Below are 57,671 nucleotides of genomic sequence, written 5' to 3' on the forward strand. Positions count from 1 at the left end.
CGACAACCAAGGCGGAAACGACAACCAAGGTGGAAATAATAACCCGAAAGTAATAGTTGATCCGAAAAATTTAGTAGATGGCCAATATGATATTACATTTAAAGTATTAAAAGATAAAACAGATGAGATTTCAAAGATGAATGACTATGTTGTAAATCCAGCGAAATTAATCGTAAAAGATGGTAAAAAATATATTGAGATGACGCTGAAAAATAGTGCGTGGATTACGAAATTCCAAACGGAAAACAATGAACTATTCGCTGATGCGAAAGTAGTAAGCGAAGATAAAAATGTAAATACGCGAGTAGTACAGTTTGAAGTAGAAGATCTATTTAAAAAATTAAACGCAAAAGTAAAGGTAGACATCGATGAGATGAACTACCATCATTTCTACGATGTGCAAATTCAATTTGATACAAATAATATCGGCGCGTTAGGAACTCTTAAAGAGGAACCGAAAAATGAACCGAAAAATCCAGTGACTACACCGAAAGTAGATAATGTAAAAACAGTAGGTACTCCTGATTTTAACCGAAATGCAGATGGTCAGAAGAAAAAAGAAGATACAAAAAATGATTCGAAAAAAGAGAAAAACTCAAAAACTGCAGATACAGCACAACTTGGTTTATATATGGTGTTACTGCTAGGTTCACTTGCTTTACTAGTTCGTAAATATAGAGCAGGTAGATTGTAATTTTTGGAGTCTTGATGCATATTCGCGTGCATCAAGACTTGTTTCATATTGTATGGAAAGGAGTGGTGATTGAGAGTGAAGAAAATTGCAAGTGTACTAATGGCTATCATTTTGTTAATGAGTATAGCTGGGTGCTCATCACCAAAAAAAGAAACAGCAAAGCAGGTAAAGAGTGAGAGTAAAGAGCGCGTTGTTGCAACAACAGTGGCTGTTACTGAAATTATGGATGCGTTAGAAGTAGATTTAGTTGGCGTTCCAACAAGCTCTAAAACTTTACCGAAGCGATATAAAGGTTTACCTGAAGTTGGGAATCCAATGAGTCCAGATATGGAAAAGGTAAAGTCATTAAAGCCTTCAGAAGTGTTATCTGTGACAACACTTGAATATGAATTAAAGCCAGTTTTTGATGGTGTGGGTATGAAAGCAAACTTTTTAGATTTAACGAGTTTGAAAAATATGCAAAGTTCTATTAGCGATTTAGGTAAGAAATATGGGCGTGAAAAACAGGCCGAAGCAGTAGTAACTAAATTAGATAAAAAGGTTGCTAGCATTCAAAAAGAAGTAAAAGGAAAGAAAGAACCGACAGTACTTATTTTATTAGGTGTGCCGGGAAGTTATTTAGTAGCAACAGAGCATTCTTATATTGGAGATTTAGTGAAACAACTAGGTGGTAAAAATATTGTGCAAGGTGAACAAGTAGAATATTTAGCTTCTAATACAGAGTATTTAAAGAAAGCTGATCCAGATATTATTTTACGAGCAGCTCATGGTATGCCTGATGAAGTTGTAAAAATGTTTGATAAAGAATTTAAAACAAATGATATTTGGAAACACTTTGCTGCGGTTAAAAATAACCGTGTTTACGATTTAGAAGAGCGTTTATTTGGAACGACAGGCAATTTAGCAGCAATTGAAGCGTTAGATGAATTGAAAAAAATGATGTATCCGTGATGCATTTTAATATAAAGGAAGAGTAGAATGAATAAAAAAACTTGGAGTTTCCTCATTGTTACTGCATTGCTTATTGTTATGACATCATTGTCAGCGATGAAAGGGAGTTTAGAAGTAGGTATTGTTGAACTTGTACAAGGGATATTTACAGGTGGAAATGAAGATGTTGAAGTCATTAAAGATTTACGTTTCCCGCGTATTATTATTGCGTTGTTCACTGGAGCGGCTCTCGCTGTTTCAGGTGTGCTTTTTCAAGCTGTTATGAAAAATCCACTCGCTGATGCTGGGGTAATCGGTATATCTTCAGGAGCAAGTTTTATGACACTCGTTATTATTACGCTGTTCCCGCAATTCTTTTTCTGGACACCCGTATTCGCCTTTTTAGGTGGTGCGCTTGCATGTTATCTCGTTTATTCGTTTTCATGGAAATCAGGATTAAGCCCGCTTCGCATTATTTTAATTGGTATTGCCATTAATGCAATGTTTACTGGATTAAATGAATCATTCGTTACGATTTGTGGGTATTTTATTAAGAGTATTAAGCAAACGACGACTTCTAACATAACAATGAAGACGTGGGGCGATGTAGAAATAATGGTGACTTATGGAACGATTGGTCTTATTCTTGCTCTGTTCGTAGGAGCTTGGTGTAACTTATTATCGCTACAAGATAAGACTGCGAAAAACTTAGGCTTGCACGTGACGAGAGTTCGTCTTATTATTTCTGCCATTGCAGTACTCTTAGCGGCAGTATCAACAGCGATTGCAGGTGTTATTGCTTTTGTAGGATTACTAGTTCCGCATATTTCAAGACAATTAGTCGGTTCAGACCATAAAGTATTAATTCCATTTTCTGCTCTTGCAGGGGCGTTATTAATTTTGACGGCAGATACAATTGGAAGGTTAATTGTGCCACCTAACGAAATTCCAGCAGCAACAATTATGGCGGTTATTGGTGGTCCATTCTTAATATTTTTGCTTAGAAAGAGTGATAAAGTTCATGGAAATTAAAAATGTAACCTTTTCATACGATAACGTAACAAATAGTTTAAAGTCTGTTAGTAGTGAAATAGAAATTGGGAAAATTACAACAATCATTGGACCGAATGGATGTGGGAAATCAACATTACTTAGTGTCATGTCTAGAAACCACGCTCCTAGCAGTGGAGAAGTAATACTTGATGGGAAAGCGATTGGTGAATATAAACCGAAAGAGTTTGCTAGAAAGCTAGCAGTTGTCCATCAACAAAATGAGGCTCCAGCAGATATTACAGTGGAAAAGCTAATAAGCTTCGGGCGTATGCCATATAAAAATATATTCTCTCCGCAAACAGATGAAGATAGAGAAGCGATTGAGCGTGCACTAGTATGTACGAATTTACAAAGTAAGCGTGATAAGCCAATTTATGCTTTATCTGGTGGAGAGAGGCAGCGAGTTTGGATCGCGATGACATTAGCTCAAAATACACCAATGCTCTTCTTAGATGAGCCGACCACATATTTAGATATTTACTATCAGTTAGAAATATTAGAGTTAGTGAAAGAGTTAAATGAAGTGCATGGACTAACGATTGTAATGGTATTACATGATATTAATCAAGCCATTCGTTATAGCGACCATATTATCGTTATGAAAGATGGAGAAATCATTACGAAAGGTATTCCTAATGATGTAATAACAGAAGAAATGGTTAAAGCAATATATGGTGTAGATGTCATTGTAAAGCAGGATGAAGATACCGGATTGTACATGGTACCTATGGGAATCTAAAGGCTGAGCATAATCCGTTTTGAGGTGATAATTTGAATAGTAAGAAAGGACGGAAAAAGAATTCTTTTTTTCAACGCATACTTACAATTGTGTTTTTAGGAATCTTTTTCTATTCAATGTATGAGTTGGGCGGGATTTTCATGGATTATTATGAAAATCGTAAAGTAATGGCTGAGGCACAACATATTTATAAAAGAAGTCCAATGGAAGAAAAATCAGAAAATGGAGAGGTACGTAAACAGTTTCAGGATCTCCAGAAAATTAATCCAGAGATAGTCGGATGGATTACGATGGATGATACACAAATTAATTATCCAATCGTTCAAGCAAAAGATAATGATTACTATTTATTTCGTAATTACAAAGGTGAAGATATGAGAGCGGGAAGCATTTTTATGGACCATCGTAATGATGTGAAATCTCAAAATCGAAATACGATTTTATATGGCCATCGTATGAAAGATGGTTCTATGTTTGGTAGTTTTAAAAAAATGTTGGATGAAGACTTTTTTATGTCTCATCGTAAATTATATTACGATACATTATTTGAAGGATACGACGTTGAAGTTTTTTCAGTATACACGACAACAACGGACTTTTATTACATTGAAACGGATTTTGGAAATGATGCAGCATATGCATCGTTCTTAAAGGGAATTCAAGAAAAATCACTGTACAAAACGGATACGGAATTGACGGCTAATGATGAAATCGTAACACTTTCTACTTGTGATTATGCTCTTGATCCAGAGGCTGGAAGGCTAGTTGTACACGCAAAATTAGTAAAAAGAAATTAAAGAAAAAAGTATAGAATATGAGAAGTGATAGATAACGCTTCTCATATTCTATACTTTAAAAAAGGACTGTTCTTACTGTGCTGCAGCCATTGGCATACGTACAACTTTTACATCATAGTAAGCAATTTTATTATCAAGAATATATTCGGGCATTCCGCCTTGATGTGAGTGAGCATCTTTAAATGCAGCGCTCTTTGTCCAACCTTGGAAATCTTCTTTTGCATTCCAGCGAGTGCTAATTGTTACTTCATCATAATCAACTGTATTTTGTGTTAAAAGAACTTCTAGACCTAAAAAGCCTGGCATCGTTTCAACTTTACCTACTTTATTAAAACGCTCAATTAATTTATGCTCATTTCCCTTTGTAATTTTAGCTGTATTTGTAACAATAATCATGTTTATTCCTCCTATAAATGTAGCTATATTTTCAAGAACTCATATACATCAAATGATAATGAAAATCATTATCATTGTCAATGGTAAATGTGAAATATATAAGTTTTTTTCTATTATTTTGGACAGTGAGATTTTCATTTCAAAACGTAGTAAATATGTGGCGGTTAAGTGCGAGAATGAGCTAGTTGTACTAGCAAAGCAATAATATGGTATAGTGAAACGAGGCTGTTTTTTCAGTCTCGTTTTTCAAATGCTTCCTGTAGAGAAAGCATGCAAATGGAAAGGAAGTTATTATATGCGATTAGAAGTAACTGTAAAAATAAAACCGAAATTTATAAAAGAAATTAAAAGTGGATATCCGCTTATTTTAAAAGATGCGATTCAAAATTTAAATGATGTTCGTGAAGAAGGAACAATCATCAAAGTAGTAGATGAGAAGAACAACTTTGTCGGAAAAGGTTATTATGGAAAGCAAAATAAAGGATACGGCTGGATTTTAACGAGAAAAGAGAGTGAACAAATTAATCAATCTTTCTTTGAAAGTAAAATCAAATCTGCCCTACATAAACGAAAGCAATTTTATAAATCAAGTGATACGACAGCATTCCGTGTGGTGAATGGTGAAGGTGATGGTCTTGGAGGACTAATTATCGATTATTATGATGGCTACTACGTAGTAAGTTGGTATAGTGAAGGGATTTACACTTTCAGAGATGAGATTATAGCCGCTCTTCAAAAAGTAGCAAACTTTAAAGGTATTTATGAGAAAAAGCGTTTTGATACGAAAGGGAAATATATTGAGGGTGATGATTTCGTAGCAGGAGAGCGCGGCGAGTTCCCACTTATCGTAAAAGAGAACGGTGTGAACTTTGCGGTTTATTTAAATGATGGGGCAATGGTTGGTGTATTTTTAGATCAACGTAACGTTCGAAAACAAATTCGTGATAAATATGCAAAGGGAAGAACAGTGTTAAATATGTTCTCTTATACAGGTGCTTTCTCTGTATTTGCAGCGCTTGGCGGAGCAAGTAAAACGACGAGTGTTGACCTTGCAAATCGTAGTTTAAGTAAAACGATTGAGCAGTTTAGTGTAAATGAAGTTGATTATGGAGCACAAGATATTATTGTAGAAGATGTATTTCTTTACTTCAAATATGCAGCTAAGAAAAAGATGAAATTTGATATGGTCGTACTTGATCCTCCAAGCTTCGCCCGCTCAAAAAAATATACATTTAGTGCAGCAAAAGATTATAAAAATTTATTAAAAGAAACAATTGCTATTACAGAAAATAACGGTATTATCGTTGCTTCTACAAATTGTAGCGCATTCGATATGAAAAAGTTTAAAGGCTTTATCGATACAGCCTTTAAAGAAATGAATGGCAAATATAAAATATTAGAAGAACATTCTTTACCAGAAGATTTCCGTACCATTGATCAATTTAAAGAAGGAGACTACTTAAAAGTAGTTTTCATCGAGAAAATTAAAGGTTAATAAAGAAAAGGAGCTCGAGTTTACTTGAGCTCCTTTTCTTATTGAACGATATTTTGTACTCTACCGACTTGTCCGTCCTGCAATCGCACTTTAATGCCATGCGGATGGGAAGGGGAGTTTGTTAAAATATCTTTTACAATTCCACGTGTTAATTTGCCTGTTCGTTGATCTTGTTTTAATACAATATCAACTTCAAGACCGGGCGCGATATTAGAACGTTTTTGTCCGTTCATTTACACACCTGTACGTCTACGTTGGTTGTTTGTTTTCTTTGTTTGTTGGTTTTGTAATTTTTTCGTTTCTTGGCTTTGATTTTTTGCATTTTGACCATTTCCATTTCCTTGCTTTTTCTTAGCAAGTTGTTCGCGCATTAAATCAGCTAAGCTTACTTTTTTGTTTTCTGACATGATAAGTCTCCTTTATATAAAGTTAATTATGAACAATCGTAGTGAATTTCATCATATCATTGTTAAGGAAGGAAGGGAAGTTGGTTTGAAAATTCATATAATTGTTTCCAGTCTGTAGTAGTTACGATACAATTGGATTGTTAACGTTTGTAAAAAGGGGATAGACATATGTCACATCATATTTTATTAGTTGAAGATGATATCTCAATTCAAGAGATGGTGGAAAAGTATTTAATAAAAGAGGGTTTTCAAGTAACAATTGCGTCTGATGGAGAGGAAGGCGTGAACACATATTTAAAAGGTTCATTTGATTTGATTATCCTTGACATTATGATGCCAAAGCTAGATGGCTTAGAAGTTGTACGAATCATTCGAGAAAAAAGTGCTGTTCCGATTTTAATGATGTCGGCAAAAGATACAGATGTTGATAAAGCTGTTGGATTAGGACTTGGAGCAGATGATTACATTTGTAAGCCGTTTTCTATGATTGAATTAGCTGCACGTGTAAAAGCGGGTATTCGGAGGTCTACGAAATATTCGGCTACAGAAACAACAGAAAAGATGATTCAAATTGGTGATTTAACAATTGATCCAATTAATTTTACAGTTGAAAAAAACGGGAAGTCTCTCAAACTTACTTTAAAAGAATTTGAGATTTTAAAGCTATTCGTAAAGAACCAAAATCGTGTATTTACGAAAGCGCAAATATATACATTAGTTTGGAATGAAGAGTATTACGGTGACGATAACGTTATTAATGTTCATATGAGAAGATTGCGTGAGAAAATCGAAAGTGATCCATCTAATCCAGAATATATTAAAACGTTATGGGGCATCGGCTATAAGTTGGAAGTGATGTAATATGGTCAATTTGTTAATAGGTATTATTTTTATATTGTTATGTGTTATTTATATGCAATATAGAATGAGAAAAAATAGTAGTGAAAATTTACGATACACATATGAAAAGTTAGAAAGTATTGTAAATGACAAAACAGGCGAGACGTTACTCGTTATGACAGATGATCTAGAATTGCAAAAATTATTAGTGGCAATTAATCAATTATTAGATGCAAAACAGAAAACGAATGCAGATCATGCAAAAGTAGAAATTTCGATGAGAAAAATGCTTTCAAATATTTCGCATGACTTGAAAACACCACTAACAGTTATTCTTGGATATACAGAAATGTTAAATAAGGATAAAACGATAAATAAAGAAGAACAACAAATATTACTTGAAAAAGTGCATACGAAAACACTAGAAGTGATGGAGTTAATTCATAAGTTTTTTGACTTGGCAAAATTAGAATCTGGTGACAAAGCAATTGAAATGACAAAAGTAAATATGAATGAAGTTTGCCGCGAGAAGATTTTATCATTTTATGATTTAGTGACGACGAAAGGTTTTCAGGTTCATATTGATATACCAGAAAGAAATATATACGCACTTGGAAATGTAGAAGTATTAGGTAGGGTATTGAATAATTTAATATCAAATGCAATTACATATGGAGACGATGGAAAGGCACTTGGTATGACGTTAAGAGATGATGACACGGGCGTGTATATAGATGTATGGGATAAAGGAAAAGGGATTGATGAATCTCATATTGATAAAGTGTTTGAGCGTATGTACACACTTGAAGATTCAAGAAATAGATTGTACCAAGGAAGTGGTCTCGGATTAACGATTACGAAACGGCTTGTGGAAGCGATGGACGGGAAAATCCATCTTTCTAGTAAACCGTATGAAAAAACAATTTTTACAATTGTATTAACAAAGATACAGTTTTAGCTTGTAGAGCAGTAGATTCTACAAGCTTTTTTTCAGCGTAAGGAATTTGTAAGAAACGGGTAAGAAAAAAGAGATTTCCGTTGTCTATTATAGAAATATAGAGTATTGCGAAAGGGGAAAGTAACATGACATATATATTAAAAACAAATCAGTTAACGAAAGTGTTTAAAGGGAAAGAAGTTATTTCCGGTGTTAACATGCATGTGAAAAAAGGAGAAATTTACGGTTTTTTAGGACCAAACGGTGCTGGTAAAACAACGATTATGAAAATGATTACAAATTTAATAAAACCGACGAGTGGTGATATTGAAATCTTCGGTGAGAAATTAACAGATACATCTTATGAAGTATTAAAAAGAATGGGGACAATTATTGAATACCCAATCTTTTATGATAAATTAACGGCGAAAGAAAACTTAGACCTACATTGTGAATATATGGGCTACTACGATAAAAATGCAATTGACCATGCTTTACATTTAGTGAAACTACAAGGGATAGATAATAAAAAAGTAAAAGATTTTTCATTAGGAATGAAACAACGACTCGGTATTGCAAGAGCAATCGTGACAAAGCCAGAATTGCTCATTTTAGATGAACCCATTAACGGTTTAGATCCAATTGGTATTAAAGAGTTACGAGACTTATTTAAAATGCTCTGCAAAGAATATGGCATTACATTATTAGTTTCTAGTCATATTTTAGGTGAGATGGAACTAATGGCGGATACAATTGGTGTGATTCAAAATGGAAAACTAATAAAAGAAGTTTCAATGAAGAGTATTAACGGAAAACAAACAGAGTATATTGAAATCACTGTTCCTGATGTGAAACGTGCAACTTATATTTTAGAAGATAAACTTGGTATAAAAAACTACAAAATAATGAGTGGAAACATGATTCGGGTTTATGATACGTTAGCGTCTCAGCAGGCCATTTCAAAAGCACTTATTATGAACGATGTGGAAATTGAAAGTATTAATAAGAAACATAGTTCCTTAGAAGAATATTTCTTAAATGTAATGGATGGAGAAGGTATTCATGCTTAATGGACTGTGGCTGAACCTGGTAAGTGGATTTATCGTAATGCTAATAAGTGGAATTTTATATTATAGAAAACCAGGGCGGAAATGGTTGTTCAGTGTACTAGTGATAGGAATGTTAAGCTTCGTTACTGCTGGAATTAGAATGTTAGTAGCATAGAGACAGGTATATAAAGAATGGAGGCGTAATTTATATGTTTAAATTAATGAAGCTCGAATGGAAGAAACATAAATTATCTAGTTACTTTAAAGGGGTAGCAATTTGTATTATAGCAATTTTCGCTGCAGTAAGCCTTATGGCGTGGGGATCTAAGGTAGAGGATGATTTGATGTTCTCTAGCTATATGGAATACATGTCTTTAGCAAATATTCTTATTAGAATTACATTTATTATTTTTGCATCGGTTATTTTATCACGCTTAGTGATTGATGAATACAAGAACAAAACAATACAGCTACTATTTATGTATCCACTGCAAAGGAAAATGCTAATGAGTGCGAAATTAACAATTGTTTTTTGTTTTTGTTTTGTGAGCACGATTATCGCTACTTTCATTATTAGTTTGCTCATATTCTGTATGAATCCAATAATGGGACTACTTGAAACGCCTGTTACGATGGGGGAAATAATAGCTATCGTTCCAGCTACTATTATAAGTGCATTTATGATATCTGGTATTAGTTTAATTCCTTTATTTTTTGGAATGAGAAAGAAATCAACACCGACAACGATTACTTCTGCAGTAATAATTGGGATGATGATGAACAGTAACGTTGGTCCTGGAAATGGTCAAGTAAGTATGTTTGATTTTATAGCTATCCCAATCGTGCTCTGTTTATTAGGAATTTTCATTAGCTATCTATCGTTTCGTAAAATTGACAAGATAGATGTGGCGTGAAGCAAGCTTAAAACAAAAACGAACTGGGGTATGAATAGTGAAAAAAATGATAGTAATTGCAATATTATTCATTACAATTGCTAGTGTAGTTTTTGGTATTAAGGTATTTCAGGGGAAAGATTTTAAGAAAGAAAAGTCTTTTGATATAAATAATATAAAAGCAATAGAAGTAGACAATGAAAATTGGAATCTTGAGTTTAAAAGTACAGACGCTAATAAAATAGTAATTTCTGCTCAAGGTGAACAAGCAGATAAAGAGATAGATCCTGTCAAAATAGAAAATGACGAAAATAAAATTGTGATTAAGCAAAAACAAAAGGTGAACAGATTTTTTTATGGTTTTACGTTTAGAAAGAAAAATAGTATATGTATAGCTATTCCGAAGAAAGAGATAGATAAAATTGTATTAAATAATAAATCGGGTGATGTGAAAATAAACGATATAGTAGTAAAAAGCATCGTGATAAAAGGCAAATCTGGAGATGGAATGATTACAGGACTATCGGCAGAGAAGGGTGAATTTACATCCGAAAGCGGAGATTTAATGTTAAAAGATAGTTCATTACAAGAATTAAATATAAAGTCTACGACTGGTGATAACTATATCACAAATGTAAGTAACTCAAATATGAACATCACTTCAACATCTGGGGAAGTATTGCTGAAAGATATGATAGAAGGAAAATCATTATTTATAGAAACAAAATCAGGGGATATTGGCGTACGGTATAAAGGTGTCCCGGCATCATTGAAGCTTATGGCTAAAAGTAATTCGGCTGACGTAATAGTAGATTTAAAAGGACTTAAGAAAGATAAAAGTACAGAAAAAATAAAAGTAGGAACGATTGGTGATGCAAAAAACAAAGTGGAGATTTTAAGTAAGACAGGGGTCATTTATATTGATTAAGTCTTAGGAGGAGGGAGGACTATCATGCTACGTCTTATGAAGCTAGAACTGAAGAAAATTAAACTTGGCTGGTACGTGAAGAGAGCAGTAATTGCAAATCTTGCTATACTGGCATTATTGATTTTTGTTAGCATCGTTTCTCAAATAGAGGGAGATCCAGAAATAAGAGATCCGCAGGCCATTTTGTTAATGGCTAGTTCAATAGTGAGAGCAACATTTATTATTTTTGGTGCTGTACTAATAGCTAAGTTAATAATTGATGAATATAAAAACAAAACAATATTATTGATGTTTTCTTATCCAATTAATCGAAAGAAAATAATGATTAGTAAGTTGGCTATTACAGCAATATTAACATTCATAACAGTTATTTTATCTAATATTTTTGTAGTGGGGATTTTCATTGGAATAGATAGTTATTTTTCGATTCTTCCTAATTCATTCGCAGTAAATCAATTGATTCAAGAAGGGATAAATCTCGTTCCTTTAGCCATTGCCACTGCGGGAATAAGCTTAATTCCTCTATACTTCGGAATGCGTAAACGTTCAGTGCCAACTACTATTGTTTCGTCTATTATCGTTGTGCTAATCGCAATTAATAACCCACCAATATTTCCTATAGCGACCTTTCTTCCTCTTCAATTCGCATTTGCAGTGATTGGTGTGGCGATTGCTTATTATGGAATTAAAAATATTGAGAGGGAAGATGCAATATAAAGTTTCACATGAAACAAGTTACAGAAAAAGACAAGATGTGTAAACACCTTGTCTTTTTCTGTTGTTACATTTTAGGAGCTTCCATTCCAGCCGTAGCCCATTCTTCTTTTGCGGGACCATATACGCCAGGAACTGTTAAGCCGGCTTGTCGCATTAAAACCGTCATTTGCCCGCGGTGATGATTTTGATGATTAATAAGTGTCATTAAAAATATAGAATTCGGCATAGGGCGACCAAAGAAGTCATTAATAGTTGCTAAATCTTTATCAGTCCATTCGCTTTGAAGTGCTTCAACAAAAGCCGCGTTCACTTTACGGTACTCATCTGCAATTGTTTTTGCAGAAGTAGGAACAGGATAATCTTTCGTTTCGCCTTCAAACTTTAGCCCTGTGCCAGATAGTATAACAGGAATTGCCGTCACGATATGCCAAGCAACTCTGCCTAACGTCCAATGTCCAGGTGCAATTTCCTGTGATAAAGATGCATCGGTTAATGAATCAAGTATTTTCTGAGTAGACTCTGCTTCGTATGTCCATGATTGCAAGAAGCCTTCAATTGTTTGGTACATTATTGTTATCCCCCTCTACTTATGTTCATAGATTAAGTTCGAGAAGAAATGACAAGTTCCCTTTATGTTTTAATGATGGTATTTAAAATTTTATATATAAATTTTATGATACTATTGAGTGTATATAGAATTATATTAATTTAGGCGGATATTATGAAAAGATTGATTTTAGGAATCATAATTTTATTTTTAATGGTAGGATGTAGCAATGAAACCTATAAAAAAGCAATGGATCAAGGGAAATTGGCGTTAGCGAGTAAAGAATATGACACGGCAGTAGCATCATTTGAGCTAGCATTAGAAGAGAAAAAGGATGATAAAGAAGCAAAGGTATTAAAAGACCAAACTACTAAGATGATAAGTTCGATAAAAGAGAAATCGAGTGGAAATATAGAACAAGCAATAGGTTTGTTTCAAGAAGTAGAAAAGATGAAAGATGGTTCCGCAATCCTTCAAAGTCAAGCGAAAGAACAAAAAGATTCGCTCATAGAGCATAAAGAGTTAAAAGGTCAATATATAGGTCAATTGGAAAAGGCAGAGAAGTTAAAGAATGATAAAAAGTATGAAGAGGCTAAAGGGATAGTAAATAAAATTGTTAACGATACTGGCCAAAATCAACAATTTATTTCGGAAAAACAACGGGCCGAAGAGCTGAATAAGCAAATCGATGGCTTACTAACTCAACAAGCAGAAGTTAAGAAAAAAGAGGAAGAGTTAAAAAATGAAAAGAAAAAAGAGACTGATATTGGAAAGTTAAAAGGGTCTTGGATGTCATCAGAAAGTACAGACAGGCCAGTTGGGTTGGAAATAGAATCTATTAATAGTGAGAAAACAGGCGGAGAATTTATGGAACATAATATTTTTGGGAAAGGGACTACTATAGGAGACTTTCGAATATTAAGTGTGGACCAAGGGATTATTTCCATAGAGCTTGTATTTTTAATGGGAGAAAGAAAACAGAAGGTTGATTTGAAACTTGAGGAGAACACATTAACTGTACATCATGAGTTTATGGGAGGGACTAAATCTGTGAAATTAGTGAGATCAGAGTAATTTATCCCGCTATTCACCTGCAGTAAAATTCCCACCTCAAGATTCGGCTGGAGCAAAGAAGTTAGGTGGGAGATCCACTGCTCATAAAAGCCCAATTGGTTTGGGTTAATAATCAGTGGGGATGAAGAACCCCCCACTAATTAAAGTTTCACTTTATTTAGTATATAAAAAGGAGGCTTCTAAAACGAAGTCTCCTTTTTAATTAACTTTCTTCCCACTCTTCCTCATCAACCATAAGAAATAAGGTGCTCCAAGTACAGCGACGACAAGACCAGAAGGAATTTCTTTCGGATATGCAATTGTTCGGCCGAGTAAGTCAGCAATGGAAAGAAGAATTGCTCCAAACAGTGCTGAGCAAACGAATAGTCTTTGATGGTTCATACCAACAACAATTCTTGCTAAGTGAGGTGCGACAAGGCCTAAAAAGGCAATTGTACCGACAGCAGCGATATTTACTGACGCAAGTAGTGTCGCTAGCACAATTAGAGCAAGACGTGTTTTATTTACTGGTTGCCCAAGTCCAGTTGCTAAATCGTCTCCCAGTACGAGAACGTCAAGTTGTTTTATTAAGAAAAAGATAATGAATACAAGAATTAGAGATGGATATAGAATGATATTTTCTAAGTGATTCCACCCTCTTGCATACGTACTGCCAGATAACCATGTTAAAGCAGCGGCAACATTCAAATTGGCTCTAACGATAAAGATTTGAATAATTGCTGAGCCAAGCGCAGAAATACCAATCCCTATTAAAGCGAGAGCTGTTGGACTAAATCCTGATTTCCAAGAGAAGAAGAGGACAATTCCAACTGCAAGTAGTCCGCCAATAAATGCACCAATTGGTAGGAAGAAACCAGGAAGTGCAGGAAAGACATACATAATCGTTAAAGCACCGACACCAGCTCCCGATGAAATACCAATAATAGAAGGATCGGCAAGTGGGTTTCGTAATATACTTTGGAAAACAAGCCCACTTATTGCAAGGCATGCGCCAGCAATAGCAGCAACGAGCATTCTTGGTAAACGAAGATTCATCATCATATTTTTGTCAAATTGTGTTAATTGACCTGATATAACATTAGTAATGCTTTCGATATAAGCGTTACTACCGATTGTAACACCAAGAGCAATCGTCACAATACAAAGTGTGATAGATATAATGATTACCTTTTTATAAGAGTAATAGCGGGAACTAGCTCCAGCTGCATTCGCACCGTTATCATTCATATATTGTTTCGACTTCATCATTCGATACACTAAGTAAATAAGCCAAGGAGATCCAATCATTGCTGTGACTGCCCCAACAGGAAGTTCTGCACCGGTTGGATCTATTAATCTACCGACAACATCTGCTCCAAGCAATAATACTGCCCCCCATAAGAAAGAAGAGAGAAGAAGAGTAAAGTGTTGACGGTATCCGATAAGGCGCATTAAATGAGGTGCAACTAAGCCGACAAAGCCAATTGGTCCAACAACAGTAACAATTACTGCTGTTAAAAAGATTGCAGCAATGAAGGCGATAAGACGTGTTACTGCTGTTTTTTCACCAAGAGAAATAGCAACATCATCACCAAGTAAGAGAATGTTGAGTTTACGAGACATAAATAGTAAAACTAGGAAAGAAATAATGATAAATGGAAAAGCAAATTGAACGCCATCCCAGTTATTTTGAATAAGAGAGCCAGCTCCCCATAAAAATAAACCAGCTGTTTCATTTTCATAGAAAAGCTGCATCGTTCCGGTAAAGGCAGAGAGCATTAATGTAACGACCATACCAGCTAATGCCATTCTAAGTGGGGTTCCCTTTTTTCCACCAGAAATACGGTATACAAATAAAGCAGTAATAGCACCACCGATAAATGTGAACAGAAGAGAATTAATTTGTAAATCTTTCGGTAAGAAAATTGTAGCCGCTACTAGAAAGAAATATGCGCCAGAGTGAATACCCATTGTACTGGATTCAGCAAGTGGATTTTTCGTTAACGTTTGTAAAATAACCCCTGATGCAGCAAGAGCGCCTCCAGCTAAAATGGCAATTACAGCTCTAGGTAATCGAAGCATAATTAAAGTTTGATGTTCTAGTGATTGGTTCGGTGAGATAAGAGCATCAATAATCATACTATAGGAAATGTTTGCTTGACCTTGTCCGATATGAATAAAGAAAAGGAGGAGCAAGAGAGCTGCTCCTCCTCCGAATACAAGACTTGCTCGAAGTGTATGTTGTAAGCTATTCATTGTGTAATCACTTCTTCGCTGTCATTACATCTGCTACTTGTGTTGCTAAAGATGTTGCAGACTCAGGACCACCGAAAATCCAAGTGTCGCCTTTTAATTTATACATTTTGTTTTCTTTTTTGAACTTTAATTCTTCCCAAGCAGGGTTGCCTTTTAGTTGCGTGTCAAAAATGTTATCTTCATCCGCTACAATGTAAATGAAGTTTGAATCTTGTACACTTTGTAATGATTCTACAGTTGTTTGTTTAAAACCATCTGGCTCAGATTTTCCTGCTTCAAAAGTATTTGTTAGACCTAATTTTTTTGTAACTTGTAAAGCTAAAGAATTGTCAGTTAAGATACGGAATGTTGGTACGTTTTTAGCAGTAAATGCTTGTGCCATTGCAATGTTTTTATCTTTTAAGTCTGCTTTCTCAATTTTTGCTTTTGCATCAGCGAATGCTTTATCCATATCAGCTAATACTTTTTTACCTTCTTCTTCTTTTCCAACTGCTTTTGCAATTTGTTTAAATGTTTCTGTCATTTCAGCAAAGTGATCGTTATTGCTTGTTGATGGATCAAACATAACTGTTGGTGCAATTTGCTCTAATTCATTTTTAATTGCTTTACCACGGAATGAAGCTGTAATAATTAAGTCTGGTTTTAAACGGCTAATTTCTTCTAAGTTTGGTTGTTGACGTGTCCCTACATCTACAACATCTTTACTCGGTTTTGTTTTTGTATTTACCCATTTATTATAATTCTTAATGTCTGCCATCCCTACTGGCTGAACACCAAGTGCTAATAAGTCTTCAGAATATACCCACTCAAGTACAACTACTTTTTTTGCTGGTTTATCTAACTTCGTTTCCCCTTCAGCGTGTTTAATTGTTATAGCTTGATTTTTATTGTCCGCTTTTGTTTCTTTTTTCTCCTCTTTTTGCTGTCCGCATCCAACAGCGAATAGAAGAACTACTATGAAAATACTGAGAATTTTCTTCATCTTCTGCCCCCAAATTAAGTGTTTTTTGTAACTAGTACCATAAGTGAAAATGGTTATCAATTACAACACCCAAATCATACTATGAGGGTATTTTAAGTGTCAATATATTTTTAAAATTTTGACGAAAAATAACGAATTATACGGATTTTTATATATTATAGTCGCTATTTATGAAGAATAAGCCTCTTTACTAAAAATATTGGCGAATGTGGAAAGTTTAAATGGGAAAGTGGCTGTGTACGATAGTGTAATGTGTATTGTTAATAGTCTGTGGAGATAAGGCGAAAGTACAAGCAAAAGGAGAGTGAATCGCATGTAATAATTACTAGAATGTATGGAGGAAATCTGTGTTTTATCCCCGACTAGGCAAAGTATTTCTTTGTTATTTAGATAGGTGTTTTTTAAGTCGGTGATTGCGCTAAAAAGATCGAATGTAAAGGAAGTGATCAACATGTCTTCATGGAGCAATAACATAAATGGATATTGTGGGTGTAATAATCAAAATGGTGTACATGTTGATTCATGCTGTTTTAGTTGCGATGGGACAGTTCCTAAGGTTGGTCCGACAGGGGCAACGGGAGCAACGGGTCCAACGGGAGCGACAGGTCCAACGGGAGCGACGGGTTCAACAGGTCCAACGGGAGCGACAGGAATAACAGGAGCAACGGGTCCAACGGGAGCGACAGGAATAACAGGAGCAACGGGTCCGACGGGAGCAACCGGGGCAACGGGAGCGACGGGTTCAACAGGAGTGACAGGCCCAACGGGAGCAACAGGCTCAACAGGTCCAACGGGAACGACGGGTTCAACCGGTCCGACAGGAGCAACAGGAGCGACGGGCTCAACGGGTTCAACCGGGGCTACAGGTACAAGTATCACGGCGACATATGCATTTGCAAATAATACGTCGGGAACAGCGATATCGGTAGTTCTTGGTGGAACGAATGTCCCGCTTCCAAATAATCAAAACATCGGTCCAGGAATTACTGTTTCTGGTGGAAACACAGTATTTACGGTTGCAAATGCTGGTAATTATTATATTTCATATACAATTAATATAACGGCTTCATTATTAGTCAGTTCACGGATTACAATTAATGGAGGGGCACTTGCTGGGACAATAAATTCTCCTGCGGTAGCAACCACATCATTTAGTGCAACAATTATTACAACTCTTGCAGCAGGAGATGCTATTAGCTTACAATTATTTGGTTTGTTAGCTGTCGCAACATTATCAACAACTACCCCAGGAGCAGTGTTAACGATAATAAGATTGAGCTAAGCCATAACTCTCTTACTCTTTTAAGATTAAGAGAGTTTCTACATATAATAAGAAGTTAATGAAGTAAAGCATAGTTATATAAAAGTCAGAATATTATGATTGTAACGCTATGGTGACTATAATATAATGAAAATAACCATCATGAATGAACATTCATTTATTTTTTATGTATTTGAAGGGGGAATGAAGGTGGAAAAACCATGGTTGAAAAGTTATCCAGAGGAAATTCCGAGTACGGTTTCTTATGATATTCAGCCGCTTCATAGATATGTAGAACAGATGGCTTCTCGCTACCCAGAAAAGAAAGCGCTTCACTTTTTAGGGAAGGATATTACGTTTTCGGACTTCCATGATAAGGTGAAGCGGTTTGCAAATTATCTTCAAAAGCTCGGTGTGGAAAAGGGTGATCGAGTTGCTATTATGTTGCCGAATTGTCCGCAAGCTGTAATTGGTTATTACGGTACATTACTTGCGGGAGGTATCGTAGTACAAACCAATCCACTGTATACAGAAAGGGAATTAGAATATCAGCTTCATGACTCGGGAGCAAAAGTAATTCTTTGTCTCGATTTAGTGTTTCCAAGAGTAACGAATGTTCAATCTGCTACAAAAATTGAGCATATTATCGTAACTCGTATTGCAGACTTTTTACCATTCCCTAAAAATCTATTGTATCCATTTGTGCAGAAAAAACAGTCGAATTTAGTTGTGAAAGTATCAGAGAGTGAAACGATTCATCTTTGGAATTCAGTAGAAAAAGAAGTGAATACGAATGTTGAGGTGCCTTGTGATCCTGAAAATGATCTAGCTCTTTTACAGTACACAGGAGGAACAACCGGATTTCCGAAAGGAGTTATGTTAACGCATAAAAACCTCGTCTCTAACACGTTAATGGGAGTTCAATGGTTATATAATTGCAAAGAAGGAGAAGAAGTCGTTCTTGGGGTTCTTCCATTTTTCCATGTTTATGGTATGACAGCTGTTATGAATTTAAGTATTATGCAAGGATACAAAATGGTCCTTATTCCAAAGTTTGATATGAAAATGGTTTTTGAAGCGATTAAGAAGCATAAAGTGACATTGTTTCCAGGGGCACCAACTATTTATATCGCTCTTTTAAATAGTCCGCTTTTAAAAGAATACGATATTTCTTCTATTCGTGCTTGTATTAGTGGATCAGCACCACTGCCAGTAGAAGTACAGGAAAAGTTCGAAAAAGTTACAGGTGGTAAACTAGTAGAGGGATATGGTTTAACAGAATCCTCTCCGGTTACACATAGTAATTTTTTATGGGAAAAGCGAGTGCCAGGTAGCATCGGAGTTCCGTGGCCAGATACAGAAGCAATCATTATGTCGCTTGAAACTGGTGAGGCATTACCGCCAGGAGAAATAGGTGAAATTGTAGTGAAAGGCCCTCAAATTATGAAAGGATATTGGAATAAGCCAGAGGAAACAGCGGCTGTATTGCAAGATGGCTGGCTCCATACAGGTGATGTTGGCTACATGGATGAAGATGGATTCTTCTATGTAAAAGATCGCAAGAAAGATATGATTGTCGCGAGTGGATTTAATGTGTATCCTCGTGAAGTTGAAGAAGTATTATATGAGCATGAAAAAGTGCAAGAAGTAGTGACAATTGGAGTTCCAGATCCGTACCGAGGAGAGACGGTTAAAGCATTTGTTGTGTTAAAAGAAGGTACGGAGTGCTCTGAGGAAGAATTAAATCAGTTTGCACGTAAATATTTAGCGGCTTATAAAGTGCCGAAAGTATATGAGTTTAGAGATGAATTGCCAAAAACGACAGTAGGGAAAATTTTACGCCGTGTTCTAATAGATGAAGAGAAGAGAAAGAATGAGGATGAGCAAACGGGCTAAGGCCCTTTCTTTTTGAAAAAATAGGATTGACACTTTTCTAAATAGTCAGTATTATAAGAATATGAATGGCTATTCATTCAGTCATCTTCTTGAAGGGGACAGTAAAGTGAAGAAAAATAGACCGAAATACAATCAAATTATTGATGCGGCAGTCATTGTGATTGCGGAGAATGGGTACCACCAAGCGCAAGTTTCTAAAATCGCAAAGCAAGCTGGGGTAGCTGATGGCACGATTTATTTATATTTTAAAAATAAAGAAGATATATTAATATCCTTATTCCAAGAGAAGATGGGAGAATTTGTCGAAACAATTCGTCAAAAAACAGCAGGAATTGAAAGCGCTGTATCGAAGTTATTCATGTTGGTAGAAACGCACTTCTTGCTGTTGTCGCAAAATGATCCTCTTGCTATCGTTACGCAATTAGAGCTAAGGCAGTCCAATCAAGACTTGCGCCTTAAAATAAATGAAGTATTAAAAGGCTACTTACAAGTTATGGATGAGATTTTAGAGACTGGTATAAAACAAGGTGAATTTCAAGCAGATTTAAATGTTCGCGTGGCAAGACAAATGATCTTTGGAACAGTAGATGAAGTTGTGACCAATTGGGTAATGAGCGATCATAAGTATGATCTGGTCGCACTTTCAAAAACGGTACACGGGCTACTTATTGCAGCTTGTGGTTATCGTCAATAATGGGAGGGATCATGTTGAAATTCCTATCTGTAAGAGTTGAAGATCATATCGCGGTGGCGACATTAAATCACGCACCAGCGAATGCGATGTCTTCACAAGTTATGCATGATGTTACTGAATTAATTGATCAAGTGGAAAAGGATGATAACATTCGCGTTGTTGTTATTCACGGTGAAGGACGTTTCTTCTCAGCGGGAGCAGATATTAAAGAATTTACATCTGTTACTGAAGCGAAGCAAGCAACAGAATTAGCACAGCTTGGACAAGTTACGTTTGAGCGTGTTGAAAAATGTTCAAAACCAGTTATTGCGGCAATTCATGGAGCGGCACTGGGCGGCGGCCTTGAGTTTGCTATGTCTTGCCACATGCGCTTTACAACTGAAAGTGCAAAACTTGGTTTACCTGAATTAACACTTGGATTAATTCCTGGCTTTGCAGGTACACAGCGCTTACCACGTTATGTTGGGAAAGCGAAAGCTTGTGAAATGATGTTAACAAGTACACCAATTACTGGTGCAGAAGCATTAAAGTGGGGACTTGTTAACGGATTGTTCTCTGAAGAATCTCTTTTAGATGATACGCTTAAAGTTGCAAAACAAATTGCTGGAAAAAGTCCAGCAACAACTCGTGCTGTACTAGAGTTATTGCAAACGACAAAATCGTCTCATTACTATGAAGGTGTACAACGTGAATCACAGATTTTTGGTGAAGTATTTACGAGTGAAGATGGAAGAGAAGGTGTAGCTGCATTTTTAGAAAAGCGTAAACCTTCATTTAGTGGCAGGTAGTTCAATTATTTTTTTAATATAAATTAACAGAAAATTAAAATTGATAGAATCTTTCTGAAAAACAAGGGGGTAAATGGAATGAACATCTACGTACTCATGAAACGAACATTTGATACAGAAGAAAAAATCGTAATTAAAAACGGTGCAATTTACGATGGCGAAGCGGAATTCATCATCAACCCTTACGATGAATATGCAATTGAAGAAGCAATTCAAGTAAGAGACGCACAAGGTGGAGAAGTTACAGTTGTAACAGTCGGTGGCGAAGATAGTGAGAAAGAACTTCGTACTGCATTAGCAATGGGCTGTGATAAAGCTGTATTAATTAATATTGAAGATGATGTAGAAAATGGTGACCAGTTCACGACAGCAAAAGTGCTTGCTGAATATTTAAAAGATAAAGATGCAGATTTAATTTTAGGCGGAAACGTTGCAATTGATGGTGCATCTGGACAAGTAGGACCACGCGTAGCTGAAGCGTTAAATATTCCGTATGTAACGACAATTACAAAACTTGAAATTGACGGTACAAATGTGAAGATTGAGCGTGATGTTGAAGGTGATACAGAAGTGATTGCAACTTCATTACCAGTTTTAGTAACAGCACAGCAAGGTTTAAATGAACCGCGTTATCCATCGCTTCCAGGTATTATGAAAGCGAAGAAAAAGCCGCTAGAAGAATTAGAATTAGATGATTTAGATTTAGAAGAAGATGATGTGGAAGCAAAGACAAAAACAATTGAAATCTATTTGCCTCCTAAGAAAGATGCAGGAAAAGTGTTACAAGGCGAGCTGCAAGATCAAGTAAAAGAACTTGTATCGTTGCTCCATACAGAAGCGAAAGTAATCTAATAAAATACGAAATTATATATGCAGGAGGGAAAATCTATGGCTCGTAAAGTATTAGTAATGGGTGAAGTTCGTGATGGATCGCTACGTAACGTTTCTTTTGAAGCGGTAGCAGCAGCAAAAACAATTGCAGAAGGCGGTGAAGTAGTAGGTCTTCTAATTGGAGACAGCGTTGCCTCTTTTGCAAATGAATTGATTCATTACGGTGCAGATCGCGTTGTGACAGTTGAAAATGATAAATTAAAATCATATACATCTGATGGTTATGCACAAGCGTTTTTAGCTGTACATGCTGAAGAAAATCCAGAAGGTATCGTTTTTGGACATACAGCACTTGGTAAAGATTTATCACCAAAATTAGCAGCGAAGCTTGAAGCTGGTTTAGTTTCTGACGTAACTGCTTTAGAGGTTGAAGGTGGAAATGTTATCTTCACTCGTCCAATTTACTCTGGTAAAGCATTCGAGAAGAAGATTGTAACAGACGGCATCTTATTTGCGACAGTGCGTCCAAATAACATTGCAACTCTGGAAAAAGATGAGTCTCGCAGCGGTGACGTATCTTCTATTACAGTTGATGTGAAAGATTTACGTACAATCATTCAAGATGTTGTCCGTAAAACAGCAGAAGGTGTGGATCTTTCTGAAGCAAAAGTTATTATCGCTGGCGGACGTGGTGTGAAGAGTGAAGAAGGCTTTAAGCCATTAAAAGAGTTAGCAGACGTACTAGGCGGCGCTGTTGGGGCATCTCGTGGTGCTTGTGACGCTGAATACTGTGATTACTCATTACAAATTGGTCAAACTGGTAAAGTTGTTACGCCAGACTTATACATTGCATGTGGTATTTCTGGTGCGATTCAGCATTTAGCAGGTATGTCTAACTCAAAAATAATCGTTGCGATTAATAAAGATCCAGAAGCAAGTATCTTTAAAGTAGCTGACTATGGTATTGTCGGTGACTTATTCGAAGTTGTACCTCTTTTAACAGAAGAGTTTAAAAAGTTAAAAGTACATTCATGATTTAAGTACCCTTGAGTTCCAAGTGAAGTACCCCTATATATAGAAAAAGGTGAGAGATCCCCTGTCTCTCATCTTTTTAGTATTTAATCCGTATTTTTATATAGTATAAAGGAACATTTTTTTGTTACAATACATAACGATACATATTATTCGCCACGTATATAAGTTAATGATATACTCTTGGTAGAATATACTTGAAGGAGGAAATAAAATGGCAATTGTAAACGCAAATGACCAAAGCTTCGCAGCAGAAACTAGCGAAGGTGTTGTATTATTAGATTTCTGGGCACCTTGGTGTGGACCTTGTAAAATGATCGCTCCTGTATTAGAGGAAATTGATGCAGAACTAGGCGAAAAAGTAAAAGTAGTAAAAGTAGACGTTGATGAAAACCAAGAAACTGCTCGTCAATTCGAAGTAATGAGCATTCCAGCTCTTTTCGTATTAAAAGACGGTAAAGTAGTTGATCAAGCGTTAGGTTACAAACCGAAAGAAGCGTTAGTAGAATTAGTTTCTAAACACTTCTAAAATAAAAAAAGCTACCATTTGGTAGCTTTTTTTATTTTCTTTTTTACAGTCTTTCCGTTACAATAAAAGAACGTATGTTGGGTGTTTGGGCATAGTATGTTTTCAAGGGAAAATAAAAATGCTAAGTATGTAGAAATGGAGGGAGACGAGTGCACGAACATTTGAAAGAGAAGTTGGCTATTTTACCAGATCAACCTGGTTGTTATTTGATGAAAGATAAGCAAGGAACGGTTATATATGTCGGAAAGGCAAAAGTGCTTAAAAATCGTGTGCGCTCGTACTTTACTGGTTCACATGATGGGAAAACACTGCGGCTTGTAGGAGAAATTGTTGATTTTGAATATATTGTAACCTCTTCGAATTTAGAAGCACTTATTTTAGAGTTAAATCTAATTAAAAAATATGATCCGAAATATAATATTCAATTAAAAGATGATAAAACATATCCTTTTATTAAAATTACGGCGGAGAAGCAACCGCGCTTACTCATTACTCGAAACGTAAAAAAGGATAAAGGGAAATATTTTGGTCCTTATCCAAATGCACAATCTGCTCATGAAACGAAAAAACTGCTAGATCGTATGTATCCACTTCGGAAATGCACGAATATGCCAGATAAAGTTTGTTTGTATTATCATATGGGTCAATGTTTAGCGCCTTGTGTGAAAGAAGTGACGGAAGAACAAAATAAAGAAATTGTAGATGAAATTATTAAGTTTTTAAATGGTGGACATAAAGAAGTTCGTTCAGAACTAGAAATAAAAATGTATGAGGCCTCAGAGAAACTAGAGTTTGAACGTGCAAAAGAGTTGCGTGATCAAATTGCTCATATTGATGCGATTATGGAAAAACAAAAGATGATTATGAGTGACTTAGTAGATCGTGATGTGTTTGGATATGCAGTGGATAAAGGATGGATGTGTGTTCAAGTTTTCTTCGTTCGAAAAGGAAAGCTAATTGAACGTGATGTTTCTATGTTTCCAATTTACGATGAACCAGAAGAGGGTTTTTTAACGTTTATCGGCCAATTTTATGAAAACAGTAGTCATTTTAAGCCGAAGGAAATTGTCGTTCCAGGAAGTATAGACTCGGAATTAGTAGAGCGCTTTTTAGAAGTGGAAGCGACGCAGCCGAAACGTGGTAAGAAAAAAGACCTTGTAGAATTGGCAAATAAAAATGCGAAGATTGCTCTTGAAGAGAAGTTTTACTTAATTGAACGTGATGAAGAACGAACGATTAAAGCGGTAGATCATTTAGGGAAGCAGCTTGGGATTGAAACGCCGTATCGTATTGAAGCGTTTGATAACTCAAATATTCAAGGAACAAATCCCGTTTCTGCAATGATTGCTTTTATCGATGGGAAACCGGCGAAGAAAGAGTATCGAAAATATAAAATTAAAACGGTTCAAGGGCCAGATGATTATGAGTCTATGAGAGAAGTTGTGAGGCGCCGTTATACAAGGGCGCTTAAAGAAAATTCACCTTTACCTGATTTGATTATTATTGATGGAGGAAAAGGCCATCTAGCGGCTGCAAGTGATATTTTAGAGAATGAGCTCGGATTATATATTCCGATGGCAGGTCTTGTAAAAGATGATAAACATAAAACCTCCCATTTAATTATTGGGGATCCACCGGAACCTGTGATGCTTGAGAGAAATAGCCAAGAATTTTATTTATTGCAGCGTATTCAAGATGAGGTGCATCGATTTGCGATTACATTCCATCGTCAATTACATGGGAAATCTGTCATTCAATCAGCATTGGATGATATTCCAGGAATCGGTGATAAACGGAAAAAGGTATTGTTAAAACATTTTGGTTCATTAAAGAAGATGAAAGAAGCTTCTATAGAGGAATTTGTCGAAGCGGGTATGCCGAAAAATGTCGCGGAGACGATTTATACGTATTTAACAGATAAGAAGACGTTGTAGTTTACAACGTCTTCTGTTTTTTGATATAATTTCTGAAGATTTAAAATAAACTCATCTGAATGAAAATACAAAAAAGTCAACTAAACTGATATGTCTAGTTGACTGTAGGTAATGCTTACACTTCAATGAGATCTTTTATATCCCATTTTACAAGAAATGTAATAGAGTCAGAACGTTTTTTCTTTTCTTCGTATGACTCTGCAACGACGTTCCGTTGCTTTTGGATTTGTTCAGCGATGAATCCGGCTTCTAGTTGATAAGAAGAATGTCGTTTTTGTTTTTGACGTTCTGCGATGAGTGTGCCTTTAAGTTGGAACTGCATTTCACGACGCTTATGTTCAACAATGCTTAAAGTGCCCCAGCCAGCCTTTTCAAAGAACTGAATGACTTCTTCAATTGTTTCTAGCGGATATTTTCTTGCAAGGTTTCTACCAGACCAGTATAAAATACCATCTAAATCGTTGCCGATTAAATCAGGTAGTAATTCTTCACGTAGCAATTCATAAGCGAAGGCGTTCAATGAAACATCTTCTAAAGATGTTGTATCGATTGTATTTTTACTCACAATATTCCCCTCTTTCTATAGGGATTATTATATAACATTTCACATTTATAAAAACAGATTTTTCTTTAGGAAAATCTGAATATATAAGAAGAAAAAAAGAATTGGCAAATTATATGCAAATTATGTATACGTTTTCTTGACGCTTCGACAAAAATAGGAGTAAAATGAACTTGGTATCAAATTATGCTGAAATATTTCGAATAATTTTTTCAGTTTTTCTTATGCCAATAGTGAAAAAACATTATTGTCATAAACTAATCTGAAAACAGCAGTCAAACATTCAAGGGGGGTAATGGGGACATGAAAGGCCGCGAGTATACGTTTCGTAAGTGGCACTCATTAATGGGGGTCATCCCGGTTGGTGTCTTTTTGACGCAACATTTAATTGTAAACAACTTTGCAACACGAGGAGCAGAGGCTTTTAACAAAGCTGCAGGCTTTATGGAGCTCCTTCCATTCCGGTATGCGCTAGAAATTTTCATCATCTTTTTACCGATACTGTACCATGCTATATATGGCTTATATATTGCATTTACAGCTAAGAACAATGCGGTTTCTTACGGTTATTTCCGTAACTGGATGTTCGTCTTCCAAAGAATTTCAGGTATCGTTACGCTGATCTTCATTTCTTGGCACGTCTGGGAAACTCGTATTCAAGCAATGTTAGGTAAAGAGGTAAACTATGATATGATGGCAGATATTTTAAACAATCCAGCTATGTTTGCATTCTACTTAGTTGGTGTTGTTTCAACAATTTTCCACTTTGCAAATGGACTATGGACATTCTGCATCAGCTGGGGAATTACAGTATCTCCACGTTCACAAAGAATCTCTACTTATGTAACATTAGCTATTTTCTTAGGTTTATCTTATGTAGGTGTGAGTGCATTATTAGCGTTCATCGATCCACAGCTAGCAAACCAGTAAGGAGTGGGAGAGCATGAAAGGGAAACTTATAGTAGTCGGCGGTGGCTTGGCTGGCTTAATGGCAACGATTAAAGCGGCAGAAGCAGGAGTAAATGTTGAACTGTTTTCTTTAGTACCAGTAAAACGTTCACATTCTGTATGTGCTCAGGGCGGAATTAACGGTGCCGTAAATACGAAAGGTGAAGGGGATTCTCCATGGATCCACTTTGACGATACAATTTATGGTGGGGACTTCTTAGCGAACCAACCACCAGTTAAAGCAATGTGTGAAGCAGCACCTGGTATCATTCATTTAATGGACCGTATGGGTGTTATGTTCAACCGTACGGAAGAAGGACTTCTTGATTTCCGTCGATTTGGTGGAACGCAACATCACCGTACAGCATTTGCTGGTGCAACAACTGGACAGCAATTACTTTACGCATTAGATGAGCAAGTACGTCGTCACGAAGTAGCAGGACTTGTAACGAAATATGAAGGTTGGGATTTCTTACGAGCTGTTGTTGATGATGAAGGTGTGTGCCGAGGAATCGTTGCACAAGACTTACAAACTATGGAGATTAGAAGTTTCGGAGCAGATGCCGTGATTATGGCAACAGGGGGCCCTGGTATCATTTTCGGAAAATCAACAAACTCCATTATCAATACAGGTACAGCAGCTTCTGCTGTATATCAACAAGGCGCATATTATGCAAACGGTGAGTTCATTCAAATTCACCCAACGGCAATTCCTGGAGACGATAAATTACGTCTTATGAGTGAATCTGCACGTGGTGAAGGTGGACGTGTTTGGACATATAAAGATGGTAAACCATGGTACTTCTTAGAAGAAAAATATCCGGCTTACGGAAACCTTGTACCTCGTGACATCGCAACGCGTGAAATCTTTGATGTTTGCGTAGAGCAAAAACTAGGTATTAACGGTGAAAACATGGTGTACTTAGATCTTTCTCATAAAGATCCAAAAGAACTAGATATTAAACTAGGTGGAATTATTGAAATCTATGAGAAATTTACAGGGGATGATCCTCGTAAACTACCGATGAAAATCTTCCCAGCTGTTCACTATTCAATGGGCGGACTATGGGTTGATTATAAACAGATGACAAATATTCCAGGTTTATTTGCAGCAGGTGAGTGTGATTATTCTATGCACGGTGGTAACCGTCTTGGTGCGAACTCACTATTATCAGCAATTTATGGTGGTATGGTAGCAGGACCAAACGCAATTGAGTATATGAAAGGTCTTTCTAAATCATCTGATGCTGTTTCATCTACTGTATATGAGCAAAATGAATTAATCGAAACAGAGAAATTTAACAATATTTTAACGATGGATGGTAACGAAAATGCGTATGTTCTTCATAAAGAGCTTGGAGAATGGATGACAGATAACGTTACAGTAGTTCGTGAAAATAAAAAATTATTAGAAACAGATGCGAAAATTGAAGAATTAATGGCTCGTTACAAACGTATTAACATTAACGATACAGCAAGATGGAGTAACCAAGGTGCTTCATTTACACGCCAACTTGCAAATATGTTTGAGTTAGCACGTGTTATTACAATTGGCGCATATAACCGTAATGAGAGCCGTGGGGCGCATTACAAACCTGAATTCCCAAATCGTGATGATGCAAACTTCTTAAAAACTACGATGGCAAAATTTGAGGGAGAAGGAAATGCACCAGCATTCCATTACGAGGACGTTGATATTTCGTTAATTAAACCGCGTAAACGTGATTATTCTTCAAAACACGATGTAGCTGCTAAGGGTGAAGAGAAGGGGGATAAACAACATGTCTGAGAAAACAATCCGCCTCATCATTACGAGACAAGACGGGCCAGATGCGCAAGCGTTTGACCAAGAGTTTGAAATTCCATATCGTCCGAATATGAATATTATCTCAGCACTTATGGAAATCCGTCGTAATCCTGTTGATTCAAAAGGGAACCAAACAACTCCGATTGCATGGGATATGAACTGCTTAGAGGAAGTATGTGGTGCATGTTCGATGGTGATTAACGGAAAACCACGTCAATCATGTACGGCACTTATTGATCAATTAGAGCAACCAATTCGCTTAAAACCGATGAAGACATTCCCGGTTGTACGTGACTTACAAGTTGATCGTAGTCGCATGTTTAATGCTCTAAAACGCGTTAAAGCGTGGATTCCAATTGATGGTACGTATGACCTAGGTCCAGGACCAAGAATGCCTGAGAAAAAGCGTCAATGGGCTTATGAGCTTTCAAAATGTATGACATGTGGTGTTTGCTTAGAATCATGTCCAAACGTAAACAGTAAGTCTGACTTTATTGGACCAGCACCGTTATCACAAGCTCGCTTATTCAACTCACATCCAACGGGTGAAATGCATAAAGCAGATCGCTTACGTGCAATTATGGGAGATGGAGGACTAGCAAACTGTGGTAACTCTCAAAACTGTGTGCAATCATGTCCGAAGGGTATTCCTTTAACAACTTCAATTGCGGCATTAAACCGTGATACAACAATTCAATCGTTCAAAGATTTCTTTGGTAGCGATAATAACTATTAATAAATATTGCCTCTTCATATCGAAGAGGCAATATTTATAACTATATTTTTCTGTTTATTCTGTTTATTTCAAGGTGAAAAGGAGAGATAACAATGAAGAGGATTTCTTATATTGAAGACTTTGAGCAATGGGAAAGTGGTTTTTCGTTTTACAACCTTGTAAAGGTTCGTTTTGGTGAAGTAGATATGTTTGGACATGTAAATAATGTCGTTGCTTTTACTTATTTTGAAGAAGCTCGTATTGCGTTGTTTAAAGAACTTGGATTTATGCAAGAGTGGACACATGCATCATCAGAAACGATGATCGTTGTTGCGGATTTACAATGTAATTTTATTAAGCAAATATATTTTGATGAACAGCTGAAGGTGTATGTAAAGGCAGGATCGGTCGGGAATTCTTCTTTAGATTTACATTATATGGTGAAAAATGCAGCAGGAGAGGTTTGTTTAGTAGGTCGCGGAATGATGGTTCAAGCTTCGAAAAAAACAGGAAGAGGCGAACCATGGCCTGAAGAATGGAAGAAGAAATTACTACAATAATAGAGTGAAAGAAAAATAAGAGAGCAATTTGCTCTCTTATTTTTTGTCTTCCATCGCTTCTTCTAATGTTAAGTGATGTTTATATAGGTATGTAGCGTATGGATTACCAACGTAGCGTAAGTGCCATGGTTCATAGGCATATTCTGTTGTATCTGTTTTATCTTCTAAGTAACGAATGACAAAGCCGAATTCATGAGCATGTTCCGCGACCCATTTTCCTTCTGCTGTCTCTCCGAAGATAGGCTCTAATTGAAATTTAGCTGATTTTGAACTAATATCCATTGCTAAACCCGTTTGGTGTTCACTTGTACCAGGAATTGCGCTTACCGAATTAGCTTCGGCTTTTCCTTGACGTCTAACGTATGTATCATGCAACGATTTTTGGCGTTTGTATGAACGATAACCAGATACAGCTGTAAGATCAAGCCCTTCTTTTTTCGCAGCTTTGAACATGTTTTCAAGTGCCTCGGCAGCATCTTTGCGCAGCAATGTTTTTTCTTTATCTTTTGGACTAATAAATGGTACATTTGGTCTCGTTAAGTCTTCAGGAATGTATCCATCTGGTAGTTTTCGATGTTTATTAATTAAGACAAGATTAGATTTTGGATTTGTTACAACTGAAAAGTCATTGTCTATTTTCTTTGCATTATGATCAGCTTTTGGAAAAGCAGGAATCTCTTCTTTTTTATGGTTATTATGCTTTTGACTTTCGACAGCTTTTGCTTCATTATGTAGTGGTGTTTTAGAACCAAAGTAAGCGAAAGATGTGATCCCGATTACAATAGTAGTGGCAGAAATAATTATTATCTTTTTCATGATGCCTTGTAATCACAGTCCCTTCTTCAGAAAATGTGTATTGTTTTTTTTATTATAAATCTAGTTTGTTGGAAAAGGAATATAAGAGTCATAACGTAATAGAAATGCAAAGAAAATGTCAGAAAATGTGTGAATTTGTAGTATTTTTTTATATAATTCATTTCTTATCTTTCATGATTTGCATTTTTTATGTAATATATATACATAAGAAGATGTAGCGATTATCGAGAATAAAGAACTTCTTGTATAGACTAGGAGTGAATGGGAATGGATTTTGCAACAATTATTGGACTTATTTTAGGATTTGTAGCAGTGGTAGTAGGGATGGTCGTCAAGGGCGCTGACGTAACAGCCTTATTAAATCCTGCCGCAGCATTAATTATTTTTATCGGTACATTTGCTGCAGTATGTATTGCATTTCCGATGAATCAACTAAAAAGGGTTCCAAAACTATTTAAAGTTCTTTTTGGTTCAAATAAAAAGGATTTAAGTTATGAACAGTTGCTAGAATTATTTGTTCATTGGACATCTGAAAGTAGAAAATACGGTATTTTGTCTTTAGAGCAACAATTAGACAAAATTCAAGATGAATTTCTTTTGCGCGGTATGAAATTTGTGATTGATGGCGTATCCGCAGAAGATTTAGAGCAGATTTTGGAATCTGAATTAGAAGCAATTGAAGAAAGACATGCAAAGGGAGCTGCTATTTTTTCACAAGCTGGTACGTATGCACCGACATTAGGAGTTTTAGGTGCTGTTATCGGTCTTGTAGCTGCGCTTGGTAACTTAACTGATATTGAAAAGTTAGGTCATGCTATTTCGGGTGCGTTTATTGCAACGATTTTTGGTATTTTTTCAGGTTATGTATTATGGCATCCATTTGCAAATAAGTTAAAGCAAAAATCTTCAGCTGAAATTGAGAAAAAACGTTTAATCATTGATTGTTTATTAATGTTACAAGAAGGTACATATCCGTTTATTATGAAGAACCGCATTTTAGGTGCACTTTCTGCAACTGAGCGTAAAAAGCTAGAAAAAGGAGCAGAAAAAAATGCGGAGTAAGAAAAATAGAAGAGGCAAAAAGAAAAAACATGATGAGCATATCGATGAAACGTGGTTAATCCCATATTCTGATATGTTAACGTTGTTATTTGCATTGTTTATCGTTTTATTCGCAATGAGTAGTATAGATGCTGCGAAGTTTAAACAGATGGCAGTTGCTTTTCGAAGTGAATTAGCTGGGGGAACAGGTAACAAAGAATTTTTAAGTGATCAAAAGCCAAATGATGAAAAAGAATTATCAGCAAGTAGCCTTGAGGCAGAACAAGCAAAAAAACAAGAAGAAGCTAGAGCTAAAGAAAAAAAAGAGATGGATGAATTGAAAGCATTACAAAAAAAGATTGATCAATATATTAATGAAAAACAATTATCTTCTTCTTTTCAAACTAAATTAACTGAAAAGGGATTAATGGTGACAATATTAGAAAATATACTGTTTGATTCGGGGAAAGCAGATGTGAAATTAGAATCTTTAGGGATTGCAAAAGAGATGTCTAGCTTACTTGTTTCAGCGTCACCTCGTGAAATTACAGTATCGGGTCATACGGATAATGTCCCTATTGCCAATGCGCAGTTTGCGTCGAATTGGGAATTAAGTACGCAGCGGGCAGTTAATTTTATGCAAGTATTACTGCAAAATAAAGAATTACAACCAGAAAAATTTAGTGCGATTGGATACGGAGAATACCGTTCAATTGCTCCAAACGATACACAAGAAGGAAAGGCAAAGAATAGACGTGTGGAAGTATTTATCTTGCCTTTAACAGAGAAAGTAAAATAAAAGAGGATGGCGAATGCCATCCTCTTTTATTTTACATCAAATGATTTTAAGTTGTCGCGACGGATTTTATCTTTTTCTGCATCTGATTTTTTGAAATCATAATCATATAAAGCGCCTTCCCAATCGCCATACATTGGATTCGGGAAAATAATGAATTTCTCACCAAATTGTGCTTTTGAATCTGCTACTGTTTGGTTACGATCTTTTACAGATTTTCCATCAAAACCTGTGAAATCAGATAAGTTATCACCGAAGAATAAGACAATATCATGGGTTTGAGAAACGAGTTCACGGCGTTTTTCTTTTCCTTTTTCTTTCGGATCTTGTAGTAATATATGTTCTTTCGTTGCTTGAGGAGCACCTACACGCTCAAGATTTTTAATTGTTGCATCTAGTTGATTCGTTTTACGATTTGAGATGTAGTAAATATCTACACCTTTAGACTCTGTATATTTTAAGAAATCAATTGCGCCTGGAAGGGCTTCAGCCTCAGCTTTGTTAATCCAATCATCCCATTTGTAAGGATAGCCTTTGCCTGTTTTTACGCTCATTGCCTGATGAGGACTGTTATCTAAAACAGTTTCGTCTAAATCAAGCACGATAGCAGGTTTTTTCTCTGTCCCTTTTGCAAGAATTGCATCAAGCTTTAATTGACCAATGTTGTACCCTTGGTAGTAAAGTGCTTTCGTTTCACCGGCTGTTTGATACCATAAATCAGCCATTAATTGTTGTTCTGTTAATTTTACTTTCTCTTCTTTCGCCACTGTTTTCTCTGGTGTTCCTGAACATGCTACAAGTGATGTAGATAGAACCGCTACAGATAATAAAGTGGTAATGCCCCTCTTCATCTTCATATGTATCCTCCTTGATGTTAGAAAATCATTTTATATTATATATTAAAATATAATATTTTTATATGAACATTTGCATATTGTCTTTTGTATATATAGTAGTATGTCCTATATTAGAAAGATGAGCAAAATAATAATAGCTGTTTTGACAAGTTTTATTGTCGTAATGACAATTATAATTGACAAAAAGAACTTTGTTATTTACAATTTTAACTAAATAGAACAAATGATGGATTCATGACGATGTTTACATATAAGAGGATGAAGCGTGGTGCTATATTTTGTCTTGAATAAACATAGTCTTTGAAAGAGAGTACGAATGATACTAAAGGGGAGGCTTTATACTTGAGTTTACAAATTCAAAACTTAACGAAACAATTTGGGGAATCAAAAGCAGTTAACGGTTTGCAAATTTCGTTACCAAAAGGTGAAGTACTAGGGTTACTTGGACGAAATGGTGCAGGGAAAACAACAACAATCAAAATGCTTCTCGGATTATTAACGCCTAATGAAGGTTCGATTACATGGGATGGAAAAGCATTTGGAAATAGTGGTGTAACAATTGGGTATTTACCAGAAGAAAGAGGTTTATATACAAAAAGTAGAGTAATAGATCAGCTGCGATATTTTGGTAGATTAGAAGGAATGTCGAAGAAAGAAGTGGATCACGCTATTGATCACTGGTTAGAGCGTTTAGCGATACCAGAATATAAATTTAAAACGGCTGGAGAGCTTTCAAAAGGGAATCAGCAAAAAATCCAATTAATTGCTGCTCTTCTTCATAATCCGGAACTTCTCATTCTAGATGAACCATTCAGCGGCCTTGATCCAGTTAATGCTGGGATGTTAGCTATTATTATTGAAGAACAAGTACAGAGCGGAAAGACGATTATTTTATCAAGTCATCGTATGGAACAAGTAGAGGCTTTTTGCCAACATGTATGTATTTTGAAAAAAGGTGAAGCAGTCGTAAAAGGACAGCTAAGTGATATTAAGAAAGAATACGGTTTCCGTAATTTAACGATTGAAGATACAGTAGAGAATGAAAAGGGATTAGAAGCTATACATGTATCGTATGAAAAACAACAAGGCCTTCTTTATGTGAAAGTACAAGACGATGCGGAAGCTCTCAAGATTTTGCAACAGTTGCAAGAGCAAGGTGTTAGCTTACGACAATTCAAAATGTTAGAGCCGACGTTAAACGAAATCTTTGTAGAGAGGGCGAAATAACGATGCGTAAATTTTCTCACGTATTTTCATTTTATTTTAGGGAAGCGTTTTTATCTAAGAAATCATTAATTACGAGTGCGATTTTATTTTTAGTTGTGTTTGGGATTTTTGCATTTAATCATTTTACTTCAGGCGATGATAAAAATAAGGATAAAGATAAAATTGCAGTTGTAGTAGAGAGTCCCACATATAAAGTACAAAAAGATGAGCTAAATAAGCTATTGCCATCAGCAAAAATAACAATTGGTTCAAAGGATGATTTTGATAAACTGCATAAGCAAGTAGAAGAAGGCGATTTAGATGGTCTATTCCATGTGACGGAAAAGGGTGGGGCTCCATCGATTACATATATGTATAATGGATTTCCAAGCCAAGCAACTTCTGCAATTATGGCAGGATATTTAAAGCAACAATATACGATGGTGACGATTGCCAAAAATAATGTTTCACCAGAAATTGCACAGCAATTACAAACAGAAATTCAAGTAAAGCAAGAAGCGATAAAAGATCGTACATCTTCTTTCGGAATTGCCTATTTCTTTACATTTGCTTTATATATGTTTATTGTAGCGTTCGGAAATACAATCGCAATGAATATTGCATCTGAAAAGGCGTCACGTGTAATGGAAGTAATGCTTCCGAAAGTGAAGCCTCTTACGATGATGTATGCGAAAATTTTAGCGGTTGTTTCAACGGCGTTATTGCAACTTGTCGTATTGGCGTGTGGTTATCTTATTCCATATTTGTTAGGTTGGGTCGATTTAGAAAGTGCCTCACTATTTGGTATTCCAATTGACTTTACGAAATTAGATGCAAAAGTTATCAGCATGTTTCTTGTTTATTTCATTACGGGATATTTACTTTATGCGATGATGTATGCTGCTGCTGGAGCTGTCGTATCTAAGACGGAGGATTTACAAGCTGTATCTTTCCCGGTAATGATTTTAATTATGGCTGCATTCTTTATTAGTATTAAATCATTAAGTGATCCGAATAGTACTATCGTTGTTGTAAGTTCTTACGTTCCATTTTTTACACCGATGGTTACCTTCTCACGTATTGTAGCTGGTGAAGCAGGTATGCTAGAAATTACGATAACATTAGCAGTCTTATTGGCGACAATTGCAGTATTAAATGCTGTTACAAGCCGCATTTACGTAAACGGCGTAATGAATTACTCAGATAAAGTGAAATTTAAAGATTTAGCGAAATTTATAAAGCGTCAATAATGAGAGAAAAGCATGATTTCCTATTGAAATCATGCTTTTTCTTTATGTATAAATTAAAAATAGTATATAATAATAAGAGTCGTCTTTTAATAGAATGAATAAAAAGGAGGGTGTGCAGATGGGGATTAGTAGTCGTTTTACAGTAGGTGTTCATATGCTGACATTACTTGCGATAGATCGAAACTCTCGCTGTACCTCTGAATGGATTGCCGGTAGTGTGAATACAAATCCAGTTGTGATTCGTCGCATTACAGGAATGTTGAAGAGAGCAGGACTTGTTGATGTACAAGCTGGTAAAGGTGGTACGACACTTGCTCGAGATTTAGAAGAAATTACATTACTTGATGTATATAAAGCAGTGGAAGTTGTAGAAGAAGGACAACTATTTTCCTTCCATGAAAATCCCAACATTGAATGTCCAGTAGGAGCTAATATTCAATCAGTATTAGAAATTATTTTAATGCAAGCGCAAGAAGCGATGGAAAACGTACTTGCAAATGTAACGGTAGATCAATTAGTTACAAATTTAAAGTCTAAAATGAAAGAATAAAAAAAGCGAGCTTCCTCATAATGAGGGCTCGCATTTTTTTATTTAGAAATATTGAAAATTCTATTTTTCAGTATTTAAAATGAATTTACCTACGATAGCTGCGAAGATACCACCAAGAATTGGTGCTACGATGAATACCCATAGTTGAGAAAGTGCTTCTCCACCAACAAATAAAGCTGGTGCGATACTACGAGCTGGGTTAACAGATGTTCCAGTTAACGGAATTCCTAATAAGTGAATTAAAACTAATGTGAAACCAATTACTAGTCCAGCTAAAGAAGAACTTCCTTTTTTACCTGTTACAGCAACGATAACTAAAATAAATACGAAAGTTAAAATGAACTCAACTAAAAATGCTCCAGATAAACCAAGAGTTCCGAAACCATTTTGTCCTAAATTATCTAAAGGTGTTTTAGCAGATTTTAAAATTGTTACTAACGTTGCAGTTCCTAATAAACCACCTAAAATTTGAGCTAATACATAATAACAAAGTTCCATAGCGTTCATTCGTTTGTTGATGAACATAGCTACTGATACTGCTGGGTTAATGTGACATCCAGAAATTGTTCCGATGCTATATGCCATAGCTACAATAGATAAGCCGAAAGCCATAGCGATTCCTAATGTTCCAATTCCTTCAATTCCGCCGCCAGTGACAGCTACTCCAGTTCCGAATAATACAAGTACAAATGTACCAATAAATTCAGCGATTGCTTTTTTTAACATAATTTACCTCCTATTAATGCGCATGAAACGTATTATAACATAAGTTTTAGTATAAACAGCCAATGAAATACTATTCTGATAAGGCGAAATAGGGGGACAATAAAAAAGAGTATGGTTCATCTCTATAGAACCATACCCTTTTTTTATGCCGATTTTTTCTGTTTAACGACTGGAACAGAACGGTTTAAAATACTATTTGCAACCATTCCTAACATGATAATAATCATTCCGATGAGAGAAAGTCCTCCAGGGAGTGAACCATTTAAGAAAATGATTTCTCCAAGTACGGTAAAGACCATCGTTCCAGCTTGTGTTGCTTCAACAGCTCCAAGTAGAGCGAGGTTATCTTTTGCTAAGTCAGTAGCAAAGAAAAATGTCATCGTTGCAATAACGCCGGAACATAATGCTAACAAAAATCCTTGAAGCATTTGGTTGGATGTTGGAATGCCAGTAGTAGAAAATCCGTATATACCAAGCAAGATTGTTATAGGAAGACTTCCAATTGCCATTCCTAATACACGTTGGAACGTATCAAGGCGTCCACCAACAAGCTCCATCATTTTTCGGTTACCGAACGGATATAAGAAAGCGGCTAATACGACAGGTAAAAAACCTGAAATGAACTGAGTCATTGTAATATGGCCTGCGGCAGTTGCTTGCATACAAATTACACCAAGTAAAATAAATAATGCAACATATAAGCTACGAAGTGGAATTTTTCCGCGTACAAGTTTCGTACCTGATTTTGTTTCTATTTTCACGAAAAATAGTGGTGATAGTAGTAAACCAGCTAAAATCGTAACTTGCCAAGTTCCAGCAACGAGCCAAGCTGGAGAAAAGACAGCTGCGAAACTTAATAAAGAATAAAAACCAATACCGGCAACAGAACCCCATCCGATCCATGCCAATGGATGTTTTTTTAACTCTTCCCATAATCCCCTAAAGTTTTTGCGAAATAAAACGATAAGGAATAAAATAGGAAGAGCAAATAAAAAACGGAAGGAAGCTGTCCAAGCCCAGCTCGTTCCAGATACATTCATTGCTCTATTAATAATAAAGGTTGCAGAAAAAAAGGCCGATGATAAAAGACCTAATAAAATTGCGCGCATGAAGTATAGCACTCCTTTCGAAAATAAATAATTATGTATAGTATGATATACTTTTAATTGTTAAAAGTAAACTATTTTATACTTTGAGGTGGTTTTATATATGAAAGAAAATGAAGATATGCAAACGAAAGAAGTCATTCAACAAGTTGGACAGTTATTGAGACAAATTCGAAATGAACAGAAATTAAGTTTAGAAGAATTAGCCCATAAAACAGGAGTTAGTAAATTAACATTAGGAAAGATCGAAAGAGGGGAAACAAATCCGACACTAGCTGTCATTTGGAAAATAACGAAAGGGTTATCAATTCCTTTATCCAGATTAATGGTTGTTGGAGAACCTGTAGCTGTTGCGCGCTGTGGAGAAGGATTTGCAGTAGATGAAGGACAAGCGTGGCATTTAGAAACGATGTTCCGTTATACGAAAGAAACAGGGATGGAAATGCACCGTGCTTGTTTACGATCAAATAGTATATATGAGCCAGAAGCTCATCATGAAGGTGCGATTGAGCTTGTAACGGTAATGAAAGGGAAAGTGTCTATTCAAGTGGAGAATGATGTATACGAATTAAATGAGTTTGATTCCATTCAATTTGAAGCGAATAAGAAGCATATTTATAAAAATGAAGAAGAAGAAGTGGTGGTATTACATTTAACGATGAAATATTCTTCATGAAAAAATCACCTATAGGATTCTATAGGTGATTTGCTCTTCTTAAGTATGTGAAATGATGCCATTAGTACGAACGTGGCATAAGTAATAAACAAATGAAATAAACTAAAAATCCTGTCCCAAAACATAAAACAGCAATAACCCAAATGATACGAATAAGAGTAGAGCTAATATCAAAATATTCTCCTAAACCACCACATATACCAAATAGCATTTTATCAGTTTCGGATTTACATAACTTTTTTGACATATTCCAATCAACTCCTTTTTATATCAAACTGCATACTTTTATTCTATATGGAAATTTATGAGAAGACTATGGGGTTGTATTACATTTTTTTGTGAGAAGTGATCGTATTAATTGTCTTAATTTTCAGTGGATATTAAACTTGTAGTTATGAGGTGATTTTTAATAAAGGGTGGGGAAATAGAGATGACAGTATATTGGTTGACTAACGTAATGCTTGAATCAGGATATACATATGAAGAAGAGAGAATTTCACAAACAGAAACAGAATTATGCAGTTTACTTATTGAAGATGGTCGAATTAAAAAAATTATAAAAGGGATTGTTCAAGAGGAAGATATAGTAACTTTTGATGCTAAGAACTTATTAATGTTGCCAGCTTTCAAAGAGATGCACATTCACATTGATAAAACATATTATAGTGGCCCATGGAAAGCTTGTATGCCAGCAGAAAGTATTTTTACACGTTTTAATGAAGAAGAAAAAATTTTACCAAAGCAATTAGCGACTGCTCAAAATAGAGCGGAAAATATGCTAGAGTTACTACTGCAAAATGGTGCAACGAATATTAGAACGCATTGTAATGTTGATCCAATTATTGGGCTTGGTAATTTGGAGGCGACGTTAGCGGCATTAGAAACATATAAAAATCGAGTATCTAGTAGAATTGTTGCGTTTCCGCAACATGGATTATTGCGCAGTAATTCTGTGCAACTCGTGAAAGATGCGATGCGTATGGGTGCTCATCTAGTCGGAGGAGTAGATCCAGCTACAGTGGATAATGACATTGAAAAGTCATTACATACAATTATGGATATCGCAGTAGAATTTAATGCGGATGTTGATATTCATTTGCACGATGCGAATAATCTTGGAACGTTTACGATGAAGAGATTGGCAAGTTTAACAGAAGAAGCAGGATGGCAAGGCCGTGTAACGATTAGTCATGCACTTGGACTTGGTGGTGTTACTGATAAAGAGGCTGAAGAAGTGGCAGAAAGACTCGCAAATGTAAATATTGATATTACTTCAACAGTGCCAATTGGTAAACAAGTAATCCCAATTCCGTTATTAGATAAAAAAGGTGTTACGGTTTCATTAGGCAATGATAGCATTACAGATCATTGGTCACCGTTTGGAACAGGTGATATGCTTCAAAAGGCGAATCGATTAGCAGAGCGTTTTGGGTGGAGTGACGAAAGGTCTTTAGGAAAAGCACTCCGCTTTATTACAGGAGGAAAAGAAACGTTAAATAAGGAAGGGAAGCGAGTATGGCCGAATGTAGGGGATGAAGCGAGCTTTGTTTTGACGAATGCGACATGCGCTGCTGAAGCAGTAGCGCGTCAAACAGAAAAACGTTTAGTCGTGTATAAAGGAAATATTGTTGTTGGAAGTTTAAAGAGGTGGAATTAAATAATCTTGTGTAGAAGAATCGTTTAAATATTTTGAGGAGGGTTCTAATGGTGAGTATAGAACTCTTCTTTTTTATTCTTACAATATATTTTTATAGGAAAGCTAGAAGGGATGAAAAAATTGGACAATCAACATAACCAAAATCATATTATGGGAACTTTACAATGGTTTATATTTTTATTAGCAAATTCAATCGCACTACCAATTGTCGTTGGCGGATTATTTCATCTTACGACGGAAGAAATATTTTATTTAATGCAGCGTACGTTTTTTGTAGTTGGTATATCTTCTTTTTTACAAGGATGGCTTGGGCATAGACTACCAATTGCGGATGGGCCGGCTGGATCTTGGGTTGGTGTATTTACCGTATTTGCTTATGCAACGGCCGGACAAGATCAATTACATAGTACACTGCAAATTTTAGAATTAGGAATGATAATCTCCGGTATTATTTTAATAGGATTAGGAGTAACTGGTTTTATAGGACGTATTTTATTTTTATTTACGCCGCTTGTGACAGGGACGTTTTTACTTTTATTATGTGTACAATTAAGTGGTGTATTTTTAAAAGGAATGTTAGGAATTACAGCTACTATTTCTCAAATCGACGGATTTACAGCAATGATCGCGTTTAGTATATTTCTGTTCGTTATTATACTATCTAATTTTGGAAAAGGCTTTGTCAAAAGTTATGCAGTTTTAATAGGATTAATTAGTGGGTGGATTATTTTTCTCATTGCAGGAAAAGTGACAATCCCATCTCAAGTAACTCATTTTGTGCAACTTCCACATATATTTGCTTGGGGACTTCCAAAATGGAATACAGGTATGGCTGTATCAAGTTTCGTTATGGTGTGTATTTTAGTTTCGAATACGGTGGCAGCTATTATAGCAATTAATCAAGCAACTATTCATAAAGCGACTATTGAACAAAAACAGTTGAAAGATGGAACATGGGTTGGGGGGATTTCGCATATCATCTCTTCTGTATTTTCAACTGTAGGTGTCGTTCCGTTACCAGCAACGGCAGGATTTATACGTTTAACAAAACAAAAATATATCCGATCGTTCTTAATGGCATGTGCGTTACTAGTCGTAATGTCTCTTTTTCCAAGTATTATTCGTTACTTAGCATCTTTACCATCAGCTGTCGCATCGGCTGTTTTAATGGCTTCGTTCGTACAGTTAATTGGAATTGGATTTAATAATATAAAACAAGTGCCGATGAGTGAAAGGAATGTAACGATTTTAGGCGTTGCAGTATTATTTGGCAGCGGCGTTATGTTTTTACCGTCTGGAGCACTCCAATCCTTGCCGTCTGTTATGCAATATATATTCGGTAATGGCTTATTTGTAGGTACGGTTGTAAGTATATTGCTAGAACAAATATGGCGCGTTGGAAAGTAAGTGGATAAAAAGAGTGTACGCACTGTATAAAAGTCTAAAATAACATAGGAAATAAAGCCCATTTTCATTCACCACCTGCACATTTCGTTCATACAATATCTTGACTAAATAAACACCCAACTTACACATACACAGCTCTGGCTTAAGCAAGGAGGGTTATACCAGTTGAAGGAAAAAGCGTATCAATCTAAACCTTTACTCACAAAGAGAGAGAGAGAAGTATTTGAATTGCTGGTTCAAGATAAAACAACGAAGGAAATTGCAGGTGAACTTTTTATAAGTGAAAAGACAGTTCGCAACCACATCTCAAACGCAATGCAAAAGCTAGGGGTTAAAGGACGTTCACAAGCAGTTGTGGAGCTTCTTCGTATGGGAGAGCTCGAATTATAAGAAAGCAGCCGACTTTTATATAAAAGTCGGCTATTTTTTTGTTTGCTTCACTTGCTATATGAATGATAAAAACGTTTCATACATAAGTAGGTAATAAGGAGGGGATATGTTGAAAAGGATATTGTTAGTTTCAACAAGTGCTCATGATATGAATGGACACCCGACTGGTTTGTGGCTTGAAGAGCTCGCAGCTCCTTATCATGTATTAAAAAAGGCTAAGTTTGATGTTGATATTGTGTCAATAAAAGGCGGGAGAGTACCTATAGATAGAGTGTCTATTCCGAATGGTATACCTCGCGAATTCAAGCATGTAGCTTCTTTATTGCAAAATACGAGGCCGATTTCAAATGTTCATTTTTCGGATTATGATGCGGTTTTATTTGGTGGTGGGCACGGGGCGATTGTAGATTTTCCAGGTAATCCATATGTAGCAAATTTGATTGAGAATATGTATAACAATAACCGGATTGTAGCGGCTGTTTGTCACGGAGTAAGCTCTTTAGTCGGTGTGAAAAATAAGGATGGCTCGTTTTTTGTTGCGAGTAAGCGTATAACAGGTTATACAAACGATGAAGAAAGAGCTGTACATTTAGAAAAGCGCGTTCCGTTTTTGCTAGAAAGTAAGTTGAAAGAAGAAGGAGCTTTGTTTTATGTAGCCCCCAATTTTACGCCGCATGTAGTAGTAGATGGTCATTTAATTACAGGACAAAATCCACAGTCTAGCGTGGAAATAGGTAAGGCTATAAAAAGGGCTGTAAATAAATTATAGAAAAAGTACCCGCTACTAACAAAGGTAGTGGGTATTTTTATCCCTCTATTTGCCGGGCAGTAGGACCCCCGATTGGTGAGAGCTAATAATCAGTGGGGATGAACGCCCCCCACTGATTAAAGTTTCACTGTATTCTAAAATTCCCGCCTCGAAATTGGTTTGTAACCGTCCAGTTGGTAATAATTGATTATAGTTTTTTATGTATAGTATATGAAAATGTAATAAACTAAAAAGGCATAGTGAGTATAATAACTCCATTTATAATCATTCGTGAATTTGCTATACTATTTTGTATGGACAAAAGGGGAGGCTCTTTTAAATGAGAAAAGTCGCATGTGCAAATACTTATATTAATAAAATAAAGCCCATTATTAGAAAGACAAGTTTTAGCCAATTGAAAATAGATGAAATTGCGAAATATATGGATATTAGTAAAGCTACTTTATATAAACGTTTTTCTTCGAAAGATGAAATTATTGAGGCGGTAGTAGAGGATTTCATGAACTATCTACTCGAAGGTGATGCGGATAATCAAGATGAAAGTATGTCATTTACAGAACGTTTCCAAAAGACGTTTATCCATTCTTTAAAATGTGTGACATATATTTCGGATGTTTTTTTGCAAGATTTGAAAGAAGCATATCCGCATTTGTCGGATCAATTAGTCGCTGCCCAACAAAATCGTAACCATAATTTGCAAATGTTTTTTGAAGCGGGTATGGAACAAGGTTATTTTAATAAAATGAATGCACAATTATTTATGGTACAAGATGATGTGATGTTAAGACGTATTATAGATCATTCTTTTTGTATTCAGTACGATATTACGTTAAAGAAAGCGATACTTGATTTTTATCAATTAAAGAAGTATCAACTTTTTAAACCAGAGTATATAGAAGCAATTGATGATTCTGAAATTGAAAAAGAAGTTATTGCTATTTTGCAAATGATTTCGTAAAAAAGCAGATCTCCCTTAATAGAGGAGAATCTGCTTTTTTAGTACATATTATTTTTGCAACTGTTTTAATACTAATTCGGCTACTAGACCACCTGAAGCTGGGTTTTGACCAGTGATAACACGATTATCTTCTAGAGCATAAGCTTCCCACGGTTGCGCGGCTTTTTCGTAAAGTCCTCCATTTTTAATGAGTTCATCTTCTGTTAAAAATGGAACGAATTGATCTAATTCAGCTGATTTTTCTTCTTCATTTGAAAAGCCTGTTACCTTCTTACCGCTAATTAAACGATCCCCATTGCTTAATGTAATATGAAATAAACCAGCAGCTCCATGACAAACCGAAGAAACAATTCCGCCGTTTTCATAAATATTGCGGCTAATATTTTGAAGTTCTTTATTTTCTGGGAAGTCCCAAATAACCCCGTGGCCACCTGCGTAATAAATAACAGCGTAGTCTTCTGGATTCACTTCACTTGGTTTCATTGTAGAACCGAGGCGATTCATAAACTCTTTCTTTTGATACCATTCCCAATCGATACTCTCCGCCATTGCTAAACTATGTGGATCAATTGGTGTATAACCGCCTTGTGGACTGACGTAATCAACTTCGTAACCCGCTTCTTCTACTTTTTTTACGAAATGTACAGCTTCACCAAGCCAAAGTCCGGTAGCCCTATTTAAATTTGGGTATTTTTCTACGCTTGTTAATACAACTAACATTTTTCTCTTCATCATAATCCTCCTATAATGTCTCTTCTATATAAAAGTTCTGTATGCGTTTCATTTTATTAAGTTAAAAAATGTAAATTTGAATAATCATGCCAGTCCTCCTTATATCGGCTTCGAAATTAGTGTATAATAACTTTTGAACAAAGTAAACTAAAAAGACTGAATTAGTTTACTTTGTATATTTTTCGTTGACAAACTGTAATGCTGAAACTATGATAGTTCCATGAATATCGAACAACATACGTGTTTCGTTTCGAATTCAATTTATCGCGCGATAAATTAGCACCATTTATACATTTAATGAAGTTGTTTAGTGGTGATACAACATTTAAATAAGTTCATTTTTTTATCTATAGTTTGATAGTTTTAAAATTGCAATCAGGAGAGTGTTACACATGGGGAAAGATATAAGAAACCATTCGAAATGGTTTGTTTTTACATTATGTTTTATTGTTTTGTTAGGACCGATGAACGCTGTGTTATTTAATGTAGCGCTAGAGGATATTGCCAATGATTTATCAATTAGTCAATCGAAAGTAAGCTGGGTTGTAGTAGGGTATTCCTTAGTTGTCGGTATTGGTTCGATAATATATGGAAAGCTGGCTGATCGTTACAGTGTAAAAAGACTATTAATTATTTCTATTATCATATTTGTAGCTGGTTCTATTGTTGGATTTGTGAATCAATCTTATGAAATTATCATTTTCGCAAGGTTAGTGCAGGCGAGCGGGGGAGCAGCGTTTATTGCGCTTAGTATGATTGCGGTGGCGAAATTAGTTGCTCCAGCTAAAAAACCAGGTGCGTTAGCAATGATTAGTTCTTCTATTGCATTAGCGGTTGGTATTGGACCTTTAGTAGGTGGGGCAATTACAAATACGTTAGGGTGGCCGTATTTATTTTTATTTATGGTTATTTCAATGATTGGTATTTTCTTACTCGTAAAATTTATGCCAGAAGAGGCGCGACATACAGATGAAGTGTTTCGCTTTGATTTCATTGGAGCAGTTTTATTATTTGTATTGATTACGACCATTTTATTAGGAGTTAATATTAATAGTTGGCTTTTTGTGTTATCTGTTGTTTTTCTATTTTTATTTAAGGCTCATATGAAGAGAACAGAGTCGCCGTTTATTGATATTGAGTTATTTACAAATAAACCATTACTTCGTTTAATAGCGGTCGGATTTATCATTAATGTGGCGTTATGTGCTAGTTTATTATTATTACCATTACTGTTAGGAAGAGGACATGGATTGTCTCCATTCGTTATTGGAATTGTATTGTTTATTGCATCTCTCTTTGGAATTGTATCTAGTTTTATTACCGGAAAGATTATTCCTTCGTTTGGGAATGTGAAGATGATGTATGTAGCTTCTGTAGTTATGATCATTGGCTTTTTAATTTTAGGGATTATTCCGGACGGGAACTTACTCTTTATTTTATTTGCGGTTATTTTAACATTTATGAGTTATTCGGCAATTCAAGTATCATTAAACACATTTATCCCGAAAACATTAAATCCAGCTAAAGTTGGAGTCGGTCTTGGTTTATATAATTTAATTAACTTTTTCGGTATGGCATTTGGACCAGCTGTAGCGAGCAAAATTATGGAATCTACAAATAGTTATCGATTGAATTTTATTTTGATCGTCATTTTAATTGCTGCTCATTTCTTCTTATTGATGGGAATGTCTTCTTTTCAAAAAAAGATGGAGCAATGAATATGCACTTTATATAGAAGAAACCGACTTTCTTATAGAAGGTCGGTTATTTTTCTATCTTGCAAATTACGAAAAAAAGGAGCAAAATAAAAAAGGTCCTAGTCTATACATGGGAAAATGAAAATTTTCATACAGAAGCATTTGAAGTGAGCGAACTTAAAGTGTGTAAAATATAATGATAAACATAAAAGATGATGAATGAGAAAACGGGTGATGAAGTTGAATAGAGCAATCGGTGTTATCGATTCAGGAGTTGGCGGTTTAACAGTAGCGAAGGAATTAATTCGTCAGTTGCCGAAAGAGCGTATCATATATTTAGGAGATACAGCACGTTGTCCTTATGGTCCACGTTCTCGAGAAGAAGTACGTCAATTTACGTGGGAAATGACAGAGCATTTACTAGACTTAAATATTAAAATGTTAGTTATTGCGTGTAATACAGCAACTGCAGTTGTATTAGAAGAGATGCAAAAACAATTACCAATTCCAGTAGTAGGAGTTATTCACCCAGGATCACGTACAGCTTTAAAAGTGACAAACACGTATCACGTTGGGATTATTGGAACGATTGGAACGGTGAAAAGTGGTGCATACGAAGAGGCGTTAAAGTCTATTAATAACCGTGTTATGGTAGAAAGTTTAGCTTGTCCACCTTTCGTTGAACTTGTAGAGAGTGGGAATTTCGAAAGTGAAATGGCGTATGAAGTTGTAAGAGAAACGCTGCAACCACTGAAAAGTACCGATATTGATACACTTATATTAGGGTGTACACATTATCCGATTTTAGGACCTGTTATTAAAAAAGTAATGGGAGATAAAGTGCAACTAATTAGTTCTGGTGATGAAACAGCACGTGAAGTAAGTACAATCTTATATCATAGTAAAATGTTGAATGAAGGAGAAGAACAAAGCGATCATCTCTTCTTAACAACAGGAAAAATAGGCTTGTTTAAAGAAATTGCATCAAAATGGTTCGGTCAACCGATTGAAAATGTGAAGCATATTCATTTAGAAAAAGAATAATAGTAGAATTTATATAAGTGAGCTCCTGAGAAATCAGGAGTTTTTGTTTTATCTTGCTATTTGCTGGGGAGTAAGACCCCTACTGATTAAAGTTTCAATCTATAAGAGGCGCAGCTTGTTCTAAAACGTGAAACAGCTCGTATACATAATAGTACAAACTTAGATTTTAGGGGGGGAATGGCATGCCTAAATCCACTTTTAAATGGGTTGTTGGTGCTACTGTGAGCGCTGTTTTACTAACAGGGTGTGGCTTTATAAATCAAGAGAAAGCAACTGAACAAATTGATCCGCCAAAACAAGTTACGTATACAGAGGGTGGGAAGAAAGAAGTAGCTAAAAAAGATAAGCAAGGGCAAATGGTAAACAGAGAACTATACCTTGTTGATAAAAATGGTTATGTTGTACCACAAACGTTAGCTATACCTACTCCGAAAGCAAATGAGACTGTGAAGCAAACGTTAGAATACCTTGTGAAAGATGGACCGGTAACGAATTTATTACCGAATGGGTTTCGTGCAGTCATTCCGGCGAATACAACGATGACTTTAGATTTGAAAAAGGACGGAACGGCAGTTATTGATTTCTCTAAAGAAATGAAAAACTATGCGAAAGAAGAAGAGCGTCAAATCGTTGAATCTATAGCTTGGACGTTGACGCAATTTACAGAGATAAAACAAGTGCAGTTCCAAATAAATGGTGAGAAATTGGCAAAGATGCCGGTTGGTGGTACACCGCTTGGTGAAGGAGTGAGCCGTGCAAATGGTATTAACTTCGATGATGAACAAGTAGCAGATGTAACAAATACAAAACCAGTCACACTGTATTTTATGGCGCAAAATAATAATAAACAGCAATACTACGTACCAGTCACACGCCGCGTTGCGGAAGGTAAAGAAAATGACTATGCAGCAATTATAGATGAACTTGTAAAAGGTCCAATCCATCAATCGCTCCTGAATGATTTTAATCCAGGCGTTAAGCTTATTACGAATCCGAAATTACAAGACGGAAATCTTACATTAAACTTTAATGAAAATATATTTGTAAACCCAGATAAAAATATGATCTCAAATTACGTATTGAAGTCGTTAGTTTTATCTTTAACTGAAAAGAAAGGTGTGAAAAATATTTCTATTGAAGTGAATGGAAAAGCAAATCTTATAGATGAAAAGGGCGGAAAGTTAATAAAACCTGTAGATCGTCCAGAAAACGTGAATACAGGTAGTTTTTAATCTTGAATAATTTGATATACTTAAGTAAGAAAGGAGAATTGCTTTTTGGGTTCTCCTTCTTTTATTGTATACATATCATACATTTAAATTTGGCTATACTAACGAGTAGTAATTAAGAGGAGGTTATTTTTATGCGAGTAGATGGTAGAGAGAAAACAGAATTACGCCATATACATATTCATACGAATTATTTAAAACATCCAGAGGGATCTGTATTAATTGAAGTTGGGGATACAAAGGTGATTTGCTCAGCAACAATTGAAGAGCGTGTACCACCGTTTATGCGTGGAGAAGGAAAAGGATGGGTAACAGCTGAATACGCGATGATTCCGCGTGCAACAGAACAACGTACGATTAGGGAGTCAAGCAAAGGGAAAGTAACAGGGCGTACAATGGAAATCCAGCGCTTAATTGGACGAGCATTACGTGCTGTAGTTGATTTAGAAGCGCTTGGCGAGAGAACAGTTTGGATTGACTGTGATGTCATCCAAGCAGATGGTGGAACGAGAACAGCTTCTATTACAGGTGCATACGTAGCGATGGTATTAGCGTTTGAGAAGTTATTACAAGCAGAAAAAGTATCTAAAATTCCAGTAAAAGATTATTTAGCAGCAACGTCAGTAGGGATTGTTGAAGAGCAAGGTGTTGTTTTAGATTTAAACTATGCAGAAGATTCTAAAGCAGACGTTGATATGAATGTAATTATGACTGGAAAAGGTCAGTTTGTTGAAGTGCAAGGAACTGGAGAAGAAGCGACGTTTAGTAGAGCGCAGTTAAATGAATTACTTGATGCAGCAGAACAAGGCATTTTCCAACTGATTGATATGCAAAAAGAAGCGTTAGGTGACATCGTATCTCATATAGAGTAGAGGTGGAAAGTATGAAACAAGTTGTTGTAGCGACAAAAAATATGGGGAAAGTACGTGAATTTGCTGAGTTATTTGAGCGATTTGATTTAGAAGTGAAATCATTACACGATTTTCCTCATATTGAAGAAGTCGAAGAAACTGGTGAAACATTTGAAGAAAATGCGATCTTAAAAGCGGATAGTTTGAGTAGACAGTTGAATGCAATTGTAATTGCGGATGATTCAGGTCTTATTGTAGATGCGTTAAACGGGAAACCAGGCGTGTATTCAGCTCGTTTTGCTGGAGAGCCAAAAGATGATCAAGCGAATATTGATAAAGTTTTACAAGAATTAAATGAAATACCGTTTGATAAGCGTAAAGCTCGCTTCTACTGTGCATTAGCAGTAGCTTTCCCTGAAGGTGATAAAAAGCCTGTCATTGTAAACGGGACATGTGAAGGATTTATTTTAGAACAACGCCGCGGAGAAAATGGCTTTGGATACGATCCGATCTTTTATGTGGAAGAATACAAAAAAGCAATGGCGGAATTAAGTTCAGGTGAAAAAAATGCTATTAGTCACCGCGGACGTGCTCTTCGTAAGCTAGAAGAAAAAATCCCTGAATGGTTTTTAGGAGAATAAGGGAGAGAGATTGATGAAAGCTTTAATCGTAAGCGATAGTCATAGCTCTGTGAAGGAATTACAGCAGTTAAAAGAGAAGTATGAAGGGAAAGTAGATATCATGATTCATTGCGGTGATTCAGAGCTAACGCCTGCTCATGAAGAGCTGCAAGGTTTCCATGTTGTAAAAGGAAATTGTGATTATGCTAACTTTCAAGATGAAATTGTAACTGATGTAGATGGAATTCGCTTCTTAGTTGTACATGGGCATCGACATAATGTAAAAATGACATTACAAACGCTAGCGTACCATGCTGAAGAAGTGGGAGCGCAAGTTGCATGCTTCGGACATTCTCACGTATTAGGTGCGGAATTAATCGAGGGCGTTTTATTTATTAATCCAGGCAGTATTTTATTACCACGTCAGCGTGTAGAAAAGACATTTGCTTTATTAGAAATGGATGAAAATCAAATGGAAGTTCGTTTTGAAACGTTAGACGGACAACTAGTTGAACAGGCAGTTTTTAAAAGAGGATAAGAAAATTTATCCTCTTTTAAAAAAGGTGTTGACTTTATGTGTGGTTATACATATAATAAATATTGTCGATAGGGCAACGGCGCTAACGAAGAAAAGAAAATAACATATGCGGGTGTAGTTTAGTGGTAAAACAAGAGCCTTCCAAGCTCTGGTCGAGAGTTCGATTCTCTTCACCCGCTCCATGTCCCAGTAGCTCAGCCGGATAGAGCATACGCCTTCTAAGCGTACGGTCGGGAGTTCGAATCTCTCCTGGGACGCTAAAAAAACCTTGTTATCAAAAGATAACAAGGTTTTTTGTTTGTCTAAAATTTGATGTTTGGGTTATAAGTGTAGTTCATGCTTAATATTTGCGACCTTTCCTTTGATATTAAGCAGTTGCATATGTACTTTTTTTCTTAAATAAAAAGAGCGCCATTTATGCGCCCTATTCATCTTATTTAATTTAAAGAATTAATAGGTTTATGATGGAACTCAAATCCATATCCAGATTCTCTTAATTGTTTACTTGCAATATTATAAAATTCTTTACCATTCTAGTACGGTTGAGCAGCAGTTATCGGAACTTATCCCCGGCAGTGTGTTACAATTAATAGAAGCGGAAAATGAGAATCTCCAATTGACTGGACCTGTGATTGGTTAGATGGTTTAAGAAGGTCGTATAAAAAAGGGAGATGGCGCAAAGATGGCGAGATCAAATGAGAATGATTTAACGGAGAAATTGGCAGAAGGCCACCGAAAATATGGTGATGGCAATTTTACAGTACAGAACATCGGTGATGAAACTAACCCGAATTGGACTGTCGTAAAAAATGTGAGGAAGGGATCGGCAGGCATTCGCGAAGGAGAAGATATATTAAGGCTGCGATCAAAATATATAAAATAGTACGGAAATGGGCGGAGCGGGAGTTCGAATTTCTCCTGGTACGCTACAAAAACCTTGTTATCTTTTGATAACAAGGTTTTCTGTTTAGTTATTAATAAACTTCTCAAATACAAAACCATAATCTTTCACATTATATTGTTTCTTCGTATCAACAAGCCAGTTAAAGGCAATCTCGTTCATTTCTTTAAATTGCTCTGCTAAATTTACTTGTGCGTTTGAAATGCGGCTAAAGGCATTAGATGCCATATCTAAACTTTTATGTGCATATTGTAATGTAATATCGTTGTCGTATGAAATTTCTTCGATTTTAAGTAAAGCCTTATATAAATCTTTTAATTCTTCAATATGTTTTTTATGAACATCAATTGAGTAATGTTCATCGCCCATTTGAAACTTAATTTCTACATCTAAATCAATCGTTCCTGCAGTTTCGAGTGCTACGTTTTTAATTTGATATTTACTATAACGAAAGCGGCGTAGTGTACGTTTTTTACTTGTTGCGCTTGTACCGTCTAAGTGAATTAACCCTTTGTTTGTGAAGCAATATTCATCTGATTTCGATTTAATTAGAAAGTAAATTTTCTCTCCATCTTCATGCATTACATAATCATCGGCATCGACCTTATCATAGTCTTTAGGTGTAATAACAGAACCTACATCGCTTAGTCCTAATACATCTGCGGCCATTTTTTTAAACATATATAATCCCCCTTGTAAATTAAATTCTTAATTGTATAAAAATATATTAACATGATTTTCATCCTTTGTTTTCTTGTAATACGAAAATATCTGAAGGTAAGTTAAGAAAAGTAATGAATAATTATTTTGATCCTAAATTATTTAGTAAATCTATTAGTTTAAGATTGGATTCTCCGAAAAATAACCAAGAGAAAAAAGTTAATTTTGCAAGTGATTATAGAGAAATTCCGTGAAAGCACCTCAAGCTATGTGAGGTGTTTTTCTATCCTCTTTTGAAATCTTACAATTCTGTAAGGTAACTGTAAGGTAGTTCGATGGTAACAAATTGCTAATCTTTTATAATGAAGATAACAACGATAAAACGAGGAGGCAGAAATGATGAAAGGATTAGTTGTAACGGGCTTAACGGTTGCTTTTGGATTTGTAGCATATGAGAAATTAACGTATGTAGTTGATGTTGTGAAACATTTGATTGCTTAGAGAAAACAGCCATGAGAGGGAAAGGGAATGAGTGAATGAATGGAATGGTTATTTGGAATTATAGGTACTTGTAGTGTAGTGTTATTGTTCTTTGTCCCAAGTGGTATACTTAGTTCGACAACAAGTTTGTTCTTCTTAAGTTTGTTTGCTTGTACGATGCTTATTATTATGTTTTTAATGAAGCGAAGTAAACCAATCTTCTATTTTAGCATGATTGTTATGGCAATTATTGTTCTCCAAATTATTACCCTTGTAATATACCCCACAATTATAAAAGCTTTCCATTAATGATGAATCCTCTGCGCTTGTTGCTGGGGATTTTTATTTGTACAATTTTAATTTTTAGTAGAGATTTATTCGTATTGGAATGTAAAAATTAAATATTTTTATATTTCAAACAAATAGTTTTGGGATGTTGTGTTCTCATTACGCATTTGATATATTTACTTTGAACATAATTAAAATCAAGAAAAAGAGGCGGACGTATGGATAAAAAAGAAAATACGGTCGTATTGTTTCCACAACTATCAGAGCGCTATATTGATGAAGGTTTTTTAGCGCTGAAAGAGCGGAAGTTCGAAGATGCATTGCGCTGCTTTGAAATATTACGTCAGTATAATGCGGAAACGGAACAAACGGAATTAGCTTCAGTTATTTGTTTACTCGAATTAAAACGTATGGAAGAAGCGAAAGACAAATGTGAACAGTTGCTTAAAACAGGAGTTGTCTTATTTGGTGATATTCTTGAAACGTACGTGACTATTTTAGTTCAAACAAATGATTATGAAGGTGTTATTGAAACTGTTGAAAAGGTTTTACAAACGAAAGATATAATGCCTGATCAAAAGGAAAAATTAGCGCAACTTGCTTTATTTGCAGAAGGTATGCTCAATGAGGGAGACGCATCGCTAGTCGATTCAAATTTTGAGTTGGATGAGTTTACTAATGAAATTTTTGGAGAAAACTTTGGACAGAAGCTAAGAGCGATTCAGCGACTTTCGTTAAAAGACTTAGATCTTGCATTACCTGTTTTAAAGAAATTTTTAATAGAAGAAGAGCAACACCCCTATTTGAAAACTTCTATTTTGTATAAAATGATAGAAAGTCAGGTAGAAGAGGAAATAGAGGTAGAAAAGTTTGGGAATACGATTAAGGTAATTCCAGCATTTACAGGTCATAATGAGGAGCAATCCAATAACATTATACATAAATTATCAAGTCGATTAGAGCAAAATTATCCCGATATATTTGAAGCAATGGTTACATATTGGAAAGAATTGCAAATTAGCGTTTTCCCATTTGCTCTATTAATGGATAAAGAAGAGATTTGGTCAGCTGTTTTAGAGAGAATTGGAAGAAAGCGTTTCGGATTGGCTATTGATGAAGAAGAGCTTATGGCAGCATACAATATCGAATTGGAAGAGTTTCATATTGCCTATCAATGGTTATTACGTGTTGAAAGAGAAGGATATTTGCCCGTATAATTATGAAAAAGAATCGTTCAGTTCTTGAAACGAGCATATTCTATGTTATAATGTAAGGGTTGCAAAAGGCAGAAAACTGCCTGTTTGTAAGAGAAGAGAAGTGTAATTCTCTTACTTAATATGTTTCATATTATTCTCGAACAAAATATACCGTAGTTGTCTTCTGGGCAATTAGTAGATTGGAACATTATATCTGAAAGCTTTTGCTAGAGGATTATTTGTGTATTTGTTATTTCAAAAAAGAGATAATGAAGATCTTAATCTATAGAGGTATGTGCATACATTATTATAGTTGGAGGGAAAGAATAAATGTCTACAAAATGGGAAAAATTAGAAGGTAACGTTGGCGTTTTAACAATCGAAGTTGATGCTAAAGAAGTAAACAACTCTATCGACGCTGCGTTCAAAAAAGTAGTAAAAACAATTAACGTACCAGGTTTCCGTAAAGGAAAAATGCCTCGTCCATTATTCGAACAACGCTTTGGTATTGAATCTTTATACCAAGATGCTTTAGATATCATTTTACCAAAAGCATACGGTGAAGCGATTGAAGAAGCTGGTATCTTCCCAGTTGATCATCCTGAAATCGACATCGAGAAGTTCGAAAAAAATGCTAACCTTATCTTCACTGCAAAAGTTACAGTGAAACCTGAAGTTAAATTAGGTGAGTACAAAGGTTTAGCAGTAGAAAAAGTTGAAACAACTGTAACTGACGAAGATGTAGAGAACGAATTAAAATCTTTACAAGAACGTCAAGCTGAACTAGTTGTTAAAGAAGAAGGAACTGTTGAAAACGGTGATACAGCTGTAATCGACTTCGAAGGTTTCGTTGATGGCGAAGCATTTGAAGGCGGAAAAGGCGAAAACTACTCTCTAGCAATCGGTTCTGGTACATTCATCCCAGGTTTCGAAGAGCAAGTAATCGGTCTTAAATCTGGTGAGTCTAAAGACGTTGAAGTATCATTCCCAGAAGAGTACCATGCTGCTGAATTAGCTGGCAAACCAGCAACATTCAAAGTAACAATTCACGAAATCAAAACAAAAGAACTTCCTGAGTTAAACGACGAGTTCGCCAAAGAAGCAGACGAAGCGGTTGCAACTCTTGATGAATTAAAAGCAAAACTTCGCACAAACTTAGAAGAAGGCAAAAAGCACGAAGCTGAGCACAAAGTACGTGACGAAGTAGTAGAATTAGCTGCTGCTAACGCTGAAATCGAAATTCCAGAAGCTATGATCAACACTGAGTTAGATCGTATGGTTCGTGAATTCGAGCAACGTTTAAGCCAACAAGGTATGAACCTTGAGCTTTACTACCAATTCACAGGTACTGATGCTGACAAATTAAAAGAGCAAATGAAAGAAGATGCACAAAAACGTGTAAGAATCAATCTTGTTCTTGAAGCTATCATTGAAGCTGAAAACATCGAAGTTACTGAAGAAGAAGTAACTGCAGAAGTTGAAAAAATGGCTGAAATGTACGGTATGCCAGTAGACGCTATCAAGCAAGCTCTTGGAAGCGTAGACGCTTTAGCTGAAGATCTTAAAGTTCGTAAAGCTGTAGACTTCTTAGTAGAAAACGCTGCATAATAAAATAACAAGGCACGATTAAAATCGTGCCTTGTTTTATAAATATAGAAATATATTTATAAAACTTTTCGATGGAGAAGGAAAAGTTCCTTTACAAGTCGAATATACATATTTCAAAAGTTTTAAAAATTTTTTATTTGTACATAACTAGTCATATTATTTGTATTTCTCGCCACGTAGTGACATAATATGTATTTACATACGATACATTTATCGTGTACATACGAAGGCAAGAGGTTAGCACTTTGTAAGGGGTGTGAAAATATGTTTAAATTTAATGATGAAAAAGGGCAATTAAAATGTTCTTTCTGTGGTAAAACACAAACGCAAGTTCGAAAGTTAGTGGCAGGTCCAGGTGTTTACATTTGTGATGAGTGTATCGAACTTTGTACTGAAATTGTACAAGAGGAGCTTGCGAAGGACGAAGAAGTAGAATTCAAAGATGTACCGAAACCGGTAGAAATTCGTGAAATCTTAGATGAGTATGTCATCGGGCAAGATAGCGCGAAAAAAGCACTAGCGGTAGCGGTATATAACCATTACAAACGCATTAATTCTAACAGCAAAATTGATGATGTAGAATTAGCGAAGAGTAATATCGCACTTATCGGGCCAACAGGTAGTGGTAAAACATTACTTGCACAAACGTTAGCGCGTATTTTAAATGTTCCATTTGCAATCGCGGACGCAACATCTTTAACAGAAGCTGGATATGTTGGGGAAGATGTAGAAAATATCTTACTAAAATTAATTCAAGCAGCTGATTATGATGTAGAGAAAGCGGAAAAAGGAATTATTTATATTGATGAGATTGATAAAGTGGCACGTAAGTCCGAAAATCCATCAATTACACGTGATGTATCTGGTGAAGGTGTGCAGCAGGCACTTCTGAAAATTTTAGAAGGTACTGTAGCAAGCGTTCCACCTCAAGGTGGTCGTAAGCATCCGCACCAAGAGTTTATTCAAATTGATACAACGAACATCTTATTCATTTGTGGTGGAGCGTTTGATGGCATTGAGCCGATTATTAAACGTCGCCTTGGTGAAAAAGTAATTGGATTTGGTTCTGAGAAGAAAAATGCTGATGTGAATGAGAAGCATGTTTTATCTCACGTATTACCAGAGGATCTTTTAAGATTTGGTTTAATTCCAGAGTTTATCGGTCGTCTTCCAGTTATTGCGAACCTAGAGCCACTTGATGAAGATGCTCTTGTTGATATTTTAACGAAACCGAAAAATGCACTTGTTAAGCAATTCCAAAAATTATTGGAGCTTGACGATGTTGAGTTAGAGTTTGAAGAAGGTGCACTAATCGAAATTGCGAAAAAAGCAATTGAACGTAAAACGGGTGC

General features: G+C 35.7%; 61 protein-coding genes, 2 tRNA genes and 2 pseudogenes (1 of these 65 running past the window's edge). 50 read left to right on the forward strand and 15 right to left on the reverse strand.

All coding sequences use genetic code 11. From position 1 onward, the window contains the following. From MR107_RS06100 to srtB, 5 genes are all read left to right on the forward strand, one after another. Positions 1-694: NEAT domain-containing protein (locus MR107_RS06100; protein WP_242292180.1), on the forward strand; the 694-nt coding region annotated here is incomplete at its 5' end. Positions 695-763: 69 nt separating this feature from the next. Next, a complete protein-coding gene (isdE, locus tag MR107_RS06105) occupies positions 764-1,645 on the forward strand; it encodes a heme ABC transporter substrate-binding protein IsdE (protein ID WP_002182955.1) in 882 nt (293 codons plus the stop codon). A 27-nt stretch (positions 1,646-1,672) separates the two neighbouring features. Continuing rightward, positions 1,673-2,656, forward strand: a complete 984-nt coding sequence (locus MR107_RS06110) for a FecCD family ABC transporter permease (RefSeq protein ID WP_001036848.1) — start codon at positions 1,673-1,675, stop codon at positions 2,654-2,656. After that, on the forward strand, positions 2,646-3,416 hold the full coding sequence (locus tag MR107_RS06115) for an ABC transporter ATP-binding protein (protein ID WP_226368623.1): 771 nt from the start codon (positions 2,646-2,648) through the stop codon (positions 3,414-3,416). The genes MR107_RS06110 and MR107_RS06115 overlap by 11 nt, the downstream gene beginning before the upstream one ends. A gap of 32 nt (positions 3,417-3,448) precedes the next feature. Beyond that, positions 3,449-4,213: a class B sortase gene (gene srtB, locus MR107_RS06120; RefSeq protein ID WP_242245136.1), complete on the forward strand. Its 765-nt coding sequence runs from the start codon at positions 3,449-3,451 to the stop codon at positions 4,211-4,213. 72 nt (positions 4,214-4,285) lie between these two features. Here srtB and isdG read toward each other — a convergent pair whose 3' ends face one another. Next, a complete protein-coding gene (gene isdG, locus MR107_RS06125; RefSeq protein ID WP_242292181.1) occupies positions 4,286-4,609 on the reverse strand; it encodes a heme oxygenase in 324 nt (107 codons plus the stop codon). Positions 4,610-4,904: 295 nt separating this feature from the next. On the opposite strand from isdG, the gene MR107_RS06130 reads away from it, so the two are divergent. Then, positions 4,905-6,104, forward strand: a complete 1,200-nt coding sequence (locus MR107_RS06130) for a class I SAM-dependent rRNA methyltransferase (protein ID WP_242292182.1) — start codon at positions 4,905-4,907, stop codon at positions 6,102-6,104. 38 nt (positions 6,105-6,142) lie between these two features. On the opposite strand, the gene MR107_RS06135 is transcribed toward MR107_RS06130, so the two are convergent. Together MR107_RS06135 and MR107_RS06140 are read right to left on the reverse strand one after the other, a co-directional pair. Then, entirely contained in the window at positions 6,143-6,337 is a 195-nt protein-coding gene (locus MR107_RS06135; RefSeq protein ID WP_001014310.1) for a YwbE family protein, read from the reverse strand. Then, entirely contained in the window at positions 6,338-6,511 is a 174-nt protein-coding gene (locus tag MR107_RS06140) for a hypothetical protein (protein ID WP_001293578.1), read from the reverse strand. A gap of 168 nt (positions 6,512-6,679) precedes the next feature. On the opposite strand from MR107_RS06140, the gene MR107_RS06145 reads away from it, so the two are divergent. From MR107_RS06145 to MR107_RS06175, 7 genes are all read left to right on the forward strand, one after another. Further along, entirely contained in the window at positions 6,680-7,372 is a 693-nt protein-coding gene (locus tag MR107_RS06145; protein ID WP_000018035.1) for a response regulator transcription factor, read from the forward strand. Between the two features lies 1 nt (position 7,373). Further along, positions 7,374-8,309 (forward strand): HAMP domain-containing histidine kinase, encoded by a 936-nt coding sequence (locus MR107_RS06150; protein ID WP_000247675.1) that lies wholly within the window; start codon positions 7,374-7,376, stop codon positions 8,307-8,309. A 125-nt stretch (positions 8,310-8,434) separates the two neighbouring features. Then, complete coding sequence (locus tag MR107_RS06155) at positions 8,435-9,358, forward strand: ABC transporter ATP-binding protein (RefSeq protein WP_000221062.1); 924 nt, start codon at positions 8,435-8,437, stop codon at positions 9,356-9,358. Further along, complete coding sequence (locus MR107_RS06160; RefSeq protein WP_000931816.1) at positions 9,351-9,512, forward strand: hypothetical protein; 162 nt, start codon at positions 9,351-9,353, stop codon at positions 9,510-9,512. The genes MR107_RS06155 and MR107_RS06160 overlap by 8 nt, the downstream gene beginning before the upstream one ends. 34 nt (positions 9,513-9,546) lie before the next feature. Continuing rightward, positions 9,547-10,251: an ABC transporter permease gene (locus tag MR107_RS06165; RefSeq protein ID WP_000475536.1), complete on the forward strand. Its 705-nt coding sequence runs from the start codon at positions 9,547-9,549 to the stop codon at positions 10,249-10,251. 37 nt (positions 10,252-10,288) lie between these two features. Next, positions 10,289-11,158, forward strand: a complete 870-nt coding sequence (locus MR107_RS06170) for a DUF4097 family beta strand repeat-containing protein (protein WP_086403983.1) — start codon at positions 10,289-10,291, stop codon at positions 11,156-11,158. 24 nt (positions 11,159-11,182) lie between these two features. Next, the gene (locus MR107_RS06175; protein WP_242292183.1) at positions 11,183-11,875 is read left to right on the forward strand and encodes an ABC transporter permease; all 693 of its coding nucleotides are present in this window, start codon (positions 11,183-11,185) and stop codon (positions 11,873-11,875) included. A 64-nt stretch (positions 11,876-11,939) separates the two neighbouring features. On the opposite strand, the gene MR107_RS06180 is transcribed toward MR107_RS06175, so the two are convergent. Next, positions 11,940-12,443, reverse strand: coding sequence for a DinB family protein (locus MR107_RS06180; RefSeq protein WP_000284968.1), 504 nt, complete (start codon positions 12,441-12,443; stop codon positions 11,940-11,942). Between the two features lie 153 nt (positions 12,444-12,596). Here MR107_RS06180 and MR107_RS06185 point away from each other — a divergent pair, with 153 nt between their 5' ends. Then, positions 12,597-13,496, forward strand: a complete 900-nt coding sequence (locus MR107_RS06185) for a tetratricopeptide repeat protein (RefSeq protein ID WP_242292184.1) — start codon at positions 12,597-12,599, stop codon at positions 13,494-13,496. A 198-nt stretch (positions 13,497-13,694) separates the two neighbouring features. On the opposite strand, the gene fhuB is transcribed toward MR107_RS06185, so the two are convergent. Beyond that, positions 13,695-15,731 (reverse strand): Fe(3+)-hydroxamate ABC transporter permease FhuB, encoded by a 2,037-nt coding sequence (gene fhuB, locus MR107_RS06190; protein ID WP_001087088.1) that lies wholly within the window; start codon positions 15,729-15,731, stop codon positions 13,695-13,697. A 7-nt stretch (positions 15,732-15,738) separates the two neighbouring features. After that, a complete protein-coding gene (locus MR107_RS06195; RefSeq protein ID WP_000722821.1) occupies positions 15,739-16,713 on the reverse strand; it encodes an ABC transporter substrate-binding protein in 975 nt (324 codons plus the stop codon). A 451-nt stretch (positions 16,714-17,164) separates the two neighbouring features. On the opposite strand from MR107_RS06195, the gene MR107_RS06200 reads away from it, so the two are divergent. The 8 genes from MR107_RS06200 (at position 17,165) to uvrC (ending at position 25,678) form a co-directional block, all read left to right on the forward strand. Next, positions 17,165-17,995 (forward strand): BclA C-terminal domain-containing protein, encoded by an 831-nt coding sequence (locus MR107_RS06200; protein WP_242292185.1) that lies wholly within the window; start codon positions 17,165-17,167, stop codon positions 17,993-17,995. 189 nt (positions 17,996-18,184) lie between these two features. Then, a complete protein-coding gene (locus MR107_RS06205; protein WP_000414746.1) occupies positions 18,185-19,870 on the forward strand; it encodes a long-chain-fatty-acid--CoA ligase in 1,686 nt (561 codons plus the stop codon). Positions 19,871-19,976: 106 nt separating this feature from the next. Further along, positions 19,977-20,564 carry a TetR/AcrR family transcriptional regulator gene (locus MR107_RS06210; protein WP_000742223.1) on the forward strand — a complete coding sequence of 196 codons (588 nt, stop codon included), beginning with the start codon at positions 19,977-19,979 and terminating at the stop codon, positions 20,562-20,564. 11 nt (positions 20,565-20,575) lie between these two features. After that, on the forward strand, positions 20,576-21,352 hold the full coding sequence (locus MR107_RS06215; RefSeq protein WP_088345808.1) for an enoyl-CoA hydratase: 777 nt from the start codon (positions 20,576-20,578) through the stop codon (positions 21,350-21,352). A gap of 78 nt (positions 21,353-21,430) precedes the next feature. Further along, the gene (etfB, locus tag MR107_RS06220; protein WP_001029028.1) at positions 21,431-22,204 is read left to right on the forward strand and encodes an electron transfer flavoprotein subunit beta; all 774 of its coding nucleotides are present in this window, start codon (positions 21,431-21,433) and stop codon (positions 22,202-22,204) included. 36 nt (positions 22,205-22,240) lie between these two features. Continuing rightward, positions 22,241-23,218: an electron transfer flavoprotein subunit alpha gene (etfA, locus tag MR107_RS06225; RefSeq protein WP_000101945.1), complete on the forward strand. Its 978-nt coding sequence runs from the start codon at positions 22,241-22,243 to the stop codon at positions 23,216-23,218. Between the two features lie 211 nt (positions 23,219-23,429). Beyond that, positions 23,430-23,744: a thioredoxin gene (trxA, locus tag MR107_RS06230; protein ID WP_001018943.1), complete on the forward strand. Its 315-nt coding sequence runs from the start codon at positions 23,430-23,432 to the stop codon at positions 23,742-23,744. A 149-nt stretch (positions 23,745-23,893) separates the two neighbouring features. Further along, positions 23,894-25,678: an excinuclease ABC subunit C gene (gene uvrC / locus MR107_RS06235; RefSeq protein WP_000544296.1), complete on the forward strand. Its 1,785-nt coding sequence runs from the start codon at positions 23,894-23,896 to the stop codon at positions 25,676-25,678. 115 nt (positions 25,679-25,793) lie between these two features. Here uvrC and MR107_RS06240 read toward each other — a convergent pair whose 3' ends face one another. Next, positions 25,794-26,243, reverse strand: coding sequence for a YslB family protein (locus MR107_RS06240; protein WP_000042226.1), 450 nt, complete (start codon positions 26,241-26,243; stop codon positions 25,794-25,796). A gap of 300 nt (positions 26,244-26,543) precedes the next feature. On the opposite strand from MR107_RS06240, the gene sdhC reads away from it, so the two are divergent. The 4 genes from sdhC to MR107_RS06260 all read left to right on the forward strand — a co-directional run bounded on the left by sdhC (position 26,544) and on the right by MR107_RS06260 (position 30,270). Continuing rightward, positions 26,544-27,170 (forward strand): succinate dehydrogenase cytochrome B558, encoded by a 627-nt coding sequence (sdhC, locus tag MR107_RS06245; protein ID WP_000678354.1) that lies wholly within the window; start codon positions 26,544-26,546, stop codon positions 27,168-27,170. Positions 27,171-27,183: 13 nt separating this feature from the next. Beyond that, positions 27,184-28,977 carry a succinate dehydrogenase flavoprotein subunit gene (gene sdhA / locus MR107_RS06250; protein ID WP_000676750.1) on the forward strand — a complete coding sequence of 598 codons (1,794 nt, stop codon included), beginning with the start codon at positions 27,184-27,186 and terminating at the stop codon, positions 28,975-28,977. Continuing rightward, positions 28,970-29,731 (forward strand): succinate dehydrogenase iron-sulfur subunit, encoded by a 762-nt coding sequence (sdhB, locus tag MR107_RS06255; protein ID WP_001291827.1) that lies wholly within the window; start codon positions 28,970-28,972, stop codon positions 29,729-29,731. The genes sdhA and sdhB overlap by 8 nt, the downstream gene beginning before the upstream one ends. 92 nt (positions 29,732-29,823) lie before the next feature. Then, complete coding sequence (locus MR107_RS06260) at positions 29,824-30,270, forward strand: acyl-CoA thioesterase (RefSeq protein ID WP_000822730.1); 447 nt, start codon at positions 29,824-29,826, stop codon at positions 30,268-30,270. A gap of 36 nt (positions 30,271-30,306) precedes the next feature. On the opposite strand, the gene MR107_RS06265 is transcribed toward MR107_RS06260, so the two are convergent. Further along, positions 30,307-31,086: a M15 family metallopeptidase gene (locus tag MR107_RS06265; RefSeq protein ID WP_000720201.1), complete on the reverse strand. Its 780-nt coding sequence runs from the start codon at positions 31,084-31,086 to the stop codon at positions 30,307-30,309. A gap of 267 nt (positions 31,087-31,353) precedes the next feature. Between MR107_RS06265 and motA the strand changes: the two genes are divergently transcribed. Both motA and motB read left to right on the forward strand, forming a co-directional pair. Then, positions 31,354-32,148, forward strand: a complete 795-nt coding sequence (gene motA, locus MR107_RS06270; protein WP_000344859.1) for a flagellar motor stator protein MotA — start codon at positions 31,354-31,356, stop codon at positions 32,146-32,148. Further along, positions 32,138-32,926, forward strand: coding sequence for a flagellar motor protein MotB (motB, locus tag MR107_RS06275; RefSeq protein ID WP_001256734.1), 789 nt, complete (start codon positions 32,138-32,140; stop codon positions 32,924-32,926). The genes motA and motB overlap by 11 nt, the downstream gene beginning before the upstream one ends. Positions 32,927-32,952: 26 nt before the next feature. Here the strand turns inward: motB and MR107_RS06280 are convergent, their stop codons facing one another. Continuing rightward, positions 32,953-33,780, reverse strand: a complete 828-nt coding sequence (locus tag MR107_RS06280; protein WP_000782767.1) for a 5'-nucleotidase, lipoprotein e(P4) family — start codon at positions 33,778-33,780, stop codon at positions 32,953-32,955. 342 nt (positions 33,781-34,122) lie between these two features. On the opposite strand from MR107_RS06280, the gene MR107_RS06285 reads away from it, so the two are divergent. The 3 genes from MR107_RS06285 to MR107_RS06295 all read left to right on the forward strand — a co-directional run bounded on the left by MR107_RS06285 (position 34,123) and on the right by MR107_RS06295 (position 36,786). Next, complete coding sequence (locus tag MR107_RS06285) at positions 34,123-35,007, forward strand: ABC transporter ATP-binding protein (RefSeq protein ID WP_000058115.1); 885 nt, start codon at positions 34,123-34,125, stop codon at positions 35,005-35,007. A 2-nt stretch (positions 35,008-35,009) separates the two neighbouring features. Continuing rightward, entirely contained in the window at positions 35,010-36,236 is a 1,227-nt protein-coding gene (locus MR107_RS06290) for an ABC transporter permease (RefSeq protein WP_001224970.1), read from the forward strand. Positions 36,237-36,354: 118 nt separating this feature from the next. Next, on the forward strand, positions 36,355-36,786 hold the full coding sequence (locus tag MR107_RS06295) for an Rrf2 family transcriptional regulator (RefSeq protein WP_000512998.1): 432 nt from the start codon (positions 36,355-36,357) through the stop codon (positions 36,784-36,786). A 60-nt stretch (positions 36,787-36,846) separates the two neighbouring features. Here the strand turns inward: MR107_RS06295 and MR107_RS06300 are convergent, their stop codons facing one another. Together MR107_RS06300 and MR107_RS06305 are read right to left on the reverse strand one after the other, a co-directional pair. Beyond that, positions 36,847-37,512, reverse strand: coding sequence for an aquaporin (locus tag MR107_RS06300; RefSeq protein ID WP_000913213.1), 666 nt, complete (start codon positions 37,510-37,512; stop codon positions 36,847-36,849). A 143-nt stretch (positions 37,513-37,655) separates the two neighbouring features. Further along, positions 37,656-38,621 (reverse strand): DMT family transporter, encoded by a 966-nt coding sequence (locus tag MR107_RS06305; protein ID WP_001201630.1) that lies wholly within the window; start codon positions 38,619-38,621, stop codon positions 37,656-37,658. A 100-nt stretch (positions 38,622-38,721) separates the two neighbouring features. On the opposite strand from MR107_RS06305, the gene MR107_RS06310 reads away from it, so the two are divergent. Beyond that, the gene (locus tag MR107_RS06310) at positions 38,722-39,294 is read left to right on the forward strand and encodes a helix-turn-helix domain-containing protein (protein WP_242292186.1); all 573 of its coding nucleotides are present in this window, start codon (positions 38,722-38,724) and stop codon (positions 39,292-39,294) included. 61 nt (positions 39,295-39,355) lie between these two features. On the opposite strand, the gene MR107_RS06315 is transcribed toward MR107_RS06310, so the two are convergent. Beyond that, positions 39,356-39,541, reverse strand: coding sequence for a PspC domain-containing protein (locus tag MR107_RS06315; protein WP_000038411.1), 186 nt, complete (start codon positions 39,539-39,541; stop codon positions 39,356-39,358). Positions 39,542-39,724: 183 nt separating this feature from the next. On the opposite strand from MR107_RS06315, the pseudogene MR107_RS06320 reads away from it, so the two are divergent. The 5 genes and pseudogenes from MR107_RS06320 (at position 39,725) to MR107_RS06340 (ending at position 44,475) form a co-directional block, all read left to right on the forward strand. Then, positions 39,725-40,965: pseudogene (locus MR107_RS06320) on the forward strand (amidohydrolase family protein). 97 nt (positions 40,966-41,062) lie between these two features. Next, positions 41,063-42,358 (forward strand): purine/pyrimidine permease, encoded by a 1,296-nt coding sequence (locus MR107_RS06325; protein WP_242292188.1) that lies wholly within the window; start codon positions 41,063-41,065, stop codon positions 42,356-42,358. A 165-nt stretch (positions 42,359-42,523) separates the two neighbouring features. Beyond that, positions 42,524-42,748: a spore germination transcription factor GerE gene (gene gerE / locus MR107_RS06330; RefSeq protein WP_000659484.1), complete on the forward strand. Its 225-nt coding sequence runs from the start codon at positions 42,524-42,526 to the stop codon at positions 42,746-42,748. Between the two features lie 106 nt (positions 42,749-42,854). After that, positions 42,855-43,517, forward strand: a complete 663-nt coding sequence (locus MR107_RS06335) for a type 1 glutamine amidotransferase domain-containing protein (protein WP_242292189.1) — start codon at positions 42,855-42,857, stop codon at positions 43,515-43,517. 319 nt (positions 43,518-43,836) lie between these two features. Further along, positions 43,837-44,475, forward strand: a complete 639-nt coding sequence (locus MR107_RS06340) for a TetR/AcrR family transcriptional regulator (RefSeq protein ID WP_001233006.1) — start codon at positions 43,837-43,839, stop codon at positions 44,473-44,475. A gap of 48 nt (positions 44,476-44,523) precedes the next feature. Here MR107_RS06340 and MR107_RS06345 read toward each other — a convergent pair whose 3' ends face one another. Further along, positions 44,524-45,207: a type 1 glutamine amidotransferase domain-containing protein gene (locus tag MR107_RS06345; protein WP_242292190.1), complete on the reverse strand. Its 684-nt coding sequence runs from the start codon at positions 45,205-45,207 to the stop codon at positions 44,524-44,526. 392 nt (positions 45,208-45,599) lie between these two features. On the opposite strand from MR107_RS06345, the gene MR107_RS06350 reads away from it, so the two are divergent. The 8 genes from MR107_RS06350 (at position 45,600) to MR107_RS06385 (ending at position 51,443) form a co-directional block, all read left to right on the forward strand. Next, positions 45,600-46,925, forward strand: a complete 1,326-nt coding sequence (locus MR107_RS06350; protein ID WP_000513857.1) for an MFS transporter — start codon at positions 45,600-45,602, stop codon at positions 46,923-46,925. Between the two features lie 213 nt (positions 46,926-47,138). Continuing rightward, a complete protein-coding gene (gene racE, locus MR107_RS06355; RefSeq protein WP_000774005.1) occupies positions 47,139-47,948 on the forward strand; it encodes a glutamate racemase in 810 nt (269 codons plus the stop codon). A gap of 182 nt (positions 47,949-48,130) precedes the next feature. Beyond that, positions 48,131-49,180, forward strand: a complete 1,050-nt coding sequence (gene gerM / locus MR107_RS06360) for a spore germination protein GerM (protein ID WP_001126746.1) — start codon at positions 48,131-48,133, stop codon at positions 49,178-49,180. A gap of 131 nt (positions 49,181-49,311) precedes the next feature. Continuing rightward, entirely contained in the window at positions 49,312-50,049 is a 738-nt protein-coding gene (gene rph / locus MR107_RS06365) for a ribonuclease PH (RefSeq protein ID WP_001261765.1), read from the forward strand. Positions 50,050-50,060: 11 nt separating this feature from the next. Continuing rightward, on the forward strand, positions 50,061-50,669 hold the full coding sequence (locus MR107_RS06370) for an XTP/dITP diphosphatase (protein ID WP_140158268.1): 609 nt from the start codon (positions 50,061-50,063) through the stop codon (positions 50,667-50,669). A gap of 13 nt (positions 50,670-50,682) precedes the next feature. Further along, positions 50,683-51,186 carry a metallophosphoesterase gene (locus tag MR107_RS06375; RefSeq protein WP_000645488.1) on the forward strand — a complete coding sequence of 168 codons (504 nt, stop codon included), beginning with the start codon at positions 50,683-50,685 and terminating at the stop codon, positions 51,184-51,186. Positions 51,187-51,294: 108 nt separating this feature from the next. Beyond that, positions 51,295-51,368: transfer RNA gene (locus tag MR107_RS06380), tRNA-Gly, on the forward strand. 1 nt (position 51,369) lies between these two features. Then, positions 51,370-51,443: transfer RNA gene (locus tag MR107_RS06385), tRNA-Arg, on the forward strand. Between the two features lie 180 nt (positions 51,444-51,623). Here the strand turns inward: MR107_RS06385 and MR107_RS31930 are convergent. After that, a pseudogene (locus MR107_RS31930) lies at positions 51,624-51,716 on the reverse strand (DUF6572 domain-containing protein); the annotation flags it as partial. 152 nt (positions 51,717-51,868) lie between these two features. On the opposite strand from MR107_RS31930, the gene MR107_RS06390 reads away from it, so the two are divergent. Further along, on the forward strand, positions 51,869-52,069 hold the full coding sequence (locus tag MR107_RS06390) for a hypothetical protein (RefSeq protein ID WP_000124460.1): 201 nt from the start codon (positions 51,869-51,871) through the stop codon (positions 52,067-52,069). An 84-nt stretch (positions 52,070-52,153) separates the two neighbouring features. On the opposite strand, the gene MR107_RS06395 is transcribed toward MR107_RS06390, so the two are convergent. Continuing rightward, the gene (locus MR107_RS06395; protein WP_000473863.1) at positions 52,154-52,768 is read right to left on the reverse strand and encodes a PH domain-containing protein; all 615 of its coding nucleotides are present in this window, start codon (positions 52,766-52,768) and stop codon (positions 52,154-52,156) included. Between the two features lie 519 nt (positions 52,769-53,287). Between MR107_RS06395 and MR107_RS06400 the strand changes: the two genes are divergently transcribed. From MR107_RS06400 to clpX, 4 genes are all read left to right on the forward strand, one after another. After that, complete coding sequence (locus MR107_RS06400; protein ID WP_001983650.1) at positions 53,288-53,536, forward strand: hypothetical protein; 249 nt, start codon at positions 53,288-53,290, stop codon at positions 53,534-53,536. Between the two features lie 197 nt (positions 53,537-53,733). Beyond that, on the forward strand, positions 53,734-54,732 hold the full coding sequence (locus MR107_RS06405) for a hypothetical protein (protein WP_000358277.1): 999 nt from the start codon (positions 53,734-53,736) through the stop codon (positions 54,730-54,732). A 309-nt stretch (positions 54,733-55,041) separates the two neighbouring features. Beyond that, complete coding sequence (tig, locus tag MR107_RS06410) at positions 55,042-56,319, forward strand: trigger factor (protein ID WP_000105215.1); 1,278 nt, start codon at positions 55,042-55,044, stop codon at positions 56,317-56,319. A 264-nt stretch (positions 56,320-56,583) separates the two neighbouring features. Next, on the forward strand, positions 56,584-57,671 hold the 5' portion of the coding sequence (clpX, locus tag MR107_RS06415) for an ATP-dependent protease ATP-binding subunit ClpX (protein ID WP_000472289.1). The gene runs 172 nt beyond the window's last position; 1,088 of the gene's 1,260 nt are visible here — the first part of the coding sequence; its start codon is at positions 56,584-56,586; the stop codon falls past the right edge of the window.

It is taken from the genome of Bacillus cereus group sp. BfR-BA-01441, assembly GCF_022663075.1.
Classification (GTDB): Bacteria; Bacillota; Bacilli; order Bacillales; family Bacillaceae_G; genus Bacillus_A; species Bacillus_A cereus.

Excerpts from the sequence above, each read along its gene's own strand:
- MR107_RS06110 (WP_001036848.1), top strand. The coding sequence starts at position 1,673 with ATGAATAAAAAAACTTGGAGTTTCCTCATTGTTACTGCATTGCTTATT.
- MR107_RS06115 (WP_226368623.1), top strand. The coding sequence starts at position 2,646 with ATGGAAATTAAAAATGTAACCTTTTCATACGATAACGTAACAAATAGT.
- isdG (WP_242292181.1), bottom strand. The coding sequence starts at position 4,609 with ATGATTATTGTTACAAATACAGCTAAAATTACAAAGGGAAATGAGCAT.
- MR107_RS06130 (WP_242292182.1), top strand. The coding sequence starts at position 4,905 with ATGCGATTAGAAGTAACTGTAAAAATAAAACCGAAATTTATAAAAGAA.
- MR107_RS06135 (WP_001014310.1), bottom strand. The coding sequence starts at position 6,337 with ATGAACGGACAAAAACGTTCTAATATCGCGCCCGGTCTTGAAGTTGAT.
- MR107_RS06140 (WP_001293578.1), bottom strand. The coding sequence starts at position 6,511 with ATGTCAGAAAACAAAAAAGTAAGCTTAGCTGATTTAATGCGCGAACAA.
- MR107_RS06145 (WP_000018035.1), top strand. The coding sequence starts at position 6,680 with ATGTCACATCATATTTTATTAGTTGAAGATGATATCTCAATTCAAGAG.
- MR107_RS06150 (WP_000247675.1), top strand. The coding sequence starts at position 7,374 with ATGGTCAATTTGTTAATAGGTATTATTTTTATATTGTTATGTGTTATT.
- MR107_RS06155 (WP_000221062.1), top strand. The coding sequence starts at position 8,435 with ATGACATATATATTAAAAACAAATCAGTTAACGAAAGTGTTTAAAGGG.
- MR107_RS06160 (WP_000931816.1), top strand. The coding sequence starts at position 9,351 with ATGCTTAATGGACTGTGGCTGAACCTGGTAAGTGGATTTATCGTAATG.
- MR107_RS06165 (WP_000475536.1), top strand. The coding sequence starts at position 9,547 with ATGTTTAAATTAATGAAGCTCGAATGGAAGAAACATAAATTATCTAGT.
- MR107_RS06175 (WP_242292183.1), top strand. The coding sequence starts at position 11,183 with ATGCTACGTCTTATGAAGCTAGAACTGAAGAAAATTAAACTTGGCTGG.
- MR107_RS06180 (WP_000284968.1), bottom strand. The coding sequence starts at position 12,443 with ATGTACCAAACAATTGAAGGCTTCTTGCAATCATGGACATACGAAGCA.
- MR107_RS06185 (WP_242292184.1), top strand. The coding sequence starts at position 12,597 with ATGAAAAGATTGATTTTAGGAATCATAATTTTATTTTTAATGGTAGGA.
- fhuB (WP_001087088.1), bottom strand. The coding sequence starts at position 15,731 with ATGAATAGCTTACAACATACACTTCGAGCAAGTCTTGTATTCGGAGGA.
- MR107_RS06195 (WP_000722821.1), bottom strand. The coding sequence starts at position 16,713 with ATGAAGAAAATTCTCAGTATTTTCATAGTAGTTCTTCTATTCGCTGTT.
- MR107_RS06200 (WP_242292185.1), top strand. The coding sequence starts at position 17,165 with ATGTCTTCATGGAGCAATAACATAAATGGATATTGTGGGTGTAATAAT.
- MR107_RS06215 (WP_088345808.1), top strand. The coding sequence starts at position 20,576 with ATGTTGAAATTCCTATCTGTAAGAGTTGAAGATCATATCGCGGTGGCG.
- etfB (WP_001029028.1), top strand. The coding sequence starts at position 21,431 with ATGAACATCTACGTACTCATGAAACGAACATTTGATACAGAAGAAAAA.
- etfA (WP_000101945.1), top strand. The coding sequence starts at position 22,241 with ATGGCTCGTAAAGTATTAGTAATGGGTGAAGTTCGTGATGGATCGCTA.
- trxA (WP_001018943.1), top strand. The coding sequence starts at position 23,430 with ATGGCAATTGTAAACGCAAATGACCAAAGCTTCGCAGCAGAAACTAGC.
- sdhC (WP_000678354.1), top strand. The coding sequence starts at position 26,544 with ATGAAAGGCCGCGAGTATACGTTTCGTAAGTGGCACTCATTAATGGGG.
- sdhA (WP_000676750.1), top strand. The coding sequence starts at position 27,184 with ATGAAAGGGAAACTTATAGTAGTCGGCGGTGGCTTGGCTGGCTTAATG.
- sdhB (WP_001291827.1), top strand. The coding sequence starts at position 28,970 with ATGTCTGAGAAAACAATCCGCCTCATCATTACGAGACAAGACGGGCCA.
- MR107_RS06260 (WP_000822730.1), top strand. The coding sequence starts at position 29,824 with ATGAAGAGGATTTCTTATATTGAAGACTTTGAGCAATGGGAAAGTGGT.
- MR107_RS06265 (WP_000720201.1), bottom strand. The coding sequence starts at position 31,086 with ATGAAAAAGATAATAATTATTTCTGCCACTACTATTGTAATCGGGATC.
- motA (WP_000344859.1), top strand. The coding sequence starts at position 31,354 with ATGGATTTTGCAACAATTATTGGACTTATTTTAGGATTTGTAGCAGTG.
- motB (WP_001256734.1), top strand. The coding sequence starts at position 32,138 with ATGCGGAGTAAGAAAAATAGAAGAGGCAAAAAGAAAAAACATGATGAG.
- MR107_RS06280 (WP_000782767.1), bottom strand. The coding sequence starts at position 33,780 with ATGAAGATGAAGAGGGGCATTACCACTTTATTATCTGTAGCGGTTCTA.
- MR107_RS06290 (WP_001224970.1), top strand. The coding sequence starts at position 35,010 with ATGCGTAAATTTTCTCACGTATTTTCATTTTATTTTAGGGAAGCGTTT.
- MR107_RS06295 (WP_000512998.1), top strand. The coding sequence starts at position 36,355 with ATGGGGATTAGTAGTCGTTTTACAGTAGGTGTTCATATGCTGACATTA.
- MR107_RS06300 (WP_000913213.1), bottom strand. The coding sequence starts at position 37,512 with ATGTTAAAAAAAGCAATCGCTGAATTTATTGGTACATTTGTACTTGTA.
- MR107_RS06305 (WP_001201630.1), bottom strand. The coding sequence starts at position 38,621 with ATGCGCGCAATTTTATTAGGTCTTTTATCATCGGCCTTTTTTTCTGCA.
- MR107_RS06310 (WP_242292186.1), top strand. The coding sequence starts at position 38,722 with ATGAAAGAAAATGAAGATATGCAAACGAAAGAAGTCATTCAACAAGTT.
- MR107_RS06315 (WP_000038411.1), bottom strand. The coding sequence starts at position 39,541 with ATGTCAAAAAAGTTATGTAAATCCGAAACTGATAAAATGCTATTTGGT.
- MR107_RS06325 (WP_242292188.1), top strand. The coding sequence starts at position 41,063 with ATGAAAAAATTGGACAATCAACATAACCAAAATCATATTATGGGAACT.
- MR107_RS06335 (WP_242292189.1), top strand. The coding sequence starts at position 42,855 with ATGTTGAAAAGGATATTGTTAGTTTCAACAAGTGCTCATGATATGAAT.
- MR107_RS06340 (WP_001233006.1), top strand. The coding sequence starts at position 43,837 with ATGAGAAAAGTCGCATGTGCAAATACTTATATTAATAAAATAAAGCCC.
- MR107_RS06345 (WP_242292190.1), bottom strand. The coding sequence starts at position 45,207 with ATGAAGAGAAAAATGTTAGTTGTATTAACAAGCGTAGAAAAATACCCA.
- MR107_RS06350 (WP_000513857.1), top strand. The coding sequence starts at position 45,600 with ATGGGGAAAGATATAAGAAACCATTCGAAATGGTTTGTTTTTACATTA.
- racE (WP_000774005.1), top strand. The coding sequence starts at position 47,139 with ATGAAGTTGAATAGAGCAATCGGTGTTATCGATTCAGGAGTTGGCGGT.
- gerM (WP_001126746.1), top strand. The coding sequence starts at position 48,131 with ATGCCTAAATCCACTTTTAAATGGGTTGTTGGTGCTACTGTGAGCGCT.
- rph (WP_001261765.1), top strand. The coding sequence starts at position 49,312 with ATGCGAGTAGATGGTAGAGAGAAAACAGAATTACGCCATATACATATT.
- MR107_RS06370 (WP_140158268.1), top strand. The coding sequence starts at position 50,061 with ATGAAACAAGTTGTTGTAGCGACAAAAAATATGGGGAAAGTACGTGAA.
- MR107_RS06375 (WP_000645488.1), top strand. The coding sequence starts at position 50,683 with ATGAAAGCTTTAATCGTAAGCGATAGTCATAGCTCTGTGAAGGAATTA.
- MR107_RS06390 (WP_000124460.1), top strand. The coding sequence starts at position 51,869 with ATGGCGAGATCAAATGAGAATGATTTAACGGAGAAATTGGCAGAAGGC.
- MR107_RS06395 (WP_000473863.1), bottom strand. The coding sequence starts at position 52,768 with ATGTTTAAAAAAATGGCCGCAGATGTATTAGGACTAAGCGATGTAGGT.
- MR107_RS06400 (WP_001983650.1), top strand. The coding sequence starts at position 53,288 with ATGGAATGGTTATTTGGAATTATAGGTACTTGTAGTGTAGTGTTATTG.
- MR107_RS06405 (WP_000358277.1), top strand. The coding sequence starts at position 53,734 with ATGGATAAAAAAGAAAATACGGTCGTATTGTTTCCACAACTATCAGAG.
- tig (WP_000105215.1), top strand. The coding sequence starts at position 55,042 with ATGTCTACAAAATGGGAAAAATTAGAAGGTAACGTTGGCGTTTTAACA.